This is a genomic window from Campylobacter concisus (assembly GCF_902460575.1).
In the GTDB taxonomy this organism is placed as follows: Bacteria; Campylobacterota; Campylobacteria; order Campylobacterales; family Campylobacteraceae; genus Campylobacter_A; species Campylobacter_A concisus_AW.
On sequence record NZ_CABPUY010000001.1, the window covers coordinates 232,750 to 290,420 of the forward strand.

57 protein-coding genes (2 of these 57 only partly in view) are annotated in these 57,671 nt (G+C 40.1%); 14 read left to right on the forward strand and 43 right to left on the reverse strand.

The annotated features are described in order from the left end of the window. The 3 genes in view from F3G76_RS01115 to rsmH are tightly spaced (at most 2 nt apart) and all read right to left on the reverse strand, a layout consistent with a single transcriptional unit that may run on beyond the window. Positions 1-1,704: the 5' portion of an FUSC family protein gene (locus tag F3G76_RS01115; protein WP_103607002.1), read on the reverse strand. Its footprint begins 246 nt before the window's first position; 1,704 of the gene's 1,950 nt are visible here — the first part of the coding sequence; its start codon is at positions 1,702-1,704; its stop codon lies off the left edge, out of view. Then, entirely contained in the window at positions 1,695-1,988 is a 294-nt protein-coding gene (locus tag F3G76_RS01120) for a hypothetical protein (RefSeq protein ID WP_002940285.1), read from the reverse strand. The genes F3G76_RS01115 and F3G76_RS01120 overlap by 10 nt, the downstream gene beginning before the upstream one ends. Positions 1,989-1,990: 2 nt before the next feature. Next, a complete protein-coding gene (gene rsmH, locus F3G76_RS01125) occupies positions 1,991-2,914 on the reverse strand; it encodes a 16S rRNA (cytosine(1402)-N(4))-methyltransferase RsmH (protein WP_149705680.1) in 924 nt (307 codons plus the stop codon). Positions 2,915-3,040: 126 nt separating this feature from the next. On the opposite strand from rsmH, the gene F3G76_RS01130 reads away from it, so the two are divergent. From F3G76_RS01130 to ftsZ, 4 genes are all read left to right on the forward strand, one after another. Beyond that, a complete protein-coding gene (locus F3G76_RS01130; RefSeq protein ID WP_002940326.1) occupies positions 3,041-3,628 on the forward strand; it encodes a class II aldolase and adducin N-terminal domain-containing protein in 588 nt (195 codons plus the stop codon). A gap of 139 nt (positions 3,629-3,767) precedes the next feature. After that, the gene (locus tag F3G76_RS01135) at positions 3,768-5,225 is read left to right on the forward strand and encodes a peptidylprolyl isomerase (protein WP_149705681.1); all 1,458 of its coding nucleotides are present in this window, start codon (positions 3,768-3,770) and stop codon (positions 5,223-5,225) included. Between the two features lie 5 nt (positions 5,226-5,230). Beyond that, a complete protein-coding gene (gene ftsA / locus F3G76_RS01140; RefSeq protein ID WP_021086906.1) occupies positions 5,231-6,649 on the forward strand; it encodes a cell division protein FtsA in 1,419 nt (472 codons plus the stop codon). Between the two features lie 14 nt (positions 6,650-6,663). Next, positions 6,664-7,803 carry a cell division protein FtsZ gene (ftsZ, locus tag F3G76_RS01145; protein WP_012001610.1) on the forward strand — a complete coding sequence of 380 codons (1,140 nt, stop codon included), beginning with the start codon at positions 6,664-6,666 and terminating at the stop codon, positions 7,801-7,803. A 286-nt stretch (positions 7,804-8,089) separates the two neighbouring features. Here the strand turns inward: ftsZ and F3G76_RS01150 are convergent, their stop codons facing one another. From F3G76_RS01150 to rpmH, 17 genes are all read right to left on the reverse strand, one after another. Continuing rightward, positions 8,090-8,386: a metal-sulfur cluster assembly factor gene (locus tag F3G76_RS01150; protein WP_021093003.1), complete on the reverse strand. Its 297-nt coding sequence runs from the start codon at positions 8,384-8,386 to the stop codon at positions 8,090-8,092. Positions 8,387-8,389: 3 nt separating this feature from the next. Then, positions 8,390-9,580: a peptidase M50 gene (locus tag F3G76_RS01155; RefSeq protein ID WP_149705682.1), complete on the reverse strand. Its 1,191-nt coding sequence runs from the start codon at positions 9,578-9,580 to the stop codon at positions 8,390-8,392. 1 nt (position 9,581) lies between these two features. Continuing rightward, entirely contained in the window at positions 9,582-9,920 is a 339-nt protein-coding gene (locus F3G76_RS01160; RefSeq protein ID WP_002940277.1) for a hypothetical protein, read from the reverse strand. 73 nt (positions 9,921-9,993) lie between these two features. After that, on the reverse strand, positions 9,994-11,034 hold the full coding sequence (gene msrB / locus F3G76_RS01165) for a peptide-methionine (R)-S-oxide reductase MsrB (RefSeq protein ID WP_149705683.1): 1,041 nt from the start codon (positions 11,032-11,034) through the stop codon (positions 9,994-9,996). 77 nt (positions 11,035-11,111) lie between these two features. Continuing rightward, positions 11,112-12,644: a bifunctional phosphoribosylaminoimidazolecarboxamide formyltransferase/IMP cyclohydrolase gene (purH, locus tag F3G76_RS01170; protein WP_149705684.1), complete on the reverse strand. Its 1,533-nt coding sequence runs from the start codon at positions 12,642-12,644 to the stop codon at positions 11,112-11,114. Between the two features lie 23 nt (positions 12,645-12,667). Next, a complete protein-coding gene (locus tag F3G76_RS01175) occupies positions 12,668-13,240 on the reverse strand; it encodes a hypothetical protein (RefSeq protein ID WP_149705685.1) in 573 nt (190 codons plus the stop codon). Further along, the gene (locus F3G76_RS01180; protein ID WP_149705686.1) at positions 13,241-13,975 is read right to left on the reverse strand and encodes a TerB family tellurite resistance protein; all 735 of its coding nucleotides are present in this window, start codon (positions 13,973-13,975) and stop codon (positions 13,241-13,243) included. A 1-nt stretch (position 13,976) separates the two neighbouring features. After that, entirely contained in the window at positions 13,977-15,026 is a 1,050-nt protein-coding gene (locus tag F3G76_RS01185) for an SDH family Clp fold serine proteinase (RefSeq protein ID WP_021093103.1), read from the reverse strand. Positions 15,027-15,029: 3 nt separating this feature from the next. After that, entirely contained in the window at positions 15,030-17,219 is a 2,190-nt protein-coding gene (purL, locus tag F3G76_RS01190; RefSeq protein ID WP_149705687.1) for a phosphoribosylformylglycinamidine synthase subunit PurL, read from the reverse strand. Positions 17,220-17,275: 56 nt separating this feature from the next. After that, a complete protein-coding gene (locus F3G76_RS01195; RefSeq protein WP_149705688.1) occupies positions 17,276-17,995 on the reverse strand; it encodes a DUF8095 domain-containing protein in 720 nt (239 codons plus the stop codon). Positions 17,996-18,069: 74 nt separating this feature from the next. Continuing rightward, positions 18,070-18,651: an NAD(P)H-dependent oxidoreductase gene (locus F3G76_RS01200; protein ID WP_149705689.1), complete on the reverse strand. Its 582-nt coding sequence runs from the start codon at positions 18,649-18,651 to the stop codon at positions 18,070-18,072. A 41-nt stretch (positions 18,652-18,692) separates the two neighbouring features. Further along, entirely contained in the window at positions 18,693-20,018 is a 1,326-nt protein-coding gene (gene mnmE, locus F3G76_RS01205) for a tRNA uridine-5-carboxymethylaminomethyl(34) synthesis GTPase MnmE (protein ID WP_149705690.1), read from the reverse strand. Beyond that, positions 20,015-21,097, reverse strand: coding sequence for a Jag N-terminal domain-containing protein (locus F3G76_RS01210; protein ID WP_103647029.1), 1,083 nt, complete (start codon positions 21,095-21,097; stop codon positions 20,015-20,017). The genes mnmE and F3G76_RS01210 overlap by 4 nt, the downstream gene beginning before the upstream one ends. Beyond that, positions 21,094-22,650, reverse strand: a complete 1,557-nt coding sequence (gene yidC, locus F3G76_RS01215) for a membrane protein insertase YidC (RefSeq protein ID WP_149705691.1) — start codon at positions 22,648-22,650, stop codon at positions 21,094-21,096. Before yidC ends, F3G76_RS01210 begins: the two co-directional genes overlap by 4 nt. Then, the gene (gene yidD / locus F3G76_RS01220) at positions 22,651-22,992 is read right to left on the reverse strand and encodes a membrane protein insertion efficiency factor YidD (protein WP_002940252.1); all 342 of its coding nucleotides are present in this window, start codon (positions 22,990-22,992) and stop codon (positions 22,651-22,653) included. It lies immediately after the preceding gene. Continuing rightward, positions 22,989-23,324 (reverse strand): ribonuclease P protein component, encoded by a 336-nt coding sequence (gene rnpA / locus F3G76_RS01225; protein WP_035142427.1) that lies wholly within the window; start codon positions 23,322-23,324, stop codon positions 22,989-22,991. The genes yidD and rnpA overlap by 4 nt, the downstream gene beginning before the upstream one ends. Next, a complete protein-coding gene (gene rpmH, locus F3G76_RS01230; RefSeq protein ID WP_002940373.1) occupies positions 23,312-23,446 on the reverse strand; it encodes a 50S ribosomal protein L34 in 135 nt (44 codons plus the stop codon). Before rpmH ends, rnpA begins: the two co-directional genes overlap by 13 nt. A gap of 285 nt (positions 23,447-23,731) precedes the next feature. On the opposite strand from rpmH, the gene F3G76_RS01235 reads away from it, so the two are divergent. Next, entirely contained in the window at positions 23,732-24,223 is a 492-nt protein-coding gene (locus F3G76_RS01235) for a uracil-DNA glycosylase family protein (protein ID WP_223227388.1), read from the forward strand. Next, positions 24,220-25,500 (forward strand): hypothetical protein, encoded by a 1,281-nt coding sequence (locus tag F3G76_RS01240; protein WP_149705693.1) that lies wholly within the window; start codon positions 24,220-24,222, stop codon positions 25,498-25,500. The genes F3G76_RS01235 and F3G76_RS01240 overlap by 4 nt, the downstream gene beginning before the upstream one ends. Positions 25,501-25,512: 12 nt before the next feature. Here the strand turns inward: F3G76_RS01240 and F3G76_RS01245 are convergent, their stop codons facing one another. The 14 genes from F3G76_RS01245 to abc-f all read right to left on the reverse strand — a co-directional run bounded on the left by F3G76_RS01245 (position 25,513) and on the right by abc-f (position 40,807). Beyond that, entirely contained in the window at positions 25,513-25,902 is a 390-nt protein-coding gene (locus F3G76_RS01245; protein WP_107969766.1) for a YbgC/FadM family acyl-CoA thioesterase, read from the reverse strand. A 20-nt stretch (positions 25,903-25,922) separates the two neighbouring features. Further along, positions 25,923-26,438, reverse strand: a complete 516-nt coding sequence (locus F3G76_RS01250) for a threonine/serine exporter family protein (RefSeq protein ID WP_002940362.1) — start codon at positions 26,436-26,438, stop codon at positions 25,923-25,925. Continuing rightward, complete coding sequence (locus tag F3G76_RS01255; RefSeq protein ID WP_149705694.1) at positions 26,431-27,213, reverse strand: threonine/serine exporter family protein; 783 nt, start codon at positions 27,211-27,213, stop codon at positions 26,431-26,433. Before F3G76_RS01255 ends, F3G76_RS01250 begins: the two co-directional genes overlap by 8 nt. Further along, the gene (locus F3G76_RS01260) at positions 27,197-27,676 is read right to left on the reverse strand and encodes a DUF4149 domain-containing protein (RefSeq protein ID WP_149705695.1); all 480 of its coding nucleotides are present in this window, start codon (positions 27,674-27,676) and stop codon (positions 27,197-27,199) included. The genes F3G76_RS01255 and F3G76_RS01260 overlap by 17 nt, the downstream gene beginning before the upstream one ends. A gap of 10 nt (positions 27,677-27,686) precedes the next feature. After that, positions 27,687-28,499, reverse strand: a complete 813-nt coding sequence (gene prmC, locus F3G76_RS01265) for a peptide chain release factor N(5)-glutamine methyltransferase (RefSeq protein ID WP_149705696.1) — start codon at positions 28,497-28,499, stop codon at positions 27,687-27,689. Next, positions 28,489-29,691 carry a M48 family metallopeptidase gene (locus F3G76_RS01270; RefSeq protein ID WP_149705697.1) on the reverse strand — a complete coding sequence of 401 codons (1,203 nt, stop codon included), beginning with the start codon at positions 29,689-29,691 and terminating at the stop codon, positions 28,489-28,491. Before F3G76_RS01270 ends, prmC begins: the two co-directional genes overlap by 11 nt. An 8-nt stretch (positions 29,692-29,699) precedes the next feature. Then, positions 29,700-30,812, reverse strand: coding sequence for a hypothetical protein (locus F3G76_RS01275; RefSeq protein WP_149705698.1), 1,113 nt, complete (start codon positions 30,810-30,812; stop codon positions 29,700-29,702). 3 nt (positions 30,813-30,815) lie between these two features. Then, positions 30,816-32,189, reverse strand: a complete 1,374-nt coding sequence (locus F3G76_RS01280) for a sodium-dependent transporter (RefSeq protein ID WP_149705699.1) — start codon at positions 32,187-32,189, stop codon at positions 30,816-30,818. Between the two features lie 160 nt (positions 32,190-32,349). Next, positions 32,350-32,793, reverse strand: coding sequence for a hypothetical protein (locus tag F3G76_RS01285; protein WP_149705700.1), 444 nt, complete (start codon positions 32,791-32,793; stop codon positions 32,350-32,352). Between the two features lie 546 nt (positions 32,794-33,339). Next, entirely contained in the window at positions 33,340-35,280 is a 1,941-nt protein-coding gene (locus F3G76_RS01290) for a BCCT family transporter (RefSeq protein WP_149705701.1), read from the reverse strand. 126 nt (positions 35,281-35,406) lie between these two features. Next, positions 35,407-36,852, reverse strand: a complete 1,446-nt coding sequence (locus F3G76_RS01295) for a DKNYY domain-containing protein (RefSeq protein WP_149705702.1) — start codon at positions 36,850-36,852, stop codon at positions 35,407-35,409. After that, the gene (locus tag F3G76_RS01300) at positions 36,852-38,363 is read right to left on the reverse strand and encodes a DKNYY domain-containing protein (RefSeq protein WP_149705703.1); all 1,512 of its coding nucleotides are present in this window, start codon (positions 38,361-38,363) and stop codon (positions 36,852-36,854) included. The genes F3G76_RS01295 and F3G76_RS01300 overlap by 1 nt, the downstream gene beginning before the upstream one ends. A 76-nt stretch (positions 38,364-38,439) precedes the next feature. After that, positions 38,440-38,874, reverse strand: a complete 435-nt coding sequence (locus F3G76_RS01305) for a hypothetical protein (RefSeq protein ID WP_149705704.1) — start codon at positions 38,872-38,874, stop codon at positions 38,440-38,442. Position 38,875: 1 nt separating this feature from the next. Beyond that, positions 38,876-40,807: a ribosomal protection-like ABC-F family protein gene (abc-f, locus tag F3G76_RS01310; RefSeq protein WP_149705705.1), complete on the reverse strand. Its 1,932-nt coding sequence runs from the start codon at positions 40,805-40,807 to the stop codon at positions 38,876-38,878. Positions 40,808-40,903: 96 nt separating this feature from the next. Here abc-f and F3G76_RS01315 point away from each other — a divergent pair, with 96 nt between their 5' ends. From F3G76_RS01315 to F3G76_RS01325, 3 genes are all read left to right on the forward strand, one after another. Beyond that, complete coding sequence (locus tag F3G76_RS01315) at positions 40,904-42,223, forward strand: MATE family efflux transporter (protein ID WP_149705706.1); 1,320 nt, start codon at positions 40,904-40,906, stop codon at positions 42,221-42,223. Continuing rightward, complete coding sequence (locus F3G76_RS01320; RefSeq protein WP_149705994.1) at positions 42,178-42,861, forward strand: M48 family metallopeptidase; 684 nt, start codon at positions 42,178-42,180, stop codon at positions 42,859-42,861. Before F3G76_RS01315 ends, F3G76_RS01320 begins: the two co-directional genes overlap by 46 nt. A gap of 70 nt (positions 42,862-42,931) precedes the next feature. Further along, complete coding sequence (locus F3G76_RS01325; protein WP_149705707.1) at positions 42,932-43,417, forward strand: tetratricopeptide repeat protein; 486 nt, start codon at positions 42,932-42,934, stop codon at positions 43,415-43,417. Positions 43,418-43,515: 98 nt separating this feature from the next. Here F3G76_RS01325 and F3G76_RS01330 read toward each other — a convergent pair whose 3' ends face one another. The 6 genes from F3G76_RS01330 to F3G76_RS01355 form a co-directional block, all read right to left on the reverse strand. Then, positions 43,516-45,582 carry a TRAP transporter permease gene (locus F3G76_RS01330; protein ID WP_149705708.1) on the reverse strand — a complete coding sequence of 689 codons (2,067 nt, stop codon included), beginning with the start codon at positions 45,580-45,582 and terminating at the stop codon, positions 43,516-43,518. Positions 45,583-45,670: 88 nt separating this feature from the next. Then, positions 45,671-46,612, reverse strand: a complete 942-nt coding sequence (locus F3G76_RS01335; RefSeq protein WP_021085228.1) for a TAXI family TRAP transporter solute-binding subunit — start codon at positions 46,610-46,612, stop codon at positions 45,671-45,673. A gap of 204 nt (positions 46,613-46,816) precedes the next feature. Beyond that, positions 46,817-47,689, reverse strand: a complete 873-nt coding sequence (locus tag F3G76_RS01340) for a carbon-nitrogen hydrolase (protein WP_149705709.1) — start codon at positions 47,687-47,689, stop codon at positions 46,817-46,819. 1 nt (position 47,690) lies between these two features. Further along, positions 47,691-48,617, reverse strand: coding sequence for a cation diffusion facilitator family transporter (locus F3G76_RS01345; protein WP_149705710.1), 927 nt, complete (start codon positions 48,615-48,617; stop codon positions 47,691-47,693). A 2-nt stretch (positions 48,618-48,619) separates the two neighbouring features. Further along, positions 48,620-49,588, reverse strand: coding sequence for an agmatine deiminase family protein (locus F3G76_RS01350; protein WP_149705711.1), 969 nt, complete (start codon positions 49,586-49,588; stop codon positions 48,620-48,622). Then, positions 49,585-49,830, reverse strand: a complete 246-nt coding sequence (locus F3G76_RS01355; RefSeq protein ID WP_009293649.1) for a CBU_0592 family membrane protein — start codon at positions 49,828-49,830, stop codon at positions 49,585-49,587. The genes F3G76_RS01350 and F3G76_RS01355 overlap by 4 nt, the downstream gene beginning before the upstream one ends. Positions 49,831-49,939: 109 nt before the next feature. On the opposite strand from F3G76_RS01355, the gene F3G76_RS01360 reads away from it, so the two are divergent. The 4 genes from F3G76_RS01360 (at position 49,940) to F3G76_RS01375 (ending at position 52,937) form a co-directional block, all read left to right on the forward strand. After that, complete coding sequence (locus F3G76_RS01360; protein WP_021085233.1) at positions 49,940-50,593, forward strand: amino acid ABC transporter permease; 654 nt, start codon at positions 49,940-49,942, stop codon at positions 50,591-50,593. After that, positions 50,580-51,248, forward strand: coding sequence for an amino acid ABC transporter permease (locus F3G76_RS01365; protein WP_103605260.1), 669 nt, complete (start codon positions 50,580-50,582; stop codon positions 51,246-51,248). The genes F3G76_RS01360 and F3G76_RS01365 overlap by 14 nt, the downstream gene beginning before the upstream one ends. A 1-nt stretch (position 51,249) precedes the next feature. Next, positions 51,250-51,987 carry an amino acid ABC transporter ATP-binding protein gene (locus F3G76_RS01370; protein ID WP_149705712.1) on the forward strand — a complete coding sequence of 246 codons (738 nt, stop codon included), beginning with the start codon at positions 51,250-51,252 and terminating at the stop codon, positions 51,985-51,987. Positions 51,988-52,079: 92 nt separating this feature from the next. Further along, positions 52,080-52,937, forward strand: a complete 858-nt coding sequence (locus F3G76_RS01375; RefSeq protein ID WP_149705713.1) for a cysteine ABC transporter substrate-binding protein — start codon at positions 52,080-52,082, stop codon at positions 52,935-52,937. A 434-nt stretch (positions 52,938-53,371) separates the two neighbouring features. On the opposite strand, the gene F3G76_RS01380 is transcribed toward F3G76_RS01375, so the two are convergent. The 3 genes from F3G76_RS01380 to groES all read right to left on the reverse strand — a co-directional run bounded on the left by F3G76_RS01380 (position 53,372) and on the right by groES (position 56,787). After that, positions 53,372-54,739, reverse strand: coding sequence for a phosphomannomutase/phosphoglucomutase (locus F3G76_RS01380; protein WP_103636919.1), 1,368 nt, complete (start codon positions 54,737-54,739; stop codon positions 53,372-53,374). Between the two features lie 135 nt (positions 54,740-54,874). Further along, positions 54,875-56,509 (reverse strand): chaperonin GroEL, encoded by a 1,635-nt coding sequence (gene groL / locus F3G76_RS01385; protein WP_002940160.1) that lies wholly within the window; start codon positions 56,507-56,509, stop codon positions 54,875-54,877. 17 nt (positions 56,510-56,526) lie between these two features. Then, entirely contained in the window at positions 56,527-56,787 is a 261-nt protein-coding gene (groES, locus tag F3G76_RS01390; protein WP_009293641.1) for a co-chaperone GroES, read from the reverse strand. 168 nt (positions 56,788-56,955) lie between these two features. Between groES and F3G76_RS01395 the strand changes: the two genes are divergently transcribed. Further along, positions 56,956-57,671: the start of a translocation/assembly module TamB domain-containing protein gene (locus tag F3G76_RS01395; RefSeq protein ID WP_149705714.1), read on the forward strand. Its footprint extends 1,825 nt past the window's final position; only the first 716 of its 2,541 coding nucleotides appear in the window; the start codon lies at positions 56,956-56,958; its stop codon lies off the right edge, out of view.

Genomic DNA, 57,671 nt, shown 5'->3' on the forward strand with positions numbered 1-57,671 from the left:
ATTTATATCATCAAGCTTGCTAGCTATAAATTTTGCATTTTTCATATTATCATCGTCTAAATTTTTACTAACTTTTATAGCGTAGTTTAGTTCATTTATCGAGCCTAAAACCCTTTTTTCATCCGTGCTAAAAGCATCTTTGTTTGACTCATTTAGAGAAATTTGCACTAAATTTCTAAAACCTATCAAGGCACTGCTTAAGCTATTTTTTATCGCTGTATAGTCATTTTTCTTAGTTAGCAGATATGTGACAAAAACTATCAAAAAGCCAGCCCCCACGTCAAGCAGTCTATCGACCATAAGAGCCAAAAAGTCTCTTTTTATAAGCGAAAAAATAGCTGTAAATTCAAACATAAAAGCCGTTGCAAAGACGATTTGTTTGTAAGATTTTAGATAATAAACCAAAAACATACCGATAAAGACAACCACGTAAAATGCGTATGATTCACCCATAAATTTGACAAAAACAAGTGCGATAAAAAAGCCGATAACTCCGCCAAGAAGGCTATCTCTGCCAGCATTTTTTAAAGCATCTTCGTCGCTTTTGTTTAGGCTCATCACCGCTATGGCGATCCAAATTCCGTGATTGATATGCGTGGCCTGCGCTATAAAAATGGCTAGCGACATGCAAATGGCAAGCCTTAAAGACTCTTTTAATACTTCATTTTTTAAATTTAGCTTTTTAAACGCCTCTTTTAGCGTGATCTTTTTTGTGTTATTAAACGAGAGCTTGTCCTCGCCGCCCTCTTTTATAAGCAAAAATTTATCATAAAGCACGCCAAGCGAACTTGCAAAAATTTTAAAATTTGAGTTTTTAGCTAAATTTAGCGCATCAAATTTTAGCTTTGGAGTTTGATTTTTGAAAATTTTTTTAAGCTCAAAAAGGTTGTAAGCGATCTCATTTTTTACCTCGTTTAAAAGCGCTTTGTCCTCGATCCTTTCAAACGAAGCGCCCAAAGTTCGAAGCAAAAGGGTGATCTCTTCAACTTTATAAAAATAAAATAGCGCTTTGGCTTGATTTCTAACTAGCTTAACATCTTTTATCTTTAGGCTTTTGTTTGCGAAAATTTCTTTTGATTTATCAATCGAGCTCATCAAATCTGCGATACTTGCGTAAAAATGGCTCGTGCCAAGCGCCTTGCTCGATAAGATGGCGCTGTCTAGTAAAAAGCTGATGCTCTTTTTAGTAAATTTGCCGTATTTGCCAAAATTTTCAAATTTTATGATGATACTTAGCACGCCAGCAAGCACTAAAGCGCCGATACTATCAGCCACATTTAGCCCAACTGCGGCCTTTGTCACAAAGGCAACCAGCCCTGTTGCATTTACGGCGAGTAAAATTTTGTTTAAATTTGAGCTGTAAATTTGGCTAATGCCTACCACAAATATCCAGACAAATACGATAAGTGAGAGCCAAACGCCAAGGCTCATGAGGAGTGCAACAAAGGGCATAAAAGCGCAAGAAAGCGCGATGTAAAGTAGCAAAAATGCAAATTTGCTCCTATCTTTGCACTCAAGCTCGCCAAGAAAGAAGATACCCATCGTGATATTTACAGCCATGATAGCGCCACTTAGATGAAAGAAGTAAAAACACAAAAAGCAGTTAAAAGCGATGGTTGTAGCAGCTTTTAGCGAGTAGATGAGCTGGAAATTTGCAGGGTCGTAGTAGTGGATAAAGCTTTTAAATTTCTTAATTATTTCCATTGACGCTCTTGCATATTGTTTAAAATTTGATTTTTATAACGCAAATTTTCAAGCTTTATGCTAAGAGCTCTGTTTTCTTCAAGGAGCATATCTCGTTTGCCACTGATATCGGCGATATCTCTACTTATATAATAAATTTGATTTGCTATATAAATTTTTGGCAAAAATAGAGCCAGCGCTATAAAAACCGCCAGATAGACCATTACTAGCGTCTTAAAGCTTAAATTTACCTCACGTTTTTGCTCCTCGTCGTGAAGTGTTAGCAGCTCTTCTTTTTCTTGCATCTTTATCCTTTTATCTTAAAAACACGCAGTTTTGCGCTCTTGCTTCGTGAGTTTTGCGCTAGCTCACTTTGGCTCGCTGTTAGTGGTTTTTTAGTTAAAATTTCGCCCAGTTCGTGGTTATTTCCGCACTCACATCGGTAGATGCCAGGCGGACAGATACAGCTATTTGCCCACTTTTTGAAGCGCTCTTTTACGATCCTATCTTCAAGCGAGTGAAATGTTATGATCGCCACCAAGCAATCTTTAAAACCGCCCTTTTCTATGCTATCGAGCAAATTTGTTAGCTCATCTAGCTCGCCATTTACCTCTATCCTGATCGCCTGAAAAGCAAGGATAGCAGGGCTAACACCGCGCCCTTTTATCTGAGCTGTGCCTATTATGTTTGCAAGCTCTTTTGCGCTCGTTATCTTGCCTAAATTTCTAGCATTTATTATCTTATTTGCGATCCCAGAGGCATTTTTTAGCTCGCCATAATCCCTAAAAATCCTAACTAACTCATCAAACGAGTAGCCATTTACCACGTCATAGGCACTAAAACCTCGCTCTTTATCCATGCGCATATCAAGCGCGCTTGAGCCAAGGCTAAAGCCTCTATCATCTTTATCTATCTGTAAAGAGCTAACGCCAATGTCAGCTAAAATCCCTCTAACATTTGAAATTTCATCGCTACTAAGTTTGCTAATAAGTTCAGAGAAATTACTCTTATAAATTTTAACTCTACTGCCAAATGGCTCAAGTTTCTTGAGCGAAAAATTTATAGCTTCGATGTCTTTGTCGCAAGCGATCAAATTTAAATTTTCATTTTGAGACAAAATGGCACTAGAGTGTCCAGCATATCCAAGCGTGCAATCTATAAAATTTCCACGCAGGTCTTTAAAAAATGATAAAACTTTGTCAAGTAAAACGCTAATATGCGGACTTTGCAACACTGCCTCTTTAATGAAATTAGTGTGAAAATTTATCGAAATTTTACTTAAAAAGCTATCATTACATAAAATTTTACACAAATTTTAAGATAGCTTAAATATAATCACCCAAACATAGGAGAAAAAATGGACTTATTGCACTCAACAAATGAGATAAAAAAGATATCTCTTTCGATGTTTAGAAAGAATTTTTTTGGTGTTTTTCATGGTTCTATCTCAGCAAGAGTAGAAAAAAATCAATTTATCATCAACAAGCAAAGTGCCATTTTTGACGACTTGCAAGATAGTGATCTAACACTTCTTTCATCAAAAAAAGACTACCGCTGGAATGATGCAAGCTTAGATGCTGATATACACTTAAATATCTACAAAAACATAAATGAAGCAAAATTTGTCTGCTACGCCATGCCTCCATACGTGACAGCTTATGCAATGAAACATGAAAAGATCGCACCAAAAGACTATTTTGGATGCATGAGATTTAATGAAATTTTAGTCTATGATCCAAAGCAGTTTGACGACTGGTATGAGCGTGCTGAGACAGAAATTTATAGAGCGATGATAGAGAAAAATACTAACGTCGTCGTGATCAAAGGATACGGCGTTTACGCGTATAGCAGGAGCCCTCAGCTACTTGCAAAAGATATAGCCTTGTTAGAAAATAGCTGCAAACTGCTTCATTTTACTGGTGATTACAGCGATTTTAGCATTTAAATTTTTGCTAACAAAGATAAAAAATGTTAGTAAAAATTTAGCAAGAAACGTTTTTATAAAGCCCCATTTTAAGCTTATTTAAGCCAAATTTCTATAAAATATCGCACAAGCTTTGTTAGTATTTTAAAGGAAGAACTTAATGTTATCTTGGATGCAAAAACATAAAAAATACCTAGTCGTGACAATTTGGGTAAGCACGATAGCTTTTGTCGGTGCTGGTTTTGTCGGCTGGGGCGCATACGATCTAAACAGCAACAGAGCTACTTCAGTAGCCAAAGTAGGACATAGAAATATAAGCGTTCAAGAGTTGCAACAAAAATATGATAGGTTATATCAGTACTACAACAATGTATTTGAAGGCAAATTAACTCAAGAGAAAGCTGAAGAGTTAGGTTTAGAAAATGCTGCACTTCAAGCTGCTATCCAAGAAAATTTACTATTAAATTTTGCAGACGATATCGGTCTAAGCGTTAATAAAGACGATGTTTTAAAATATATAATCGTCGATCCAACATTTCAAAAAGACGGCGTTTTTGACAAAAATTTATACTACGATGTGCTAAGAAGAGCTAGGATAAACCCAACTGATTTTGAAGACAATCTAAAACTAACTATCTTACTAGATAAACTTAGAACTATTTTAAATTTACCTGCTAGCAAAGAAGATATCGCCATGATGGAAGCTAGCTTTTTCATGCAAGATAAATTAGCTGTGCAAGTAGTAAATGCTGATCAAAACGAGATCAAAGTAGACGAGAAAGAGCTAAAAGATCTTTGGGAGATAAATAAAAATAACTATATGACAAAGACACTTTATGGCATAGATACATACTTTGTCGAGTCAGCAAAAAGTGACGCAAACGAAAGTGTTTTAAAATCTTACTATAACGAGAACCAAGATAAATATAAGGGTTCTGATGACAAGATAAAACCTTTTAGCGAGGTAAAAGCTGAAGTTAATAAAGACTACAACATAGAGCAAAGTAAAACTAACGCTTTAGAAAAGTATGTCGCTGTTAAAAAAGCTGAGCTTGCAACTAATGGTTTTATAAGTGTAAATGAAGACAACGCTACTTTTCCACTTGATGAGATAAAGGGCGCAAAAGTTGGCGAAGTGATAAAACCATTTATCTATAAAGATGGCTATTTGATAGCTAGAATAAAAAGTATAACTCCTCCACAACCTATGAGTTTTGAACAAGCAAGAGCTAATGTGCTTGAAATTTATAAAAGTAAAAAAGAAAAAGAAATTTTAACAGCAAAAGCAAAAGAGACTCTACAAAACTTTAAAGGAACAGATATTGGCTTTGTTAGCAGAGAGGTAAATAGCTCTATTGCGGGCTTAAACGAGAGTGATACAAGAGCTTTTGTTTCTCAACTTTTTGACACTAACAACACAAAAGGTTATGTTATATTAGATGACAAAGCCGTAGTGTACGATATTTTGGAACAAAGATTGCTTACTAACAATATAAATAACAACTATAAGCAAATAACACAACAAAATGTTGCAATGCTTAAAAACAACGAGTTGATAAAAGATTTAACAAACAAACTTCTAAAATATTATGAAGTTAAAGAATATGTCAAAAGGTAAAAATTTTGAGTACTAGAATTTTAGGCATAGATGTCGGATCATTTCAAATTTGCGCTGTTATAGCAGAGCAAAATGATGATGGCATAAAAATAATAGGAATAGGCACAGAAAAAGCACAAGGTATAAAAAAAGGTGCTATAAACAACATTGAATTAGCTGCAAAATCTATCAAAAATGCACTCATAGAAGCGCAAAAAGTTGCGGGCACACACTACGAAAGAGTAGTAGTTTCGATATCTGGCAAATATACTAAAAGCGTAAATAGTAGTGGCGTAGTAAATATACCAAATCATGAAATAGGCATAAAAGAGATTGAGCGTGCTATGCAGATGGCAGATCACAATGCCGAGACTTCCCCAGAATATGAAAAACTTCATGTCTTACCTTACAACTTTAAGGTGGATGGACAAGAATTTATAGAAGATCCTATTGGTATGAATGGCACTAGACTTGAAGTGCAAACACATATCATAAGTATCCAAAAATCACAACTAAGCAACCTAAGAAAGGCTGTAAATTTAGCAGGCGTACAAGTCGATAACGTCGTTCTTTCTGGTTACGCATCAGCCATAGCAACACTAACAAAAGATGAAAAAGAACTTGGTGTTGCACTTATAGATATGGGCGGCGAGACATGTAATATGGTAGTGCACGCTGGAAATTCACTAAGATACAACTCATATCTTCACGTTGGCTCTGCAAATATAACTATAGACCTTTCAATGGCACTTCATACCCCTTTGCCAAAAGCTGAAGAGATAAAACTAGAATATGGCAAACTGGTAAATAAATCAGTTGATCTTATCGAGCTTCCTAGACTTGGTGATGAGCAAAAAACCCACGAAGTTTCACTTGATGTTATATCAAATGTCATCTCAGCTAGAGCAGAAGAGACTGTGATGGTGCTTGCAAATATGCTTGAAGATAGTGGATACAAAGATCTTGTTGGTGCTGGCATAGTACTAACTGGCGGCATGACAAAGCTTGATGGGTTAAAAGACCTAGCTTCTGCGATATTTGACAACATGCCAGTTAGGATCGCTAGACCGAAAGAGATGGATGGCTTGTATGAAATTTTAAGAGATCCAGCAAATTCTTGTGCCATAGGACTTTGTATGTATGGCGCTGGTGAATTTACACCTTATGAGATAGACTCAGAAAAAAAGATGAGATATAAGGGTGAATTAAGATCAAAGCCAAAAGCAAATTTCAATATTTTTGAAGAAGAGAAAAAAGAGAAATTTGAAGTAAAAAAACAGGATAAAGATGATTTTGAAGAGGGCATTGAGCTTGTAAATATGGATATAAATTTAGAGCAAACAAACAACAAAAACGAGCTTGCAAATATCGCTGATATAAGCAAGCAAGAAAAAAAACCAAGTGCTTTAAAGAAATTTTGGCACAGCATGACACAACTATTTTGAGGAGAATTTTTACAATGAGCAACAGTTTCACAATCGAAGAGAACAAGAGCCTATATAGCGCAAAGATAAAGGTAGTAGGCGTAGGTGGTGGTGGTGGTAATATGATAAACCACATCATAAGAGAAAATCCAAATTTAGACATCGATCTAATGATAGCAAATACGGATGCTAAGGCACTTGACAATTCTCCTGCGCACACAAAGATACAGCTTGGTGAGAAAAAGACAAAAGGTCTTGGCGCTGGCATGAGACCAGAAGTTGGCAAAGAAGCTGCGCAAGAGAGCTACGAAGAGATAAAAAGCGCTCTTGAGACTTCTGATGTTGTGTTTATCGCTTCAGGCCTTGGTGGTGGTACAGGCACTGGCGCTGCCCCAGTTGTTGCACAAGCTGCAAAAGAGATAGGTGCGCTAACAGTTGCTGTTGTGACTATGCCTTTTTCATTTGAGGGCAAAAAGCGCAGCAAGCTAGCTGACATCGGTCTAAGCGAGCTTAGAAAAGAAAGCGACTCTATCGTTATCATACCAAACGATAGACTTTTAACTTTGATAGATAAAAAATCAGGCATCAAAGAGAGCTTTAAAATGGTTGATGAAGTGCTTGCAAGAGCGGTAAATGGTATGTGCTCTATCGTGCTTGACTCTGGCGTTAGCGATATCAACCTCGACTTTGCTGATGTAAAAACAGTTATGAGTCACAGAGGTCATGCTTTGATGGGCGTTGGTGAAGCTTATGGCGAGGGTGCAGCTCAAGAAGCTATCAAAAATGCTATCCAATCACCACTACTTGATAACATGAATATAAACGGAGCGCTTGGCGTTTTAGTTCATTTTAAAATGCATCCAAACTGCTCACTTGACGATCTTCATAGCGCGATGTCAATGATCGAAGAGGCATCTGATGATGATGCTGATGTGATCTTTGGTACAACAACTGATGAAAACATAGAAGACAATAAAGTTGAAGTTACTATCATCGCAACTGGATTTAAAGGTGCAGAAAAAGAAAGCGAAGAAAAAAAAATAGCCCAAGAGCCTGAAAACGATCTTCTAAATAAAAATATCGTTTTAAAAAGAAGAGTAAGCGGTGGATATAACAGTGATGAGTATATCTCTCAGCTAGATATCCCATCATATCTTCGCCACCAAATGGACTAAGTCCTAACTAAAAATTCTCCTGTTAAATTGCAAGTTTATCTTGCAATTTACCTTTTTATATATTCAAATTTTAACCATTACCTAGCAAACGCCTAAAATTATATTCTATAACTCGCATTATTTTTAGCTTTTACTTGTATAAATTTATTTGTAAATTTATTAAAGAGTTTAAGCACTCCCAAGCAAATTTAACTACGCTTTTTATAATATTTTTAAAATTTAAAGTAGAAGCTTAAGCAGAAAAGCTAGAAATTTGCCAGCTAAACTAAATTTCTAGCCAAATTTATTATTGCACTCCAAGTTGTGCTTTTACAAAATCACTTGCCATTTGGATATTCCACTCTGGCTCCCAAACTAGGTCTATCTCACACTCTTTTACACCCTCTACACCAAGCACAGCTGTTTCAACCCAACCAAGTATCATCTCATGAAGCGGACAAGACTTGGTTGAAAGCGTCATCGTCACCTTTGCTTTGCCGTTTTCATCGCAGCTTACGTCGTATATCAGTCCAAGCGAAACGATATCAAAGCCAACCTCGGGATCGACGATATTTGACAGAGCATCATAAATTTTTTCTTTCATTTTTTATCCTTTAAAACCAGTAAATTTAAAAACATTTATCATATTTATAGCAAGCAAAATGATGCTTAAAGCCATAAAAATCATACTTGCATAGACCAAATTTCTCATCTCAAAGCTAACCGCCAAAGGGTAGCACACAAGAGAAATGACATTAAAAACTATGGCGTAATAAGCCACCTTTTTTAGTATCATCGCATCAAGCAGCGGCACTTTTGCCTTGCCAACAAAGGGTGCCACGTAGTGATACCAGATAAGAAATGGCGCGATCTTATATAGATGAGCCACGATAAAGGCAAACAAAAAACCATATATCATAAAAAATGCAGCCAAATTTAACTTTTCAAAAATCATAAAAATAGCAGCGCAAAGCAAGGCAAATAGCGAAAGAGCGATATTTACATTCCAGTAATCATACGCCTTTCTCACGCGCTTTTTTAAGATATAAAACGCCTGAGCTATAAAAAGTAAAGCCGCCACAACCACTGCAAAAATAGCTAAATTTTCATCGATTGCCAGCAAAACGCCAGCCAAAATATAAGAGGCAAGAGAGGCTTTGCTAAGTGTAAATTTAAGATCATGTGCCAGCGCAAACATCGGTAAAAGCACGCTAGCAGCCCCAAGTATCACGAAAAACACAAAGCCAAGCACAAAATATACGTGAAATTTTAGCGTCATAGTAAAATCAAGCATAAGTGTGCCACCAAGTATCATCACTAGGCAAAATCCAAGCGTTATGCCAACTAGCAAAAATATCGCCGAGGTAAAGAGCGCAAAGGCAGCGAAACTTCTTTTTTCATTACCCATAAAGCTTAGTGCATAGGTCGAGCCAAAAAAGAGAAGTGCGCCAAAGAGAAAAACTCCGCTGATTTGCAAAATCCTAGCCTCGCCAAATATCATCGCATAGCTCATAGCAAGCAGCGACAGACAAAAGATGGCTAAATTTAAAATAGCCCCTTTTACCGTGAAAAATGGTTTTTCTAAGATGACTGAGGTTAGCTGATAGAGCGCTCCGATGATGATGCTCATCACAAAGCCCACGAAAAATATATGCAAAAAGCCAGCCGTATTTAGCGAGCTAATCGCCTCAAAATCAGCATAAAAAAAGGCCGGTACGCTTAGCGCTAAGAAAAAAATGCCAACGATAAAGTAGCCGCCAACTAGCTTAAATGGCGGCGCATAAGTGTTTAAAAGCATCTTAGTGGCAAAGGCTAGTGTCTATGTTTTCGATACTTGCACCCTCTTTTAGGCTAAAAGTCATCTTCACAGCCCCGCCTTCAAGGTCCTCGCGCTCCACGTCAAAGCTCTTTTCTATCTTTGGGATGAGCCCAGCTGGAAATTTGTGATTTACCATCACGATCTTTGTGTTTTTATCAGCAAATTTTATAGCCAAAAGCGCGTTTATCATAGGCTCAGGCGGCACGCAAGGACGTGAGTCAAAGCCCACAAAGCTTACACCATTTTCACTAAATTTATAAAACGGCACCGTCGCACCATCGACGCTAAACTGCTCTGCGTTTTTGAAAAATTCACTCATTTTTTCTCCTTTTGATTTTGGAGAATTATACTCTGATTAAACTTTTCAAACCATTGATTTGCTTCAACAAAAGCTACTTGACGTAGGGGATAAACTCCTCGTATCCAAGCCTAGCCATATCCTCAAGCGGTATAAATTTAAGGCTTGCGCCGTTTATACAATATCTTAGTCCGCCCTTGTCACTTGGCCCATCGTCAAATACATGCCCAAGGTGCGCGTCGCTGTTTTGAGACCTCACCTCAACCCTTTTCATCATAAATGAGTTGTCCTCGTTATACGCAAGCGCCGTTGTTGTGATAGGCTTTGTAAAGCTTGGCCAGCCACACCCTGCGTCAAATTTATCAGCGCTTGAAAAAAGTGGCTTGCCACTGGTGATATCGACATAGATGCCCTTTTTGTCAAATTTATCATACTCGCTACTAAATGGCCTCTCAGTTGCCGCCTCCTGCGTTACGGCATACTGCTCGCTACTTAAATTTTTCTTTAGCTCCTCTTTGCTAAGCGGCTTAAATTTAGCCTCATCATAAAGCGGCTTATTTGCCAAATTTAGATCGATGTGGCAGTATCCAAAAGGGTTTTTATCAAGATAGTCTTGGTGATACTCCTCGGCAATGACAAAATTTTTAAGAGGTGCGACCTCAACTGCGATCTTATCTTTAAATTTCTTTTGCTCGATCTTCATAAAGCTCTCAATGACTGGCAGATCGTCCTTGCTAACATAGTAAATCCCGCTTCTATACTGCCTGCCGACGTCATTGCCTTGTTTGTTTAGCGAGGTCGGGTCGATCACCCTAAAAAAATGAGCCAAAATTTCAGCCAAAGCGACCCTGTTTTCGTCAAATTTCACATAAAGTGTCTCGGCGTGGTCGCTCTCATGAAGCCCCTGGTAGCTCGTGCTCTCGCTCTTACCATTTGCATAGCCTACTTTTGTATCCACCACGCCAAATATCTTTTTAAAATATCCCTGCATGCCCCAAAAGCAGCCACCTGCTAAATAAATTTCTTTCAAATTTTGCCCTGCCATCGTCCGCTCCTTTAAAAACTCATCTTTTGCCATCAAATTTACACCCAAAAATACAATAAAAACCAAGAGAAAATTTAATATCTTTTTCATGTGAGCTCCTTTTTTGAAGGATTATATAAAATTTAAAGTTATAAAGTGTGAAGTAAGGGGCAAAGCGCCCCTAAATTTTAGTGTAAAAAGTGTCTAACGCCAGTGAAATATAACGACATGCCGTGCTCATCGGCAGCCTCTATCACCTCATCATCTCTGATGCTACCCCCTGGCTCGATGACGCATTTTACGCCCACTTTGCTAGCGATGTCGATGCTGTCTCTAAATGGGAAGAACGCCTCACTTGCAAGCACGCAGCCACTTAGATCGATCTTTAGCTCTTTTGCCTTTGCCACGGCCGCACGAGCAGCATCCACACGGCTAGTCATACCCATGCCAATAGCCACCATCGCGCCATCTTTTACATAAACTACGCAGTTGCTCTTCGTTAGTGCAGCCACTTTCCACGCGATCTGAGCATCTTTTAGCTCGCTACCAGTTGCAAATTTCTTGCTCATTTGCTTCATATTTTCAAGCTCTTCGTCTTTTACGAAGTCTCTTTCTTGAAATACAAATCCACCATCGATGTGCTTAAAGTCAAATTTATCATTTGCGCGGACTAAAAATTTATTATCTTGTGTGAAAATTTTGATGCGTTTTTTACTCTCAAATACCTTAAGCGCGGCATCATCGACATTTGCAGCGATGATTACTTCAACGTAAATTTCATTTATCTTTTTAGCTAGCTCCTCATCAAGTGTGCCATTTATCGCGACCACGCCGCCGTATGCTGAGATCGGATCGCACTTAAGCGCTGCCACGTAGCTCTCAAGTAGCGTATCTTTTACCGCAAAGCCGCAAGGATTAGCGTGCTTGATGATAGCCACTGCTGGCGCATCCTCAAAGCTAGTTGCAAGCATCAATGCGCCATTTATATCGGTCATATTATTGAAACTTGCCTCGCCTTTTAGGGCTCTAAAGTTGTTCGTAAAGAAATAATCAAACTCATAAAGCGCGCCTTTTTGGTGTGGGTTTTCGCCGTATCTGGTGTCAAAAACCTTGCTTCCCACGATAAATCTAGCATCGCCAAAACCGCCATTAAATCTATCGTTCATATAGTTTGCGATCATGCTGTCATATGCCGCTGTATGCTCGAATGCCTTTATCATCAGCGATCTTCTAAACTCAAAATCATCGCTTTTTTCTTTTAGGCGCTTTAAAATTTCATCGTAGTCAAGCACGCTTGTGACTATGAGCACGTCTTTAAAATTTTTAGCCGCACTCCTTACCATAGCTGGGCCACCGATGTCGATATTTTCGATGATCTCGGCAAAGTCATCAGTCCTTATGGTAGTCTCTTTAAATGGATATAAATTTACGCAAACCAGGTCAATCCCCTCAATGCCATGCTCTTTTGCCTGAGCCACATGCGTAGCGTCGTCACGTTTATGCAAGATGCCGCCATGTATCTTTGGATGAAGGGTCTTTACCCTGCCCTCAAACATCTCAGGCGACGCCGTAAATTCGCTAACCTCAGTGGCTTTGACGCCCTCAGCCTTTAAAAGTTTGTAGGTGCCACCAGTTGAAAGTATCTGCCAGCCAAGCTCTTCTAGCCCCTTTGCAAACTCTACAATGCCCTCTTTATCGCTAACGCTAAGCAACGCTCTCATTTTTTTCTCCTTTATTAAATTTTTTATCTTTTTGTTAAACACATACCTTTTACAAGCAGAAGCTGCCCCATTTTTATATCCTTTGCGATATTCTTTATCGATAAAGCTTCTAGCGTCAACATAACATTTGCAGCTGCATCTATATAATAGTCTTTTCTATCTATAAAGTTTTCACGCTTTTGACCAACAATATCAACGCTAAAGGCATAGCTTGAAATTTGATTGCCATCAAAGTAACTCGCATCTAATACGCTTAAATTTACAGGCTCCTCTTTCTCAAGCGCCTCGCATATCGGCTTTTTCGAGCTAAATTTCATTACCTTTATACCGCGATCATACGAAAAGATATACTCACTAATTTCATTTAATTTTTTTGCTTGAACTGACATAATGTCACTCTTGTTGCCATCTTTATCGACAAATATTATGCTCACATTGCTATCTTTAACATCGTAGTTGCTGATGACTAGCCTTTGATCTCTATAAAGCTCGCTTTGTGTAAGCTTAAATTTTATCTCTTTTCCATCGACATTTACCACTTTAAAATCATTACAAAAGCCAGCCACCGCTAGCAACAAAATAATAAATTTCTTCATCTAAACTCCAAATTTCTCTTTTAATCGCCCATAAGCCTCATTTATCTCCTGAAGCTTCTTAGTTGAGCGCTCTATCACCTCTTTGCTTTCGCCTCTGCCCATCAAAATGTCAGGATGATACTGCCTCACAAGCTCTTTGTAGCGAGCCTTTATCTCATCAAGGCTTGCATTTTTACTAAGTCCTAAAACCTCAAATGCATCGTTTTCTTGGCTTATCTCATCATGGTCTGCACCAAACCTCGAGCCATAGAAGCTATCAAATTTATAGATTATCTCATCAAGCGTCTCTTTGTCGATGCCAAATCCATAAGCGATATTTCTTATGACGTCTTGCTCGCTTTTGTTAAATTCTCCGTCTATATAGGCTAAATTTAGAAAAAAAGTGAGCCTAGCCACGCAGGTATCGTAGTTTAGATTAAACGCGCGCTTGTAGTTTCTGGCGGTTTCATAGGCGTTATCTACATTTTCTTTTTGGCTGTTATAGACCTCTTTTAGATACTCGCGCACGCCGCTAACACCGCTAACTTTTTGGCTTAGATCATCTAGCACTTGAGTGATCAGCCTAGCCTCTAGCTCGCTAACTCTGCCGTCACTTTTAGCGACTTTTGCAAGCAGTGAGACTAGAAATTTAGCCTCATCTACATTTGCTTGTTTCTTGCGGTTACTACCTATTTGGACATTCATAAATAAAAATATCGCACCGCCTAATATCAGTAAAAACAGAACTCCGGACATATTACCACAAGTGATAGATTGTATTTTTTATCTTGCCATTTACCAGCTCATTTTTGCGCCATGAGCTCTCGTCGTTCATCACGTTCCAGCGGCGCTCCTCAGGGCGATAAAACCAGTCTTTATCGATCTGATAGTAAATTTGCTTGCCATTTGTCTCGATGATGTTTGCGATGTTGTTATCATGATAGCTGTTCTCATCGTAGTCCGTAAAGGCTCGCTGTCCCATCTCCGAGTAAAGTAGCGTTAGCTCTTGAAGCATCTCGTTTAGATCATCATCCATCTTTTTGACATGCAGACCGATCTCCTGCGCCTCACGAAAGAGTATCGGATACTCGTGCGCTGGGTAGTCTGCGTTTAGCCTCTCAGAAATTTCAACGATCTTTTTATCATCATCTATGTGATATCTAAGTAGCTCAGAGCAAATTTTAAGCGAAAGCGAGCTAGCACGATCAACCGCACCAAAAACTAGCGGATGGATATACTCATATAGCGAGTTATAGGGGTTTGTGTCGTTTGGTCTATCTTTGTCCTGCTCTTTCCAGAGCTTGACTACACGGCTAAGCTCGTCCATAGAGACGCTAACAAGCTCGTTGCCCTTGTTTGTAGGGCTTAGCTCGTGCTTGAGCGATGTATCAACTGGTGTTAGATAGGCAAGCGGACCCATGACGATCTCGTTTGCGCCAAGTGCCATCATCGTAGCAGCTGAAGCGCAGTTTGATGGGATCAGCGCTATTAAATTTTTGCAGTAGTTTCTAAGGGTGCTAATGATCCTAAGTGCAGCTATACCGCTTCCGCCATCACTTTTTATGAAAAGATAGGCAGTATCTATCTTTTTACCCTTTAAAATTTCATACATTGCGCTTGCATCGTTACCGCAGACATTACCAGCGTTTGAGTTGTAGTAGGTTATCAAAGGGGCATTTAGCCTTTTTTCGATCGAACTTATCAAATTTTGAGTATCGCTAAAGAGCACTGGCGGTTTTGCCACGCCCTTTTTCTCGTTTTGCTCTACTTCCTTTTCTCCGCTTACTTTTTCCTTTTTAGAAAACATCTCTTAGTCCTCCTTTTTTACGATTTTTGCAAACTCATTTAGATAAATTTCTCTTACGTCCTCTAAGCTCTCATCTATATCATTTAGCTTAAATCTCCTGCCTCCACTAACGCCGATCTTCTCAAATTTCACTCCAAATTTAGCCGCAAGCGCTTCAAATTTAGCCTCGTCTTTCACACCCACAACCGCTCTTGAAAAGCTCTCATCAAAGATAAAATTTGGCTCTTTAAATTTAACTTCACATTTTACGCCGATGTTTGAGACGCTAGCCATTTTTGCCAGCGTGATAGCAAGACCGCCTACGCCTACGCTATTTGCAAACTCTAAAATTTGCTCTTTATTTGCCTCTATCACTAGGTCCCAAAGGGCTCTCTCAGCTTTATAATCAACCTCTTTTAGCTTACCGCCAACCACGTTAAATAGCGCCTTTGCGTAAAGCGAAGCTGCAAATTCTCCACTTGTCTCGCCAAGCAAGTAAATCGCCCTACCCTCGCTTAAAAATGTGCTTTTTAGATTTAAATTTGCATCTTCATTTACACCAACCGTGACGATGGCCGGCGTTGGATAGACACTAACGCCATCAGTATCGTTATAAAGGCTCACGTTGCCGCTCACAACTGGCGTATTTAGCTCACGGCAAGCCTCTTTTATGCCTTCACATCCCTCTTTAAACTGCCACATAACCTCTGGATTTTGCGGGTTGCCATAGTTTAAGCAGTCAGTGATCGCAAGTGGCACAGCGCCGCTCATCGCGACCTTTCTACCAGCTGCAGCGACAGCTCTTGCAGCACCGATTTTTGGATTAACGAAATTTGCTCTAGGATCGCACTGAGCAGCCATAGAAACGGCCTTTTTAGTGCCTTTTACTCTGATACTTGCAGCACCTAAGCATCCTGGCTGTTTTATCGTATTTGTCTGGATATTTGCGTCGTATTGATCGTAGATGAAGCTTTTATTTATCACCTCTGGCTCTTTTAAAAGCTTGAAAAATGCGCTTTTGTTACCAACATTATTTGGAATTTTTAAATTTGCTATCTCATCAAGGTATTTTGGACGTGCGACTGGACGATCAAGCACCGGCGCTGCCTCGCTAAGTGGGCCGATAGGGATTTCGCCTGCAAGTTCGTCATGCCAGTAAAGCTGCATCACGCCGCTACTTGTGACCTCGCCGATGATCTCAGCATCAAGGTCCCACTTTCTAAAAATTTCAAGCACCTTTTGCTCATAGCCCTTTTTTGCGCATATTAGCATACGCTCTTGAGACTCGCTTAGCATTAGCTCATAAGGCGTCATGCCAACTTCGCGCATCGGTACGCGCTCTAAATACATCTTCATGCCGCTACCGCTTCTGCCAGCCATCTCAAAGCTAGAGCTTGTTAGCCCTGCTGCGCCCATATCTTGGATGCCGATGATGTAGTCTTTTTTAAAGAGCTCTAAGCATGCCTCCATGAGCAGTTTCTCGGCAAATGGATCGCCCACTTGCACCGTTGGGCGAAGTGATTTATTTTCGTCGTTAAAGCTATCGCTCGCCATCACAGCGCCACCAAGTCCGTCTCTACCGGTCTTTGAGCCCACATAAATGACTGGGTTGCCCACGCCTTCAGCCTTGCCGTAGAAAATTTCATCACTTTTGCAAAGTCCAAGCGCGAAGGCGTTGATTAGGATGTTGCCATTAAAGCTAGGATCAAAGGTAGTCTCGCCACCGATCGTTGGGATACCCATGCAGTTGCCGTAGTGTCCGATGCCTGCGACACTTCCTTTTAGCAGATATCTATGCTTTTTGGCTAGCTCGCCCTCGCCTCTTATCTCTCCAAAACGAAGTGAGTTCATATTCGCAACGACTCTTGCGCCCATCGTAAAGACGTCTCTTAAAATTCCACCAACGCCAGTTGCAGCGCCCTGAAACGGCTCGATAAAGCTTGGGTGGTTGTGACTCTCCATCTTAAACACAGCCGCAACCCCGTCGCCAACGTCGATGACGCCAGCATTTTCACCAGGTCCTTGGATGACCCAAGGTGCCTTTGTCGGAAAGCCGTTTAGGTATTTTTTGCTTGATTTGTAGCTGCAGTGCTCGCTCCACATCGCCGAAAATATGCCAAGCTCTAGCAAATTTGGCTCACGGCCTAGGATTTTTAAGATCTCTTCATACTCTTCATCGCTGATTTTATGTGCTTGTATGGTAGCTTTATCCATTAATGTAACCTTTTAAGAATTTTAAGCTATTTTACAACCTTGCTTATAAAAAGTTACTAAAAAGCCTTTTGAAATTTACTAAAACAAAGCACATTTGAGAGAATTTCACCTTGTCTCACGAGGTCACTTTCGATAAATGTTTTGTAAAAATTTTGCGTTAGCGTCTCAGCCTTAATCTTCTCTTCATCTTCGCTTGAAAGGTTGAAATAATACCTCGTCTCTCTTAGAAAAAAGCCTTGATCATTAGATATATCTGAGCTTAAGATCACAGCAAAAAAGCCATTTTTCAAAGGGTGATTTGTCACACTTTTTACTTTTATCGCCTCTTTGCCGCTTACAAAAGCTTCGCAAACTGGCATGCTCTTTGTGCTATAAACCACGCTTTTTATAGCGCCATTTGAAATTTCATAAAATTTGATATTTTTAGCCTTTATTAGCTCATCTATATCGTTAGAATTTGATAGCACAGCGTCCTTGCTGGTGTCTAGGTTTTTAACGATCATCGTTTTATTTGCGTCACCACTTTGCATTAGCTCGCCAAGTGCGCTAAATTTTGCATTTACGCTGGCTGCTTTGATCTCAGCCTTGCCGACAATGTTTGCAAATTTATTAAAGTCATTTAGGCTATTTTGAAACTTATTAAATTTCATCTCATGCAAAGTTTCGTTATTTTCAAGGTAGAGTAAATTTAACTTTTCGCTTGGCGCTAAAATTTGCTTGCCAGCGCACCCTGCAAATAAGATAACAGCAGCTAAAAATAGAAATTTTATCCTCATTTTCCCCACACAAGATAGATATAAATTTAAATGCCCTCTAGCGCAAATGACTAGAGAGCGGCAGAAATTTGTTTTTACGCTTTGAAAACTTTTTCAAGATGCGCCTCATACTCTTTTAGGTATCTTGGCACGTCTGGCATCTTGATAACATCGCAGCAGATAAAGTGCGGAAGCGACTTTAAGCCCATAAATTCATTTGCCTTTCTAAAATGAAAATAAACTCCATCAACGCCGCGCGCCTCAAAAAACTCGTTTGGATCGCTAAATGCCTCTGCTGGAGCATTCCAAGTAAGACTTAGCATAAATTTCTTGCCATTTAGCAAGCCGCCTTTACCGTAGTTTTTAGTTGGATCAACCCTATGCCTGCCATCACTCGTATAAAGCTTGCCATGACCTGCGGTAAAGACCTCGTCGATATATTTTTTCACTATCCAAGGCTCGCCCATCCACCAAGCTGGCATCTGCCAAACTACCGCGTCCATCCAGAGAAATTTCTCAACTTCAGCCTCGATATCATAGCCTTGATCTATCACGGTTTGCTTTACCTCGTGACCCATTTTTGCTAGTTTTTCGTACGCAAGATCGTGAAGTGTTTGATTGAGCCTGCCGTCTGAATGGCCAAATTTTTTGCCACCATTTATAAGTAAAATTTTCATATTCTCTCCTTTAAAAAGCGCGGATTATAACCAAAAAAGTATCATTTTCCTAAACAAAAATGGCTAAACATCTCATCTAAAATTTCACTTCTCTCAAATGGCTTTGTGATGCTTGCAAGTGCCTTTATCGCGGTATTTAGCTCGTAAGCAAAAATTTCTAGCTCCTCTTCATTTAGCCTAAAAAACGCTCTTTTTAAAGCCTCGCTCGCCTCTTTACAGCTTAAAATTTGGCGGTTTGAGCTTAGCATGATCTCGTCAGTATCTTGTGTTTTGAGGTAGCTTTCAAGCTCTTTTAAAACTACGCTCGTATCATTTTTTGCAGAAATTTTGATAGCGCCATCCAAATTTATGTCAAATTTAAACGCAAGATCGCTTTTGTTTAGGATAAAAAAGGCTTTTTTGTTTGAGTTAGAAACGAGCTTTATTATCTCTTTATCTTGCTCGTCGCCTAAAGATGAGCCGTCAAAGACAGCTAGGATGATGTCGGCCTCGTTTATGGCAGAGATTGAGTAGTTTATGCCGATTTGCTCGATCTTTCCGGCATCTTTTCTAATGCCTGCAGTGTCTATTATGCGAACTAGATGCGAGCCGATCTTAAAATTTTCTTCTATCCTGTCTCTAGTTGTGCCCGCTTCGTCGCTAACGATCGCTCTTTCGTATGCCAAAAACGAGTTTAAAATAGAGCTTTTGCCGACATTTGGTTTGCCAACGATAGCGATCTTGAAACCATCTATTAGCCCTCTTCTTTGCTCGCTAAGAGTAGCTATGCGCTCTAGCTTTTCGCTATTTTTTAAAAGCATCTGCTTAGTCTGCTCTAGCAAATTTGCAGGCAGATCATCATCAGCATAGTCGATCATCGTCTCAACAAAGGCAAGAGTTTTGACCACTTCGCCCCTGATCTCGCCTACAAATTTACTAAGATCACCTTGCATTTGGCGCGTTAAAATTTTAGCAGCGATCTCGCTTTTTGAAGTGATGAGCCCTTGCATCGCCTCAGCCTTTGCTAGATCCATCTTGCCATTTAAAAAAGCCCGCTTGCTAAACTCACCAGGCATAGCAAGCCTAGCACCAGCTCTTATTAGCTCATTTAAAATTCTCTCGCTCACCATCACGCCGCCATGAGTTTGAAACTCGACGATATCCTCGCCAGTAAAGCTTGCAGGAGCCTTAAAATATATAATGATGCCCTCGTCTAAAATTTCATCATCAAGGGAGTAAATTTTGGCTAGTTTTGCGTATCTTGGCTCTAAATTTGAAAGTTTAAGAAGTTTTAAAGAGGTGGCCAGGGCGTCCTTGCCGCTAAGCTTTACGATAGAAACTGAGCCGATGCCATACGCTGTGGCAAGGGCTGCGATAGTTTCACTCATTTTTTAAAAAAGTCATTTACGACGACAAATTTGCCGTCATTGCCGCTTTTTATGCCGACATATTTATCTGGGAATTTCTCGCGAAGTTTCTCAAGCGCGATCTTGACCAAAACTCCGTCAAGTGGCTTTGTTTGGGCTCTACCGCTATTTTGCACGCGCTCGATCACACCATTTAGATATTGATCCATCATCGCTTCTTGATTTTGCAAAAATTGCGCGATCTCAAGGCGGATAGCGAGGTTATATTTTGAATTTAGCCAGTTATAGAGCATATAAGAGATCGCTTTATATCTATAACCCTCTTTGCCGATAAGCAGTGCCGCATCAGCGCCGTCAAGCTCGATAAGCACAGTCTCATCGTTAAATTTACCAACTTCTACCTTGTCTATCTCAAAGCAGCTTGCCTTAAAAAGACGCGTCATACCCTCTTTTATCTCAGGTAAAATTTTATCAAAGTCGATTACAACTTTCTCTTTTTTCTCTTTTTGTAAAGCTTGAGGCGCACTCTCTTCATCAGTTTGGTTGAAATTTTCGATGATTGAGGTATCTAGGATATTTTTAGGAGTACTTTTACTAGCTTGTGGCTCTTTTGCTTCTTTACTCTCTTTTTGCTCTTTTGGCTCATCAAGCCTTTTTATGACATATCCTGGCTCATCTGCCTCTTTTTCGCCTTTTTCAGCAAAGGCATCTTTTGCAAGAGCTGAGTTTTTCTCGCTTAAATTTGGCTTTTCGTTTTTATGCTCTTTTTGTTCAGATTTAGCCTCATTTTTCTCATCTTTATGCTTTTTAGGATTTCGCTTTTTATCATTATGATCGTGTTTTTTGCTCTGTTTTTTCTCTTCTTTTGCAGGCTCGTTTTCATCACTTTTTTTAGCAAAATTTCTATCATTTTTTGGTTTATGCTGTGGTTTTGGCTGATTTTCTAAATTTGCCTCAATGATCGCTGTTTTTTTAAAAAATCCAAAAATTCCACCACTTGGATGCTGTAAAACCTTTATATCAAGCTCAGTGACTGAACAGTTAAGCTGCTCGGCTGCCTTTTGAAATGCCTCTTGGAGAGTATTTGCTTCTATTTTCATTGAGCCTTTACCTCCGCAGCTTTTTTATGTTTTTCAAAAAGTTTATTTACAAAGACTTGTTGAACGACTGAACAAACGTTATTTACAAACCAGTAGAGCGTAAGACCTGCTGGGAATGTCACAAAGAAAAATGTGAAGATCAAAGGCAAGAATTTCATAACCTTTTCTTGCATAGGATCGGTAAATGTCGTTGGTGTAAGTTTTTGTTGTAAAAACATCGTTAGACCCATTAAGATAGGTAGCACAAAGTATGGATCCATCACTGAAAGATCGTGTATCCAAAGTATCCAAGGAGCACCTTTTAGCTCGATCGCATTTAGTAAAACGCGGTAGATCGCAAAAAATACCGGAATTTGAAGCAAGATCGGCAAGCAGCCACCCATCGGGTTTGCGCCATGTTTTTTGTATAGCTCCATCATATGAACTTGCATCTTTTGCTTATCATCTTTATATTTTGTTTGGATCTCTTTTACCTTTGGAGCAAGCTCTTTTAGCTTATTCATCGATAGCATGCCCTTATATGTAAGTGGGAATAAAACTATCCTTATAACAAGCGTTAGCACAACTATCGCCCAACCCCAGTTGCCGATGTAGTTATGTAAGAAATTTAAGAATGCAAACATCGGCTTTGCTATAAATGTAAACCAACCATACTCGATAACGTCATTTAGTCTCTCATCCATCGAGCTTAAAATTTTATGCTCTTTTGGTCCGATGTAAGCGCTTAGTTTTAGACTATCATTTGCCTTTACAAAGACGATAGGATTGTTATTTGCATCTTTATCTACAACAGCTTCAAAAGGTTTATTAAATGAGTAAAATAGCGTTGTGTAGTATCTATCAGATGCAGCTGCTATAGTTGTGTTTGCATAGTTTTTAACCTCTTTTGCATCGCCATCTTCTATGATATTTAGGCTATCATCTGTATTTCTAAGCATGACACCATGAACTGTGTAGCTATCTATCGCGATATTTGGTCTAAAGCCAGGAGTGATGAAATAATCAACACTTTTACTTAAATTTACTTCAACCTCATAACGACCATTTGGGTAGAATTTGATATTTTTTGTGACTGTAACGCCGTCTAAATTTTGAGTGAGTTTTATAGTTTTAGGCTCGCTACTAGCATCTACCTCGCTAGCGTCACTACTATATGCAACCTTAAAAGCATCAGTATTTAAAGTGCTATCGTTAAATCTAAGCTCTAGCGGCAGTGGGTTTTGTGAAACAAGCTCGATTTTGTTGCCATCTTCTGTTTTATACTTATCTTCGGTGAGATAAAACTTTGCAATCCTACCTAGCTTATCTATCTTTGCTTCATAGCTTTGACCTTTGATGGTAGCGATTATCTCGTTTGAAGCTAAATTTTCATTTGATTTTGGAGTATCGTTAGTAGAGACTGGGGCTTTGCTTTGATCCATTGTTTGAGAGATCGTTGTCTGGTTTTGCTCTAATGGAGCTCTTTTTGGCATAAAAAAGTCATATACTATGAAAAATACGATTGACAAAAGTGCTGCAAGAAGCAACCTTTTTTGCATAGACATCTGTTCCATTTAATTTTTTTCCTTTAATTTATCTAATACTTTTACGACATAAAATTTACTATTTTGGCAAGGGATAAACCAGAAATTTACATTTTTGGTATCACTTTTTTGAAATATAAAACATGAGTTAAATTTTTTGCGGATGATTGGGTAGTTGATACCGCCTTTGAAAAGTTGATTGCATCTTAAAATTCGCATGAATGTTGCAAAAAAAGCAGAGAAAAAGCTGTTTGTTTGAAATTCCCAAATGGCATATTGTGAGCAAGTCGGATAGTAGCGACAGCTTTTTGGCAGAAGTATGGAAATATATTTTTGATAAAAAGCGATAAATTTAATCGCAAATTTTTTCATTTTAGACATCCCATTTTTTTTGTAGACCAGCTCAAATTTTTACAAATTTTGTCAAATGAAATTTCTGTAATTCCATTTTTTGCGACCATAATGTAAGTGCCATCTTTTAGCTCGTTAGAAATAGAAAAAAAAGCAGCTCTTAAAAGTCTCTTTGCTCTATTTCTAACTACTGCTTTTCCCACTTTTTTGCTAGCAACAACTGCTAATTTTTTTTCAATTGTAGGCTTATAAAAAACTACGCAAGCATCGCAGTGCCATTTGCTGGCCTCTTTATAAACCTGAGAAAATTCTCTCGAGTCACTTAGTGACTCAAAACCAGCTAAGCAGCCAATCTTTTTCTACCTTTAGCACGTCTAGCGTTGATAACCTTGCGGCCATTTTTAGTTTTCATTCTTAAACGAAAGCCGTGAGTGCGTTTTTTAGGGGTTTTATGAGGTTGATAAGTCCTTTTCATTTCTATCCTTAAAGTTAATATAAAAAGTGGGATTTTATCAAAGCAATACTTAAATTCCTTTGAATAAATCAGCCCGAAAAAACTATAATTTAAACTTTAAGTAAATCAAGTTATAATCCAAAAATGAAATTTCATAAAAATAAAGATCTCTTAGAAAAATTACTTTTTTTAAAAGCGATCGGTTACAATTTTATAGATGAAAATTTTCTTAATTTAAGTAAATATCAAGATTATAACAGCATAGACGAGCTAAATAGTGAGATAAAAAAGTGCTCTCTTTGCTTTTTGAGAAACAGTTCAAAGTGCGTTTCTACTGGCTTTGGCGATAAAAATAGCAAGATAATGTTTGTATCACTTTGCAAAAAAGATGATTATTTTGAAGGCGCAAGTGGCAAAATTTTGCAAAATGCTATAAAAGAAGGCTTAAAATTAGAAAAAGATAGTGTTTATATAAGCTTGCTTTTGCGCTGTGAAATTTCATATAGTGACGCGAAAAATCCAGCGTTAAAGAGCTCGTTTGAGCTTTGTAGGCCTTATCTTTTAGAAGAGATAAGACTTATTAAGCCCAAAATAATCATCACTTTAGGAGAGCAAGCTTTCATGCATCTTTATCCAAATTTGCTCTCAAAGGGCGGATTTTCAAGTATAAGAGGAAGCATTTTAAAAGATGATGGTAGGTTTATAATGCCAACTTTTTCACCAGAGTGGATCAGCAAAAATCCAAGTTTTGAAGAAAATTTTATAGATGATTTGAAAAAAATCAAGGGAGTGATATGAAAAGATTTTTTCTTTTTTTAGTTATATTTGTAAGCCTTTTTGCAGCGCAAAATGAGGCCTTAAACGAAATGCAAGACGAGATCACTGAGGCGAAATTTGAAAGCAACATCACTAAAAACCAAAGCCTCTCAAGCATACCGCCAGCAAAGATCACTTACATAAATTTAGAGCCAGAATTTTGTGATAGCTCTTGCTTAAATGAGCTTATTAAGAGCGATATGCTAGCTAGCTTTATGGCGAGATTTGAGCCAGCAAAGATAGATGACAAGGCACTTTTAGATCTTTACGCTTCGCTTGGTGGAGAGATGGTTTTAAAGCTTGCACAAAGCGATAAAATAGCAGTCATCATCCCTCAAAAAATCATAAAATCATACGCGAATGTCGTATCAAACGCTATTCTAAGCTATATCTTAAAACAAGATGCAAATGTCGAAGTGAAATTTATAAATAGTAGCGATGAGAGTTTGCCTAGCCTTCAAAACGCGCTTCAAAACGCTAGAAATGAGGGATTTATCTACTTCATAGCAGCCCTTACTCAAAATGGCGCAAACATAGTAAATTCTCTCATCTTGCCAAACGAGCTTATCTACATCCCAAGCGTTCATAGCTCTTTCGTGACAGCTCCAAAGCCAAATTTGATATTTGGCGGAGTTGATTATAAAGCGCAAATTTCAGCCCTGTTAGCTTTTGCCAACGAAAAGATAGTCGCCTTTGACGATGGCAGCGCTCTGGCACAAAAACTAAATGAGTATGTGCGCATGCAAAGTAGCGACTACTACGAAAGTTCGATCACTGGCAAAGATATAAATTTAAACGATACTTTAAGCAAAAAGTCTAAATTTGATAACGCAAGCGTCTTTTTAAACATCCCAATCGTCAAAGCTTCTCTTGTAGCAACGCAGATGAGGGGCTTTGAGATAAAGTCTTACGCGCTTTTAAGCACGCAGATAAATTTCTTGCCAAATATCTTTAGCGCCATCACACAAAGAGATAGGCAAAACCTCTTTGTGGCAAATTCGCTAAATTCGCTTGACGAGAGTTTTTTAGGGCTTGGAGATCTTTTTGGGGTTGATTTTAGATACTCACAGATCGGCTACTCAAGTGCGCTGGGAGTGGAGTACATCTATACAAATTTTATAAACAAAAATGCCAGTAAAATTTTTGCTGAGAGGGTTGAGGGCTTGCAAGTTTTATATGATGTGAAAATTTATGACACAAAAAGCGATCACTTTAATGAGGTAAATTCGCAGGAGCAAAACAGCACAAGCGGGATTTAGCAGTTTTACTTGCTAAAATTTAACCTCATTTATAAAAGTTTTCATGCTCTCATCTATCTTTGCTAGCCTGCCCTCTTTCATAAAAGCTAGCGTGATAGTCGCTTTAAAGAGCACTTTTTCGGCATCTTTTTCATCAAATTTATAAATTTCTTGCCCTAAAACAAGGCTTGCCTTTTTAAGCTCTATGAGCTTTGTTCTTACAAAAACCTCATCGCCAAGCACGGCTGAAGCGAGAAATTTAGCCTCAAGAGCTGAAACGACAAAGTATCCGCCCTCTTTTGTAAAATTTAACCCAGCCTCAAAAAACGCCTCGCTTCTGGCTCGCTCGCAATATTTAATATAATTTGTATGATAGACGATGCCGCCTGCATCGGTATCTTCGTAATAAATTCTTATCTTCACTGCAAAGCTCCTTTAAATTTTCATTTGCTCTTACTAGGCTTGCCTTTAGCGCCTCTAGTTATCGTAAGCGACTGATCATAAAATAAGATAAGCACCACCGAAACGCCCACACCAAGCGCTAGTGAGACCGTCGTAGTCGTGATAGCGTTATCAAAAAATATGATCAAATACTCATTTTTCTTAGCGATACTTGTCTCATTTAAAAATGAAAAGAGTGCCAAAATGCCTTTATACGCAAAAACTCCTGGCACCATCGGCAAAAGCGCTGGAAATGCGATGATCTCAGCTGGCACCTTTAGCCGTTTGGCAAAGAGCATGCCTAAAATTCCGCTCATAAAAGAGACGATGAGCGTTGCGACACTGATGTTAAAAAATCCCATCTGCATGATCCAAAAGCGGCTAGCATGCGCAAATGCAGCGAGCAAAGCACAAAAGATGAGAGTTCTTTTTGGAGGCGAGCTAGCATAGGCAAAGCCAAGTCCAGCCACCGCAGCAAAGCCAGCATCTACAAGCGTTTCACTAAAAAGCTCAAACATTTAATATCTCCGCGCTGCTAAGCGTTAGCGTGATATAGACGCCAACAGCCATGCAAAGTATGAGGATGCCCGTGCTTATGGCTCTGCTGATGCCAACAAGGGTGTTGTCATTTAGGATGTCAAAGACTGAATTTATGAGAAAAACACCAGGCATCATAAAAAGCACAGACGAGCCGATCGCCACGTCGCTTGTGTGCGTAAGTCCGTAAGATACGCCAAGATAGGCGATAAATGAGACGACAAAGGATGTTAGGACGTATTGAATTTTTAAATTTACGCCCATTTTTGCAAGGGTAAATTTAAGAGTGTAGCCAACAAGCGTTGCAAAAAATATGCAAACAACCGAGCCAGCATCACCTCCAAAAAGTCTGCAAAATGCCGCATTTGCAAGGCTTATCAAGATAAGCGAGCTAGCAAATTTATTTGCACTCACACTCATCACACCCTCAAAGCTCTCTTTAGCTTCACCTAAGCTTAAACCCTCATCTAAAATTTGCCAGCTAAGCGATGATAGCTCAGAAATTCTATTAAAACTAACATGCCCTAGAGGGATCTTTCTCACATAAGTTCGGCGCAGGGAGTTGTCAGCCGAGTCCATGACACTAATGGTAAAATACTTCACAAAAATGGTCACGCTAACGTCGTAGCCGTAGTGCTTAGCTATGCGGTCGACGCACTTTTCTACGCGCGCAGTGTATGTGCCAGCGCTCACCATAGCGGTTGTGTATTCGGCTAGGAAATTTGTTAAGATTTGGATATCAGGCTTGGCGTTCATTTTGACTGATCTTAAATTTCACAAAAAACAAAATGAGCTGCAAAACAAGCATCACTTTCATCACATATTCGCTTGCGCTATGCATCTTGGCAAACTCCGCTGTCTGCGTCGAATCAGCACCTAGGCTTTGAGCCTGCACGATAAAAGGCGTAAAGATAAAGACAAAGCTTAGCGCTAGGGCCAAGTTTAAAAACGAGAGCATAAATGTGCTAAATTTTAGTGAAAATGCAAGCTTTTTTCTTAGATCAAAGAGCTCGCTAACTGCCACAAATGCGCTTACAAAGAGCAAAGCGTAGTTAAATTTTAAAAATATCTTTGTCATCATCTGTCCGCTCATAAAATGCGTGAGCACGCCCTCGCCTATGATGCTTTGCGGGAAAAATATGACTGGTGCGACCAAAATTCCAAGCGTTAGCTCAGTGCCGATCACCGCTGCTAATAGTAAAAAATAGATACTTCTCAACCTCTCTCCTTTATAGTTTTAAACTCGCGCAAAAGCCCCTATCAAAGCCCGCTAAGTCCTTGTAAAAAGCACTTTCATAGCCATTAAATTTTAACGCCATCTCCATGCTCGCTCTTTGATCATAGCCCATCTCGCAGGCGATATTTTTTATGCTGCGATTTCTAGCGACAAGGATGATATTTTTTAAAATTTCATCTCCGACCTCGCCGCCAAATAGCGCCTCGTGCGGTTCGTTTATCACAAATTTATCGAGTTTATAGTCTCGCGCGATATATGGCGGGTTTGAGACCAAGATGTCGATATCGCCTGAAATTTCATCGATATATGAGCATTTTACAAACTCGATCTTCTCGCTTACATTAAATTTAAGCGCATTTTTTTTAGCTAGTTTTAGAGCCTTTTCGTTTATATCTGTGGCTAATATTTTAGCGTTTGTTTTTAGGGCAAGCATGACGCTTATTATCCCGCTACCAGTACCGATCTCAGCGATCTTTGGCGCTTTGTAGCCGCTTACTATCTCTAGCACTTTATCGACTAAAATTTCAGTCTCAGGGCGCGGTATCAAAACGCCACTTTCTACCTCAAACTCCAGCCCATAAAAGCCAGCCTTGCCGGTAATGTACTCAAGTGGCTCGTAGTTTTCATAGCGCTTTACAAGATCAAAGTAGCCGACATCGTCAAATTCGCTCTTTTGGTTTAAAAATATCCACTCGACGCTCACATCAAGGTAGCTCATGAGCAAAATTTTAGCCACCCTGCTTGAGTTTTCACAAAGCGGCTTTAGCCTTAAATTTGCCTCTTTAAGCGCCTCTTCAACTCTCATTTTCTAGCTCATTTATCCGCTCAAAAAGGCTTGGGTGCGAGTGATAGACAAATGAGTAAAGCCAGTGCGACTTTGGAAATGCTTTGTTTTCGCTGCCAAGCTTGGTTAGGGCGTTTATCATGTCAGTTTTGTTTGAAATTTCTTTTGAAAATCTATCTGCGCCAAATTCATTTTTGCGGCTAAAGTGCGAGATGATCGGCGAGAAAAGAAAACTAAAAATAGGCGAGAAAAGCACCAAAAAGATGATGATACTAGCGCCATTTTGCCCTAGTCCTATCGCCTCGTATGCGCTTGCACCAACGTTTCCAAAGATGAAAAATAGACAAAATAGCATGACCGCACTTAGCGCTATCATTTTTAGGATATCTTTATGCTTAAAGTGCCCAAGCTCGTGCCCCAAAACCGCCACGATCTCCGCGGTGCTTAGCTTTTTTATCAGCGTGTCAAAAAGCACCACTCGCTTTGTCGCTCCAAGCCCGCCAAAATAGGCATTTAAGCGGTTGTCGCGCTTGCTAGCGTCTATCGTAAAAACGCCACTACTTTTAAAGCCACATTTTGTAAGCAAGCCCTCTATCTTGCCCTTTAGCTCGCCATCTTCAAGCGGCGACATCTTGTTAAAGATAGGCGCGATGAGCGTCGGGTATATTAAATTTATAATTAAAGCGATGCCAAAACTTAGCAAAAACGCCCAAAACCACCAAAACTCTCCAAGAAAATTTATGCATAAAAGCACGAGCCAAACGAAGGCCGAGCCAAAAACTAGCATAAGAGCCAGCGACTTTATAGTATCAACCAAAAATATCTTTGCGCTCATATTTGAAAAGCCTAGTTTTTTGTCTTTTACAAAGCTCTCGTAGATATTTAGCGGCAGATCAAGCAGCGACGAGATCAGCAAAAAGCTCATCACAAAAAGGATATTTTCAAACGTAGTGCCATCTTTTAGGCAAGCGTTTGAGAGCATTTTTAGCCCAAAGCTTATCCACGCAAAAAATATAACGGCGTGATAGATGAGGCTAAAAATTTCAAATTTTAGGTTTGTCACGGCGGCGTCTGCAGCGTTTTTGTATTCACTCGCTTCAAGCACGACTGGCTCTTTTCTGGCTTCAGTTCTTACAAAGCCGATCTGTAAATTCGCCAAAAAAAGCTTAAAAATCACATAAAAAATATAGATAAATAAAAGTGTATAAAACATATTCTCCCTTAAATTTCATAAAGACTAAAGCAGCCATAGTCCGTTCTAACTGCGAGCTTGCCATCTATAAATTTAGCCTCGCAGTTTTTCACAACGTGATCTAGCGTAAATTCCGCCATCGCGTTGCCACTTTTTAGATTGATGGCGTAGCCCCTGCTTTGATCTATCACCACAAGCTTGCCAGCCTCCGCGCAAAACTCGCTCGCTCTTAGATACTCATCCTTTATCCAAGGCTGCTTTGTCACCTTTGCGCTCTTTATATCAAGGCAAAATAGCTTGTTTTCAAGATGTTGCCTAAGCAAAAGCGTGTTTTCGTCTAAAAAGCAAATTTTATCAAGCATGCCAAATTCTGCTCTTAGCTCGCTTAAAATTTCGCCATTTTTTGCGTTTAAAATTTGTAGCTCATTTTCTTTGGTGCAAAGTGCAAGCATGCTAGCATCCGCACTAAGAGCAGCGCAAAGTATCGGTACGTAGCTTTTTGTACTGCATTTATACTCGCCAAGCTTTGAAATTTTACCATTGAAAAAAGTAAAAATTTGTCCAAACATGCCAAAAACCGCCATGTCATTTGAAGCGCAGATAAAGCTCGCTATCTCACTACTTTTCTTAACATTTTGCTCGGCTAAAATTTCACGAAATTTAGCCTCTTTTGGCTCAAAAATGTAAATTTCATGATCAAGGTCTAAAAGTAAATTTTCGCTTGCACACTGGGCATGCCATGCAAGCGGCTTTGGCAAGGCGATCTGCTCTTTTATAGCGCCGCTTTTATCCAGTCTCACCAAAAGATCGCTAGGCTTGCCACCATCTTTTTGACCGCCACTTTTATAAACATAAATTTCATCTCTTAAGCTGGCAAACGAGAGCGCTCCAGTGTATCCACCACCGATATAAACGTGCAGATACGGCTCACCGGCTTTTGCCTCGCTATCTTGCAGGATAAAGCCCTTTTTTAGGCTCTCCCACTCTTTTTTGACGCAGGCTTTTTTAGCCTCCGTCTCGCTTGCAAATTCTTTTTTACTCTGCTTTGTTTTGCCACCTTTTTGGCTCACGCTCACTAAGGCTTTACCCTCTACGCTAAGTCTTAGGCGCTCACCACTATCAAAATTTACAAGCTCACGCATATTTCACTTCAAAAAGTTGTCGTAAAAACTGCTGATAAATAGCACCAAAATGACAAAAGGCACGATAAATTTGATGTAGAAAAACCAAATATTTATAAGCTTTGCGTACCTTTCGCTGCCTTGCAAGATCTCTTTTTTCGCTTCATCTTTTAGCACCCAGCCCACAAATATCGCGCATCCAAGCGAAGTCAGTACAAAAAATATAGTAGCACTTATCGCGTCGTATGCGTCAAAGATATTTTTACCAAAAATGCTCACGTGGCTTAGCAAATTTGTAGCCATAAGTGATGGTAAATTCCCAAGCACAAAGATGACGCTAAGCACTAAAAATATCGCTTTTTTGCGTTTTATCTTAAATTTCTCTTGCAGTGTGGTAATGATCACTTCATATATCGGTAGCGACGTCGTAAGCGCAGCGATCATAAGAAGCGCAAAAAACGCCACCGCGAAAAATCCGCCAAAAGGCATGTGCGAAAAGACGATGGGAAGCGACTTGAAAACTAGGCTCGGCCCGCTATCTGGCGAGACGCCGTAGCTAAAGAGCGACGGAAATATCATAAAGCCAGCAAGCACGGCTATAACGGTGTTTAAGATGCCTGTGATGATAGAAATTTTAACCAAGCCTTCGTCCTTTTTCACAAAGCTTGAGAGCGTTATCATCACGCCAAATCCAAGCGAAAGCGCAAAGAAAACCTGTCCCAAAACCTCGACAAAAAGCTTTAAGTTTATCTTTGAAAAATCAGGCGTTAAGTAAAATTTCACACCACTCATCGCACCATCAAGCGTGATGTTTTTAGCGATCATGACTAGCATCAAGATAAAAAGCAGTGGCATTAGGTATTTCGCTGAGCGCTCGATGCCGCCAACTGCACCTTGCACCAAGATAGCGTAATTAACCAGGACAAAAACAAGGGTCGCAAAGCTGATGGCTAGCGGGTTGCTAACGATATTTTGCTCGTAAAATGCGCTAGTTTGCTCAAAGCTCACGATGTGCGAGAGATCAAGCAGGCCAAATGAAATTTGAGCGATATAGTTTAATACCCAGCCGCCGATAACCATATAATAAGCCATGATGCCAAATGCGCCAACAAGCCCCATCCAGCCCACTATCTGCCACTTTTTGCTGATCTTTTTGCCATTTACTGTGCCACCAAATGCATCAACGGCGTTACATTTTAGGCGCCTACCGATGGCGTTTTCAACCAAAATCATAGGAATACCAATGACTATCATCGCTATGCAAAACACGAGAACATAGGCCCCGCCGCCGTTTTGACCGACTAAGTAAGGAAACCGCCACGTCGCGCCAAAGCCGACCGTAGCCCCTGCAACAGCTAAAATATATGTAAGTCTTGAACTCCATGATCTTCTATCCATCTATCTACCTTTGTGAAAAATAGGGATTATATAAAAAAAATGATTAAATTTTGCTAGCGACAGGCGATGCTTACGTGTAAATTTGGCTTTTTTGATAAATTTTAGGACTTTTTTGGACGGAATTTATTTTTACTTTTGTAGGTAAATTTATTCAAAAAGCCTATTTATCTAAAACACCAAATTCCACATACCCCTCCATCGCAACGAGCAATATCCAGCCCTCTTTGGGGCTGCAAAAATAGTGGTGTTGCGCGATATTTTCAACCATAAATTTTAAAAAATCATAAAAGTATTCAGGCACAAATTTAAGCTCAATGTTCGTTAAACCATCACCGACGTAGCCTATCTCACTGCTTAAAATTTTACTTTGAATGCTTGCGTCTAGGCTTAGGAAATTTTTAATATCAGCGAAATTTTCATAATCAGCTGTTTTATAATCTTTTAAATTTTGCAAAAGCGGTTTTGAGCCGACAAAGGTAAAATTTCGCTCTATAAAATTTACTACATCATCGCTTTTGTGCCATTTTTGACCCAAATTTGACAAAAAAGCAAGCATCTCATCATCAGCTGAGATGAAATTTGAAACTGAATTTTTCTCGCTCATTTGTATCCTTTTTTGTAAAGTCGCTACACCTTTGTAAAAGAAGGATTATATAAAATTTATGGTGGTTTTATATTTTTTAGTGACAGTTAGCGAGCAAATTTTAAATTCCATGAACGAGTAATTTCGGCTCTAAAATTTGAGCTAAGCTGTAAGCGAAGCCAAATTTTAGTAGTCAATTCTTGCGAGTGAATGAGAGTTTAAAATTTGCTTTGCGATATAAATTTATCCAAAAAGGGAGACAAGGGGACTTGAATTACGAAGCCGTCCCCTTATCTCCCTTTAGATCCCTCAATCCCCTCGCACGTTCAAGGTGCATGCTCCAGTGCTTCGCACTGCATGCGGTTTATTCTAAAAAGGCTAGCTCAAATTTTAAAATTTATGAGCGAGCATATCACGCTTCTAAATTTAGTGGCGAATTATTATGAGCCCTAAATTTAGTAGTCTGCTAAGGCGAGTGAGTAAGATTTTAAAATTTGCAAAGACAGCTTGATTGAATTTGCAAATTTGCCCAGAAATTTTAAAATTCCAGGCAAATTTCACTCAAATTTACTCTCTTACGACGTGTAAAAATTGCATATGTTTGCGGTATTGCTCGATGACGTCATTTATCAGCGTAGCTTCGCTCCAGCCAAGCACGTCGTAGTCCTGACCGCCCTCTTTTAGATAGACCTCAGCCCTGTAGTAAAGATCGTCGCCGTCAAGCTCTCTGGTGTAGTCTGGACTATGGCTCTTGGTGAGATAGACACCATATCTAAAGTCCATCTCGTCGCCAAGTCCGACATTTAAATTTACAAAATTTTCGCCATTTGTGACCTTTGCTTCAAGGCCGTTTTTGGCAAATTCCTCTTTTAGCTCATTAAAAGCTTTTAGCACGACTTCGTTTAAAAATTTCTTGCCATCTTTCTTGCCTGGCAGCGTAATGATCGCACTTAGACGTTCTTGCCACGGCTTTGAAAGATCGCTAATGGGCATGTTGCTAAAGTTATTTGTCTCTTTTTTGGTTAGATCCACACGTAACGCCTTAAATAGCCCATAAATGGCACCAAGTAGCACTATGGAAAATGGCAGTGCTGTGGTGATCGTAAGTGCTTGAAGCGAGCCAAGACCGCCTGCTAGCATCAAAAATGCCGCCACGACGCCCACTGTAACGCCCCAAAAGACCTTTTGCCAAACTGGCGTATCGTCCTTGCCGTTTGAGCAAAGCATGTTCATAACGATCGCCGCAGAGTCGGCAGAAGTCACGAAAAATATGACGATCATAAAGACTGCAATCACGCTTAGCACGCCTGAGAAGCTAAATTTCTCCAAAAACATAAAAAGTGCTGAGGCTGAGTCGGAATTTACCGTGGTCGCTAGCTCGCTAAAGCCATTTTGCACAAGCGAGATCGCTGAGTTACCAAAAAAGCTCATCCAAGCAAAAGTAAAGCCAGTTGGCACTAAAAGCACGCCGATCACAAATTCTCTTATCGTTCTGCCCTTTGAAATTTTAGCGATAAATAGCCCCACAAACGGCGACCAAGATAGCCACCAAGCCCAGTATAGCAGCGTCCAGCCGCCAAGCCAGCTCTCGTTTTGCCTCTCGTAGGCGTAGAGGTTAAAAGTGTTTGAGATGAGCGTAGAGACGTAGTCGCCGCTGTTTTGCACAAACGACTTTAGAAGCTGCGTCGTATCGCCCAAAAATAGTATCAAAAACATAAAACATATAGCTAGCGCGATATTTGCGTTTGATAATATCTTAATACCCTTATCGACACCACTTGCCGCTGAGATGGTAGCAGCTAAGCAAAGCACTATTAGAAGCGTGATGTGCATGGTTGGCAGGCCAAAAACGTGCGTAAGACCGGCATTTACCTGAAGTACGCCGTATCCCAGCGATGTCGCCACGCCAAAAAGGGTCGCCACGACGGCAAATGTATCGATGGCGCTACCTATCTTGCCATAAATTTTATCTCCGATGATCGGATAAAACGCCGATCTAAGCGTGAGTGGCAAGCCATGTCTATACGAGAAAAAGGCAAGGATAAGCGCCACAATGGCATAAACCGACCATGCGCCCATGCCCCAGTGAAAAAATGTGATATTCAACGCAAGCTTTTGCGCTGCGATAGTTTGCGCGTCGCCAACTGGTGGGTTTAGATAGTGCATGAGCGGCTCGGCCACACCAAAAAATACTAGACCTATGCCCATGCCAGCGGCAAAAAGCATAGAAAACCACGAGATATTTTTGTGCTCTGGCTTTACGTGATCAGCTCCTAGTTTGATCTCGCCAAGCTTACTAAAGCCAAGAATGATGACGCTTAGCAGTATGACGGCAACGACTAGGATATAAAACCAGCCAAATTTGGCCGCGATGTAGTTTTGCATACCCTTAAAAAACTCATTTGAGAAATTTGGAAATATCGCTGCAAATGCTGCTATTAAAAATATGACAATAAGCGATGGGATAAATACTGAGTTGTTAAATTTTGACCTTTGAAATTTAAACATTTTTCTCCTTTTTATAAATTTTAGTCTCGCTTTAAAATAACAAAAAAGAGTAAATAGGTCAAATTTTATCTTTAAATTTTTTATGAAATTTTAAGCTTTAGCTACCAAAAATAGCCACTTTGAAATTTATCTCAAGTCTCTTTCATCTCTCTTTGGTTTTGCAAGGCTTATTAGCACTATGACGACAAAAGCGATGCCAAATGTGATATACAAAATGATCTTTGGCGAGTCAAATTCTATCCTCGACCTTGCGACCTCTTCGCCGCTTGCCTCCACTAGCTCGCCGCGCTTTATCATCTCGCTGATATCTTTTGCGCTAAGCTCTTTAGACGCTCTTGTTAAAATTTCAATTACGCTAAGATCAGCCACCTCATAAACGCTATGCTTTATGCCATAAAATGGCTTTATCTTGCTAAAAAAATAGAGCTTATCGCCGTTTGCATAGACCGCGCCATACTCGCCATCTTTTACCAGCCCTATCTTACGCCAAGATGAGCTTGGAGCAAATTTATATAAAGAGACGGTTTGTGCCACTAAGTGTCTGCCGTGCTTTGAGCGCTGCCACTCTTCGCCTTGCTGTAAAAAATATGCTGAGCTATCATCTACAAAAACGTCAGCATAGAGCCTTTTTAGCTCGCCTTTTAGCTGGTAGTCTGAAATTTTAGCCTGTTCGTTTTTACTGCCATCCCAAAAGTAAATCCCATCTTTGCTGGCAAAAAGAGGCCAAAACGAATGCACATTATCCACGCTATAAATGGCGCTATAAGGCATATTTTGAGCGTTAAATTTATGCTCATTTGCAAACACCGCCCCACTTTTTGGCTCAAAAAGATATTCTATGTCGTGCTTAGCATCGTAGCATATCCGGCGCGTCTCATCTCCGTAGCCAGCATCAAGCTTATAAAAGCCCATAAACAAGCTTTTGCCGTCTGTATAATATCCGCTAGCAGCGCCGCTTTCTGTCGTGATGTATCTTAGCTCGTTAGGATCTGCGTCAAGCTTTTCGCCCTTGTAGTAAAGCGTAGCTCCGTCTCTTGCAAAGCCAGCGTCAAAGATAGGCTCTAAATTTGTGCTTTCAACTCGATTTGTCCTGTAAAAATAAGGGCTATCATCGTAGCTTTTTATAAAAACGTGAACAAGGTTTTTCATAATGGCGCCAAATTCGCTAAATCCCGCCTCTTTCTCGCTTCTAGTAGCGCAATAATAGCTTATCTTGCCATCACTTATGTAGCCATTGCCAAGCACTTTGGTGCTGTTTGGATCAAGTCCTGGCAAAATTTCTCTAGCGCAATAGACATGATTTTTATCAGCTCCCACGTTTGAGTAATCATACGCGTGTTTTAGCTTTAAGACCCTAAAACTAGCCTCATCGACGCCTTTTAGCTCATACTTGCCGCTGCCTGAAATTTGAACGTAAATTTTACCCTCAGGCGAGCGGTAAAACTCGCTATTATCTATGTTTGCAAAGCCTCTTTGATACTCGCCCTCACGCCACAGATAAAGCATCGCCAAAACAAAAAATAGTGTCAAAATGACAAAAAGACAAAGTATCTTAGTCGCAATTTTTCTCATTATCTATAATCATCCACCCTTTTTTTAAGCTCGCTGTTTTGCTTTTTGTTTTTAAAAATAGCGCCAACTACCGAGACCATAAATGCGATGGCTAAAAATATCCAGTAGGCATATTTTTGCGAGTAATCATCAAAGTCGCTTATCGCATCGATCACCACTTCGCCCTCAGCTGGCACCATAGCGCCTTGATCTACCATTTTTACTATCTCATCAAGTTTTAAATTCTCAACATTTGAGTCATAAGGACGAGTGAGGATTTCAACCACGCCAAGGTCGTTTATATCATAAACGCTGCTGTTAAAACGCCAGCCGTAGCCGACGTTATCAAAATAATATGTCTTATCTCCGTTTGCATAGACCGCTCCGTAGCCATCGTTTCTTACAAGACCGATCTTTCGCCACTGCTCTTTTGTATCAAGCCTTACGATACATGTGTGGCGTGAGCTTAGGCCGTGGCTAATTTTTGTGTTGTGCCAAATTTCATAGGTTTTTAGAAAATATGTCTTGCCATCACTTATCACCACGTCGCCATATAGCGGCGTTATCTCGCCTTTAAAAGGATCGTCTCCGTCTCTTACAAACTCGCCCTCATCTATGCTGTTATACCACTGCCACTTTCGCTCCCAGTGATAGATACCGCCTTTGCCACGAAAGAGCGCATGATAGGTGTGCCTATCTTCTAGGTTAAAAAGCGGTTCGTATGGGGCAAATTGGGGGTCAAATTCGTGATCGTTTGCATAGACCATGCCAGAATTTGGCTCATAAAGATAGTGAATGCGCCATATCTCGCCGATATCACGTATTTGTGGGCTAAATTTGATCCCTAGCTTTGTGCTATCATAATAGACATTTTCTCCGTCAGTCGTAAAATGCAAGCTCTTTCTGCCAGATGCCTGCTCGATATATCGCATTTTGCTGGCATTTGCGCCCTCTAGCTCTTTGCCCTCATGATAGACCTTTACTCCGTCGCTTGCATAGCCAAAGCCCAAGATCGCAGCTAAATTAGCGTTATCAACCTGCCTAAATTTATAGATATGAGTTTGCGCTTTTGGGGTATTAAACATTTTGTGTGAGACGATGTCCCAAAACTCTTTAAGTGCGGATATTTCGAGGTTTGTCTCGCTTTCGCTATCGCAAAAATATGTTACATTGCCATCGCCAAAGTAGCCATTGCCAAGCGCTCTAACACCATTTGGATCAAGCCCACTCATCACGAGGTTACCGCAATATACCGCCTTATCGCTAGCGCCAACATTTCTGTTGTCGTATTTGCCGGTGTCAATGTATCTAAATTTGCTGGCCCTCACGCCTATTAGCTCAAATTTACCCCCACTTGGCACCATGGCATAGACCTTGTCATCTTTGACGTAAAAATAGCTATTATTTAACTCTTTACTATCGCCAATGTCGTCATCTAAAATAGTAGCTAACCCAAAAATAAAAAAATAGGTAGCAAAAAATATCACAACAATGGCGATTATTACTGAGATTAGCGGATGTTTTTTAAACATTTTAGCCCCATTTCAAACAAATTTAAAGGCCTCATCATGGCGCAAAAACCTTTCATAAATTTAAATTTCAAAGTACCTATCCAAATATAAAATATCTAAATATCAAAAACCTAAGACATGCAGATTTACCCATCAAAAACAGAAAACAAGCGGCTGCTAATGTAACAAAAAGCCTATAAATGCTAAATTCCAACGTGATCCCATAATAAATAACCCACAAAGAAATAAAACAAAGATACAAGGCAACAAGCAAAAAGAATAAATTTTCTATCCTTGCAAAAAGTCCTGACTCTTTGCTGCTTTTTGCGATTAGCCTAATAATATCTATCTTATTTAAAAAACCAACCTTGTTATATTTTATCTCGACTAGATCGCCTACTTCATATTTTTCTATCTCTGGTGAAAACACCCCGCTAAATCTCTCTTTACCTATCAAAAGGCTCATGCTTGTGGCTAAATTTTGCCTAACAACTCTTCTATTTAGCGCGCTTATCCTACCGATCTTTTTCAAGCTACTCGAGCTCCTCGGCGATCTCTAGCACTTCAAAATACTCATTTTCTAGGCTTTCAAGCTCAGCTTTTGCACTTTCTAGCTCTTCATAAAGCTTAGTAAGCCCCACTTCTTGATAAATTTTAGGATCGCTAAGCCCCTCATTTAGCTCGGCTACCCTTGCTTCAAGGGCTGAAATTTTATCTGGATATGTGTTTAAAATTTGCGTTTGTTTGTAGCTTAGTTTTGCACCAGATTTGCTCTTTTGCTTGGCTTCATTTTGGCTATTTGAGAGCTCTTTTTCAAATTTATCAAGCTCTTTCATCTCATCTTCAAGCTCCAAATAGACGCTATACTCTTCGTGCAAGACATTTATCTTTGTTCCCTCAAACGCCCAGAGCTTATTTGCCATCTTATCGACAAAATATCTATCGTGGCTAACTAGCAAGATCGCCCCCTCAAAGCTTTGCAAGTAGTCTTCTAAGATATTGATAGTTGCGATATCAAGGTCGTTTGTCGGCTCGTCAAGCACCAGCACGTCGTAAGTTTTAGTAAAAAGCATCGCAAGTGCGACGCGGTTTTTCTCGCCGCCACTTAAAACGCCTATCTTTTTATCTAAAAATTCCTTTGGGAAGAGGAAATTTTTAAGATAGCCATAAACATGCATATTTCGCCCACGAACTAGTACGTGGTCGCCGCCATTTGGGCAAAATGTCTCTATAAGACTCTTATCATCATCAAGGACATTTCTAGCTTGATCAAAGTAGCCGATACTCACCTCGCCCCTTTTTATCTCGCCACTACTTTGCTTTTCAAGTCCTAGCAAAATTTTAAGCAAAGTGCTCTTTCCGCTGCCATTTCGCCCAACTATGGCGATCCTCTCGCCCTGCAAGATTCTTGCGTCAAATTTTTCAAAAAGCACCTTGCCGTCTATGCTTTTGCCTAAATTTTTAAACTCAAATAGCATTTTTTTGCGGTTTTGGCTCTGCGTTTGGTTGAAATTTTTACTCGCACGCTCAAGCTCTAGCCTCACTCGCCTTATCACACCTGGATTTTTCTTCGCCTCTTCACGCATGGCGAGCACTCGCTCTTTTCTGCCCTCGTTTCGCTTTAGCCTAGCTTTTACGCCGCGCCTTAGCCACTCCTCTTCGGCCTTTAGCTGTTTTAGCAGCGTCTCATGCGACTTTGCAAGACTTGCTAAAATTTCCTCTTTTTTGGTTAGATAGTTTGCATATCCGCCCTCAAAATTTTTTAAGCTTGCATCCTCGACCTCAACGCACCTAGTTGCCAGCGCATCAATAAAATACCTATCGTGGCTTATAAAAACTATGCTTTGATTTGAGCTTTTAAGCATATCTTCAAGAAATTTGACCATATAGACATCAAGGTGGTTTGTCGGCTCGTCAAGCAGCAGCACATCTGGCTTTTTAAGGATGAGCGCGCCTAGTGCCACACGGCGGATCTCGCCACCACTAAGCGAGCAAATGGGTCTGTTTTCATACTCTTTTAGCTTAAATTCTTGCAAAATTCGCTCGATCTTGTGCTCGATATTCCAGCCATCCTTTGCCTCTATAAATTTAATAAGCCTCTCTTGCTCTTTTAAAATTTCTCTGTTTTCAGGCTCATTTGCTAGCAAAGCTCCACTCTTTTCATACTCGCTTATCGCGTCAAATATCTCTTTTAGCTCGTTATTTAGCGCATCTCTTACACTAAATGTGGCGTTAAAATTTGGATTTTGCGCTAGCATCTCGACGCTTATCAAGCTCTGCACTATGCGTCTGCCACTATCTGCTGCCACCTCGCCAGAGATGATCTTCATAAGCGTGCTCTTGCCGCTGCCATTTTTGCCGATGATCGCTATCTTTTCATTTTCATTTACGCTAAGACTTACACTGTTTAAAATTTCATTTGCGCCAAATTTTTTACTAACGTCTATCAGGTCGATTAATGCCATTTTTCTCTCAAATTTTAATTTTTTTGGATTATATCAAAAGGGAGCTAAAACCTAATTTGGCTATAATCGCCCCAAAATTTAAAAAAGGAGAAATTTATGAATCTTTCTATGAAAAAACTGGTCGTCCCTATATTTTTAGATATGTTTTTACACTTTATCACGCTCATCATAAACACCTACATGGTGACAAAAGTGAGTGTGCATCTAGTTGGTGCCATGGGTGCTGGCAATCAAGTGATGGATCTTTTTATGACCATTTTTAACTTTTTAAGCATGGGCTGCTCAGTCGTCGTCGCACAAGCCCTTGGAGCAAAGCAAAACGAGCTAGCCTCAAACGTCATACACGCAAGCATCACGTCAAATACGGTCTTTGGTATCTTCTCAGCCATCATCATCTACGTCTTTGGCTACAACATCTTAAATTTACTAAATGTGCCAAATGATCTCATAAACGATAGTTTCTCATACCTTCACATCCTTGGCTTTGCCCTGCTCTTTGATGGCATCGGCATGGTGCTAGCTGCGGTGCTTCGCGTCTATAATCTAGCAACTGCAGTGATGCTAACTTCAGTTTTGATGAACATCATCACCATCTTTGGCAACGCCATCGCTCTTTTTGGCTGGTTTGACCTGCCAAATTTAGGCCTGCAAGGAGTCGCTATCTCGACATTTGTAGGTAGGCTTATTGGCGTTTTTGTTCTACTTTATATGCTCATACGCGTGGCAAAAGTTAGAATTTATCTTAGCAAACTGCTTGTCGTGCCGTTTGGAATTTTAAAGAAAATACTCTCAGTTGGCTTGCCAAGCGCTGGCGAAAATTTACTCTGGATGGCGCAATACATGGTCGCTTTTGGCTTTATCGCGAGCATGGGCGAGGCAACTCTTAGCGTGCAGACTATCTACTTTCAGATCACGCTTCTCATCTTGCTTTGTGGCGCAAGTATCAGCGTGGCAAACGAGGTCATCGTTGGGCATTTGGTTGGGGCAAGCGAGTTTAACGAGGCCTATACAAGAACCTTTAAAGCCTTGTGGCTTGGCATTTTTATAACGCTCGTCGTCGTTTTGATCGCCTACGCCTTAAAGTATAAGATCATGGACGCACTAAATTTAGATGAGGGCTTGCGCAAGATAATGCTACCGCTCTTTACGCTCTCGATCGTGTTAGAAGCTGGCAGAACCTTTAACGTCGTCATCGTAAATGCCCTTCGTGCAAGTGGCGACGCGAAATTTCCACTTGCAACTGGGCTTATCTTTATGTGGGGGCTTTCGCTGCCGCTTGGATATTTCTTAGGCATACACCTTGGCTGGGGGATCATCGGCGTTTGGATAGGATTTTGCGCTGATGAGTGGCTAAGAGGCCTTGCAAATACCTGGCGCTGGAGAAGCAAAAAGTGGCAAGAAAAACGCCTAGTTTGAGGCAAAAGAGCTTAAATTTAGACTTTTATGGTTTAAGCGTTTTAGTAAATTTTAAAACGAATGTAAGAGCTATGCGCCTAAGAGTTGGCAAGGACGCTAAGATCACGCTTTCTATGCCATTTTACAGCACACAAAAGATGGCTCTGGCATTTTTAGAGAGCCATAAAATTTGGCTTGAAAATTCCTATAAAAAAGCTCTTTTAAATTTACCAAAAGATGATGAGATAAGGTTTCTTGGAGAAATTTACAAGATCAAATTTGATGAGAGCGTAAAACTGCCATTTTTTGAAGATAAATTTATCATAACGCCAAATTTAAAGGCACTTGAGCGCTTTAAAAAAGCAAGAGCAAAAGAGCTATTTTTAGAGCTTGTAAGCTACTATCAGCCTCATATCAATAAGCCAGTTAGTCGCATCATCATAAGAGATAGCAAAACTCGCTGGGGCAGCTGCAACCACAAAAAAGGCTATATAAACTTAAGCCTAAGGCTTATAGAAAAGCCGCTCTCAGCCGTGCGATACGTCGTGCTTCACGAGCTTACTCACCTGCTCTATCCGCATCATCAAAGCAGTTTTTATAAATTTATAGAAGCCATCATGCCTGATTACAAAGCGCAAGAGCAAATTTTAAAATCGTAATTATTTTTCATCAAGTAAGTGTAAATTTAATATGATAAAATTGCATATTACTTTACAAAAGGAAAATTTGATGAAAAAGATGATTTTTATCTCTCTTCTAGCAGCTTGCGCTCTAGCAGGCGACTTTGAAGATGGCTTGAGAGCTTATGCTGACTCAAATTTCACTGAAGCTTTGTCTAAATTTGAAGCAGGTTGCGCGGCAAATGACGCAAGATCATGCGCAAAAGCAGGTGCGATCTATCAGCTAGGCAAAACTGACGTGCCAGATAGCAACAAAGCGTTAGAGCTTTACAATAAAGCTTGCCAAGGCGGCGAAAAAGAGGGTTGCACGGCAGCTGGTGGAATTTATCTAAACAGCGATCCGCAAAAAGCAAGAGAGCTTTTTAATAAAGCTTGCGAGCAAAATGACGGCTACTCTTGCGGCATGATAGGCTCGATACTAATAGAAGCTAAGAAATTTAAAGAGGCTTACACCTTTTTAGTAAAAGGCTGCAAGCTAAGCGATAAGCTCGCTTGCGAGTTTGCAGGCGATCTGAAACGCTCAAAACAACTTTGATCTTTAGGCTTTTAAAGCCTAAATTCTCACTTTTTACAAAATCAATGGAAATTTATAAATAAATTTAAAAGTTTAGGCAAGAGGGCTCTTGCCTAGTGTTAAATCGCTCTTATTTGATCAAGCGGTTTATCTTTTATGCCCCACTGAGTCATAAAGATAAAGCCATAAATAGCAGCTGCCACGATGTAGGCTGTGTATTCGTTTGGCATAAAACCAAATTTCACGCAGATGTTTGGCACAAGAGCTAGTGGCACGACTGGGATAAGTAGCACCCTCTCCCAAATCCTAAGCTTTGTGACGTAGTAGCCTTGAAGCAAGCTTGAAAAGGCAAACATGCCTACAACCGCCATGCCAAAGACGAGCAAAATTTCAAGTGGGTTGCTCATCCAGACTATCCCTTTTGAATCAAGCGGATCGCTCGTGTTTATGCTATCAATTAGCATAAGTTTGTTGTTAAAGAAAAAGGCAAATGGTAAGATCGCCGTTCTTAGATCATAAAAAAATCCTTGAACGCCAACGGTTATTGGATTTGCCTTGGCAATGCCCGCTGCTGCATAGGCTGCGATGCCAACTGGTGGCGTATCGTCGGCTAAAATTCCAAAGTAAAAAACAAAAAGATGCACGGCGATGGCTGGGATCAAGAAGCCATTTTTATGCGCTAAAAACAAGATAACTGGCGCAACAAGACTTGAGACGACGATGTAGTTTGCTGTCGTTGGAAGCCCCATGCCAAGGATGAGCGACATAAGAGCCGTTAAAAGTAGGATCATCATGATGTTATCGCCCGCTAGAAGCTCGACTAGATCAGAAAGTACTTGACCAAGGCCAGTTAGCGAGATAGAGCCCACGATGATGCCAGCAAGAGCAGTTGCGATGGCTATTGTGGTCATGCTCTTTGCAGCTGCGACCATCGCCCAAAATATATCCTCAAAGCCAAGAAGTACATCGTTTAGCCCCACTTTTTCGCCTGAAGCTAACTTTTTAGTTGGCTCTTGAAAGATCATTATCAAAAATAAAAATCCTATCGCATTAAAAGCTGCGGCTATGGCTGACTCTTTTGCGATTAAAAGCGTATAAAGCAGGATCAAAATAGGCGTTATATAGTGAAGGCCACTTACAAAAATTTTAAATCTTGAGTGAAATTCGCTCTGATTTATGCCTTTTAGTCCAAGCTTAACGCTCTCTAAATGCACGATAAAAAATAGTGACAAATAACAAGCAAATGCTGGGATAACCGCTGCCATCATAACATTTGTATACGTCATACCTAAAAATTCAGCGATGATAAAAGCAGCCGCACCCATGATAGGTGGCATGAGCTGTCCATTTACACCAGCTGCAACCTCGATGGCTCCAGCTTTTGTGCGTGAAAGGCCAGCTTTTTTCATAAGCGGTATGGTAAATGTACCAACGGTTACGACGTTTGCTGTGGAGCTACCTGAAACCATGCCAGTTAGGCCACTTGCGATGACTGAAGCCTTAGCTGGGCCACCTCTATATTTGCCAAGAAGTGAGAAGGCTAAATTTATGAAGTATTGTCCAGCGCCTGCTCGCTCTAACAATGAACCAAAAAGAACAAAAAGGTAGATAAAACTAACGCTAACGCCGATAGGCACGCCAAAAACGCCCTCAGTCGTTAAAAACATATGACCTGCGATCTTTTCAAAGCTAGCGCCTTGGTGAGCGATGATGTCTGGCATATAAGGACCAAAGTGATCATATATCAAAAACAATATACAAATGATAGGAAGTGCTGGTCCCATGACACGCCTGCCGGCTTCAAGCAAAACAATGATCGCTAAAAACGATATGACGATATCTTGAGTGATGTAGTCCCCTGTCCTATCAGCTAACTCATAAAAATAAACCGCTGGATAAAGCACGGCAACAACGCCTACCACGCAAAAAACTAGGTCGTAAAATGGCAAACATGAGTGAGCCTTTTTATGAAAAGTGACTGGATAGAGCAAAAATACAAGCCCAACCGCAAAGGCTAGGTGCACTGAGCGTGAGATGTTAGTATTTAGCGGGAAATACGCTATATAAAGCTGAAAAACTGACCAAGAGAAGCACACAAATGCGATGAAATAGTTGTAAAAATTGCTATTTATCTCTCTTGTCTTTACTTCGACAAATTGTTCTTCGTTGTCATTAACTTCGTTCATCTTTCTCCTTTAAAATTTAAATATATAAATTTAGAAGAAATTTGCATATTTAAATTTTTATCCAGAGGCAAAAGCCTCTGGAAATAGACTATTTTAAGATACCAGCCTCTTTAAATGCAGCCTCTGCAGCTGGGTGAAGTGGAGCTGAAAGACCTTGAACGAGATCTTCTTTATTAACTGATTTTAGCGCTGGGTGAAGAGTTTTATACTCATCAAAGTTATCTAAAATAGCTTTTATCACAGCTTTTACAGCCTCATCTTTTGTATCTTTGCTAGTTACCAAAACAGCCTTTACGCCGATAGTATTTACATCGTGATCGACGCCATCATATGAGCCTTTTGGGATCACACCTTTTGCAAAGTATGGTTTTTCTTTAAGAAGATTATCGATCTCGCTGCCTTCGATGTTTAGGATATCAATAGGCAAAGATGTCGCTGCGTCAGTGATGTTTGCAGTTGGGTGACCAACGACAAAGCTATATCCGTCTATCTTTTTATCTTTTAGTGCGTGTGGGCATTCGCCAACTGTTAAAACGCCGCGGTATCCTAGTTTTGAAACGTCAAAGCCTTTTGCTTTAAAGACTTCAAGCGTGCTCACTTCGTTGCCGCTACCTGGATTTCCGACGTTGTATTTTTTACCTGCAAAAGACTGGATATCGCTTGTAAGCCCACTATCTTTTGCTACAACAAATGCAAGAAGCTCTGGATAGATAGCCACTACTGAGCGTAAATTTTCATCTTTTGCTCCATCAAATTTGCCAGTGCCGTTATATTTATCATAGACGACGTCGCTTTGAACAAAGCCAAATGTAAGCTCTTTTTTAAGGACGTTATTTACGTTATAAACTGAGCCGCCAGTTGATTGGACTGAGCATTTTACATCGGTGTTTTTGTTTGCCAAACGGCAGATCGCTCCACCTATCGGATAGTATGTGCCTGTCATGCCGCCAGTACCGATACTGATAAATTCTTTTGCTGAAAGTGTTGTTGCCAAAAGCAATCCAGCAAGTGCCAAAGAAGTAGTTTTCATCTAAAATCCTTTCAAAAAATTTAAGGCTATTTTATTCTATAAATTTAGCTTTGTATCTTTTTGATATGATATTTTTATGCCATTTTGGTAAAGTTGCAACCATTCTACACAATCAAGGCTTAAAAAAATATTTTCTTAAGAATAAATTTATATTTCTTTTACGAGCAATCTAAATTTTAAGAGCTAGAAATTCTAGCTCTAAATTTAGTCGATAAACCTCTTTGTGATATTTGCGTAGGCATCGATCCTGCGGTCACGTAAAAATGGCCAAATTCTGCGAACTTCTTCACTTCTTTTCATGTCTATCTCAACGATCTTGCATAGCTCATCTGTGCTATTTGCGCGGAAAAGCTGCTCGCCTTGTGGCCCAAAAACAAAGCTATTTCCCCAAAATTTTATCCCATCCATCATGCCGCTATCATCTTTTTCAAAGCCCACACGATTAACTGCGACCACTGGCAGGCCATTTGCCACGCTGTGACCTCTTTGCACCGCCACCCACGCTTCAAGCTGTCTTGATTTTTCATCCTCGCTATCGCCCTCAAACCAGCCAATAGCCGTTGGATAGATGAGAATTTTCGCCCCTTTTAGCGCCATGAGCCTTGCTGCCTCTGGATACCACTGATCCCAGCAGACCAAAACGCCAAGCTTGCCAAGGCTGGTTTCAATAGGCTCAAAGCCAATGTCACCAAGCGTGAAGTAAAATTTCTCGTAAAATCCAGGGTCATCAGGGATGTGCATTTTTCGGTATTTGCCAGCCACACTGCCGTCACGTTCGAAGACAAAGGCGGTGTTGTGATAAAGTCCGTCAGCCCTCTTTTCAAAGAGCGAAGTGACTAAAACTACGCCGTTTTCCTTAGCCACCCTGCCCCAAAAAGCGACATCCTCTTGCCACTCATTTGCGTGATCAAAGAAATTTGTATCCTCGCTTTGGCAAAAGTACTGCGTCTGGTGCAGCTCTTGACAGACCACGAGATCAGCGCCACCTTTTTTTGCCTCAGCTATTAGCTCAAGTGTTTTTGCGATGGTCGCTTCTTTTGTCCCTTTAAATTCTTGTTGAAGTAGTGCTACTTTCATCTCATCTCCCTTCTTTGTCGTTGTATGGGTCTAAATGCGTGGTTATCTGCCACGAAAATTCCTTAAATTTCTCTCTTATCTCAGCTTCAAGCGATTCGGCCACTTCGTGCGCATCGTAAAGCGAGATATCTTTGTCAAAAACCAAGTGCAGCGTTAAAAATATGGTATTTGCGCTCTGCCTTGTGTTTAGATAGTGAAAGTCTGAAATCCTCTGCTTTGCCTTTATCATCTTGATGATCTCAGCTGTGACCTCAGGGCTTGCTGCGTGATCTAGCAAGACACCAAGGGCGTCTTTGCCAAGACTTATGGCGCTTTGAGCGATGTAGCCACTTATCACGATACCAAAGATCGCATCTATCATCACAAATCCGCTAAATTTAATGATAAGCAGCGAGATGATGACTGCTAGGTTGCTAAAAAGGTCGATCTTATAGTGCAGCGCGTCTGCTTTTATGATAAGGTTGCCACTTTTTTTAGAAATTTGGTTTAAAAATAGCACCAAACATAACGTCACCACAACCGAAAATACCATCACACCAAGGCTTAAGCCAAGGTCTATCTCTAAATTTGGCTCACTAAATTTCTTAACGCTCTCATAAAATATATATCCAGCAGCCAGCACGATGATGACACACTCAAATAGCGCTGCTAACGCCTCTAGCTTTGTGTAGCCAAAGTTAAATCTCTCATCGGCTTGCTTTCTTGACTTTCTAAGCGCAAATAAATTTAAAAGCGAAACGATAAAATCAAGCATCGAATCAATCGCCGAACCAAGCACAGCGACTGAGCCGCTAAAAAGCCCTGCTGCAAATTTCACAAGTGCGAGCAAAAAAGCGCATGCTCCAGCTGCGATAACGGCCTTATTTTCGCTCTGCGTGCACTCCTGCTTATTTATGCTGTTAAACTCATAATCAAACGGACTTCCCAAACTTAAGCCCTCTTGTATCTATTTTGGCTTGAGCAGTGAAGCGAGCCATTTTGACGGACAAAAACTAGCGAATTTACACCGATGATCTTTCTATCTGGCAGCGCCTTGGCAAGTAAATTTAGCACCTTTTCATCGTTTTCATCATTATATGTTGGCACGATTAGCGCACCATTTATAAAGATAAAGTTTGCATAGGTGCAGCCAAGCCTTTTGCCATCATAAAATTTAGGCTTAGGTAGTGGCAGAGCAAGTAGCTTAAAGCCAGTTTTTTTAAGCTCATCTTCCATCCTTTTAAGCTCATCAAAGTGCTCATCGCTCCTATCTTCGCAGCTCGCATAAGCTATCGTATCAGGCGTGATAAAGCGCGCTAAAGTGTCGATGTGGCTATCTGTGTCATCGCCTCTTATAAAGCCATTTTCAAGCCAGATGATACGCTTTAGTCCAAATAAATTTTTTAGTTTTTCTTCGATCTGCTCTTTGTTAAGTGCTTTGTTTCTATTTTCATTTAGCAGGCATTTTGTGGTGGTTAAAAGCACGCCATCTCCGTTAAACTCGACGCTTCCGCCCTCTAGTATCATATCAACAGGCTCAAGCTTGGTTTTGTAAATTTTAGCTAGCTCTAAATTTATCGCATCATCTTTTGAACTCTTAAATTTACCGCCCCAAGCGTTAAATTTAAAGTCATAGCTCTTTACACCGTCTTTGGTGCAAACGTCGATCATACCGTAATCTCTGATCCAAGTATCATCAGTTTCAAGCTTAACAAACTCAACATTTTTAAATTTCTTAAACCTAGCGAAATTTGCCTCATCAGGGCAGATGAGCACCACCTTTTCAAAGGGTGTAACAGCAGCCACGAGCTCCTCATAGCCCGCCAAAATCTCCTCTAAATAAGGCTCCCAGTCGCTCTTACTATGTGGTAGCGATAAAAACAAAAGCTCCTGCTCTTCCCACTCTGCATACGCTCTCACGCTCTCTCCTTGTAAATTTTATAAATTCCATAAATCGTAATGATTATCCAAAAGACCTCTATCAAAAATGAACCGAGGTTAAAATGCACAAAAAGCGAGATTATAAGTAGCACTGCGCCTACTAAATTTATTATCTGATAGGCTAGATCGCGGCTATTTAGGCGGCCGATCTGAAGCAAAAAGTAGCCCATCACGATGCAAATCATCCCTAAAAAGCCGATGATCTGAAAAAGATCGATCAAATTTTATCCTTTTTGTAAGCTTAAATTTAAAGCGTGATCATATCTAATTAGTTTTAAATTTATGATTATGGGATAAAATAACTCCATTTTTCAGATTGGATTAATGTTTATGGATTTTGAGTTTATTGAGAAATTTTACCCCCTTTTTGTAAAAGCTGGGGTGCTTACGATCGAAATTGCCTTTTTGGGGATCGTCTTTTCTATTTTGATAGGCATTTTTTGCATGGCTGTGAAATTTTACAAGCTAAAATTTCTCTCAAAACTAGTTGATTGCTACGTTGAGCTTTCAAGAAACACGCCGCTTCTTATCCAGCTCTTCTTTTTATACTACGGCTTGCCAAAGCTTGGAGTGTCGATGAGCGGCTTTGCCTGTGCGGTTGCAGGGCTTAGCTTTCTTGGCGGCAGCTACATGAGCGAGAGCTTTAGGCTTGGCTTTGAGGCGGTTAGAAGGTCGCAGATAGAAGCAGGACTTAGCATCGCACTTAGTAAAAATCAGCTCCTAAGATATGTCATCTTGCCACAAGCCTTTAGTGTGGCACTGCCAAGCATCAGCGCAAACGTCATATTTTTACTAAAAGAGACAAGTATCGTTAGCATCGTAGCGCTCGCTGATCTAGTCTATGTCGCAAAGGATCTCATCGGACTTTACTACAAGACAGACGAGGCACTTTTTATGCTGGTTATTAGCTATCTTGTCATCATCTTGCCAGTCTCGCTGGCGCTTAGCTACGTCGAAAAAAGGGTGAGAAATGCAAGGAGTTAGTATATTATTTGACACGCAAAATTTACTAAGGCTGCTTGAAGGTCTTGTGGTAAGCACTGAAATTTCATTTATCTCGATCATCATCTCCGTTATCGGTGGTCTCATACTTGGCGTTTTGATGAGTATGAAAAACAAATTTATCTATCTTATTTTAAAAATTTGCCTTGAGATCGTTCGTATCATGCCTCAGATCGTCTGGCTATTTTTATTTTATTTTGGCGTTAGCAAGGCTTTTGATATCCATATCTCAGCATTTACCGCCTCACTCATCGTCTTTAGCCTTTGGGGAGTTTTTGAGATGATGGATATCGTGCGCGGCGCGATCACCTCGATACCAAAGCACCAGTTTGAGTCAGCCGCCTCGCTTGGACTTAGCAAATTTCAAATTTACTTTTATGTCATCATCCCACTTGCCACAAGAAGACTTGTGCCTGGAGCCGTAAATTTACTAAGCCGTATGATAAAAACGACCTCTATCGTCGTTCTAATCGGCGTTGTAGAGGTAGTCAAGGTCGGCCAGCAGATCATCGAGCGAAATGTATTTACAAATCCTATGGCGCCATTTTGGATATATACGCTCATATTCTTTTTATATTTTGCGATCTGCTATCCAGTCTCAAAACTATCAAAAAAACTAGAAGAAAAATGGAGCTAAAATGAGCGAAAATATCTTAGAACTTAAAAATTTAAATAAATTTTACGGAGAGCTTCACGCCTTAAAGGATATAAATTTAGAGGTTAAAAGCGGCGAAGTGGTCGTGCTTCTTGGCCCATCGGGATGTGGCAAGAGCACAACTCTTAGATGCATAAACGGCCTTGAGAGCATAGCAAGCGGCGAGATCATTATAGATGGCGAGGTGATAGATGCTAAATTTAAAGAGTGGCAAAGGATCCGCCAAAAGGTCGGTATGGTCTTTCAAAGCTACGAGCTGTTTGATCATATGAACGTCATAGACAACGTCCTTCTTGGGCCTTTGAAGGTGCAAAAAAGAGATAGGGCCGAAGCTGAAAAAACGGCTGATATGTGGCTAAGCAAGGTTGGGCTACTTGATAAGAAATTTGCCTATCCAAAGGAGCTAAGCGGCGGTCAAAAACAGCGCATAGCAATCGTTAGAAGCCTTTGTTTAAACCCTGAGATCATGCTATTTGACGAGGTTACGGCTGCGCTTGATCCTGAGATCGTTAGAGAAGTGCTCGATGTGATACTAAATTTAGCCAAAGACGGCATGACGATGCTAATAGTCACGCACGAGATGAGCTTTGCAAGAGCTGTTGCGAATAAGATCGTATTTATGGACGCTGGGGCAATCGTAGAGATCAGCGAGCCAGAGGAGTTTTTCACTAATCCAAAGAGCGATCGCGCGAAGAAATTTCTAAATTTATTCTCATTTTAGAAAAAATAAGAGATAATTTGCCTGTTTTTCAAAATGCGTTTAGAGCGAGATTTGACCGCTCTTATTTACTAAATTTTTCTAAAGGAGAAAGAGTGAGAAAATTTAAATTTTTCTTATTAGCATTAGTCGCTACCGTCTTTCTAACGGGTTGTGGTGATGACAAAGGTGCGGACAAAGCGGCCGCTTCAAATCAAGCTGACGCTATCGCAAAGATCAAAGAGCGTGGATATGTAAGGATAGGCGTTTTCAGTGACAAACCGCCATTTGGCTACGTCGATAAAGACGGCAAAAACCAAGGCTATGACATCTATTTTGCAAAACGCATCGCAAAAGACTTGCTTGGAGATGAGAGCAAGGTCAAATTTGAGCTAGTCGAGGCTGCTGGCAGGGTTGAAGTGCTCACAGCTGACAAGGTCGATATCACGCTTGCAAATTTCACAAAAACGCCTGAGCGCGCACAAGTTGTTGATTTTGCGCTTCCATATATGAAGGTCTCTCTTGGCATCGTTAGCCCAGAAGGTGCTGTGATAAAGAGCGTTGATGAGCTAAAAGATAAGACACTAATCGTCAATAAAGGCACAACCGCAGACGCATTTTTTACGAAAAATTACCCAGATATCAAGCTTTTAAAATACGATCAAAACACCGAAACTTTTGCAGCTTTGGTTGATAAAAGGGGTGCAGCTCTAGCGCATGATAATGCCCTACTTTTTGCCTGGGCGAAAGAGACTCCTGGCTTTGTAGTAGGCGTTGAAGCACTTGGCGACGTGGATGTGATAGCTCCAGCTGTCAAAAAAGGCAACAAAGCCTTGCTTGATTGGCTAAATAACGAGATCATCGAGCTTGGAAAAGAAAATTTCTTCCACAAAGACTATGACGCAACGCTAAAACCGATATATGGTGACAGCGTCAATCCTGAATCTCTAGTCGTCGAAGGCGGCAAACTATAAAAATTTAATGGCGTAATCTTTACGCCATCTCTCTTTTTTAAATTTAACAAATATATTTGCAAGTTTTACGGCAAGCGACATCACTTTAAAATCCATGACGGTAGTTTTGTAATCTCAATGCTAAGCTATTCTATAATGTTTCTAAATTTTTGCCAGCAGGTAAGACTACTTTAAAATCCATAATGAAATAGTTTTGCATACCTGAACGCTAAGCGAGCAAGGTAAGCTAGTAATGAACTTTTTTTGAAAAACGCCGATACCGATAGGCTATTTGTTGATTTTAAATTCTATATATTTAATAAATTTAATACTACGAAGCATGTATGCAGAGAAAAAATCATCAAACGCTTGAGAAAGATAGGTCTTTTTGAATATTTAAATAAAATTTTAAAAAGCATTTTGGAGTAAATTTAACCCAAAATGCTTTTTGTAAGCTACATTAAGCTCTTTAGTAAATTTGTCACTTTTTGCTCGATCTCTTCTAAAAATTCTTTGCTTTTAGCTTCAAATCTAGTGACGATAACTGGCGTTGTATTTGATGCACGCACCAGCGCCCAGCCATTTTCAAACTGAATTCTTATGCCATCAATGTCGATGATATTTTTTATCTTTGGCAGGTCGCAGCCTTCGTTTTTCACGCACTCTTTTAGCTTAGCAACTATCTTAAATTTAGCCTCATCAGTCGTCTTTATCTTGATCTCATCGGTGCTAAAGACAAGCGGCATCTTATCAAGCTCGCCGTCAAGATCAAAGCCCTTATGAACTAGCTCAAGCACCCTCATCATCGCATAAAGCGCATCGTCAAAGCCAAAATATCGCTCTTTAAAGAAGATATGACCGCTCACTTCTGCTGCAAGATCTACGTTTAGCTCTTTCATCATTTTTTTGATGTTGCTATGCCCAGTCTTACCCATGAAAACTTCGCCGATCTTGGCGATCTCATCATACATATTTTGTGAGCATTTAACCTCGCCAAGCACCTTTGGATGTTTCATATTTAGCGCATAAAGATATGCTAATTCATCGCCTTTTATATCTCTTTTTGGAGTTATAACCGCTATCCTGTCGCCATCTCCGTCAAAGCCAAATCCAAGGTCAAATTCCTTCTTTTCGATGAGCGAAAATATCTCTTTTAAATTCTCTTTTTCGCTTGGATCTGGGTGGTGATTTGGGAAATTTCCGTCTGGATCTTCATATAAAATTTTCGCATTTAGCCCAAGCGCCTTGACGATAGGCACCAAGCTCACGCCAACAGCGCCATTTGCGCAGTCGATAACAAAAGGCTTTTTGAAATTTTTTAGCTCACTAAATTCTTTTACAAAAAACTCAACGTATTTTTCTAAGATATTAAATTTCTCACAGCTCTCATCGTCTGCTATTTGCTCACCAGAGGCGATTATCTCATTCACCTTATCTTTTAAAATTTGCAGATCTTTGCCAAAAAAACTATCCTTTTTGATAGTGATCTTAAAGCCGTTATAGTCTTTTGGATTGTGAGAGCCCGTGATCATGATGTTTGCATCGAAATAGTCAGCATAAACGCTAAAGTAGCCAACAGGAGTTGGTAGCAAGCCGATATTGTAAATTTTAAAGCCGCCGGCCTTGTTTAGACCGCTTAGCAGATACCTAAAAAGCGTGCTAGCACTTAGTCTTGCATCAAAACCAACGCTTAAAGTTTTCACGCCAAATTCGTTAAATTTCTTACCCAAAGCAAGTCCTATAGCCTTGACGCTGTCCTCTGTCAAGTCTTTTTCAAAAATGCCACGGATGTCGTATTCTCTAAAAATTTCATCATATTTCATTGTAAATTCTCCCTAAAAGAATGCAAAAATGATACAAGAATAAATTTAAAAAGGAGTAAATAATTTTATAAATTTAGCGAGGTTAAATTTAAATATAAATTCGAGCTAGAAAAGGCTCTAGCTCGAAAAGGGCTGCTACATCATGCCGCCCATGCCACCCATTCCGCCCATGTCAGGCATTGCAGGCATTGCTTTTTCTTCTTTTATCTCGCTGATAGTTGCCTCAGTCGTTAGTAGCAAGCTAGCCACGCTAACAGCGTTTTGTAGAGCAACTCTCTCAACTTTAACTGGATCGATGATGCCAGCTTCAAACATATTTACATATTCGCCAGTTGCAGCGTTAAAGCCAAAATTTGCATCTTTGCTTGTCTCAACTGCGTTCGCGACTACGCCTGCGTCAAAGCCAGCGTTCTCAGCGATTTGGCGAAGTGGAGCACGAAGCGCTCTTCTAACGATCTCAGCACCGATTGCCTCATCGCCTTGTAAATTTAAATTTACGCTCTTTGAAGCGAGGATAAGAGCTGAACCGCCACCTACTACGATGCCCTCTTCAACAGCTGCACGAGTAGCGCTTAGAGCGTCATCTACGCGGTCTTTTTTCTCTTTCATCTCAGTCTCAGTCGCAGCACCTACTTTGATAACTGCCACGCCGCCGCTTAGTTTTGCAAGGCGCTCTTGAAGTTTTTCTTTGTCATAGTCGCTTGTAGTCTCGGCGATTTGCGCTTTGATCTGAGTTATTCTAGCGTCTATTGCTGACTTCTCGCCTGCACCATTTACGATAGTTGTGTTATCTTTGTCGATAACTACGCTTGAAGCTTGTCCAAGGTCGTTTATAGTGGCACTCTCAAGTGTTCTGCCTAGCTCTTCGCTGATAACTTCGCCACCTGTTAGGATAGCGATATCTTCAAGCATAGCTTTTCTTCTGTCACCAAAACCAGGAGCTTTTACAGCTGAGATGTTTAGCACGCCACGAAGTTTATTTACAACAAGCGTTGCAAGTGCCTCGCCCTCAATATCTTCAGCGATGATTAGAAGTGGTTTGCCACTCTTTTGTACTTGCTCAAGCACTGGAAGCAGGTCTTTTAAATTTGTGATCTTCTTGTCAAATAGTAATATGAATGGATTGCTTAGCTCAACTTGCATCTTTTCAGGGTTTGTGATGAAGTATGGGCTTAGATATCCGCGGTCAAACTGCATACCCTCAACAACGCTTAGCTCATCTTGGATAGACTTTGCCTCTTCTACTGTTATGACACCATCTTTGCCGACTTTCTCCATCGCATCAGCGATAAGTTTGCCGATGCTCTCGTCTGAGTTTGCAGAGATAGTAGCGATCTGAGCGATCTCTTTTGAGCCAGAAACTTTTTTAGAGATGTTTTTTAGTGCATCTATAAGAGCTGCTACTTCTTTATCCATACCACGTTTTACTTCGATAGGATTTGCGCCAGCAGTTACGTTTCTAAGACCCTCTTTAAATATCGCGTGAGCTAGCACAGTCGCTGTTGTAGTGCCGTCACCTGCTTGGTCATTTGTCTTGCTAGCTACTTCTCTAACTAGGCTTGCGCCCATGTTCTCGATAGTATCTTTTAGCTCAACCTCTTTAGCCACGCTAACGCCATCTTTTGTGATGTTTGGAGCGCCAAAGCTCTTTTGGATAAGGACATTTCTGCCTCTTGGTCCCATTGTCACTTTTACAGCGTCATTTAGTTTTTTTACGCCCTCGTATAGGCGATTTCTTGCATCATCAGAGTAAAAAATTTCTTTTGCCATTGTCTTTCCTTTTTAAATTATTTAATCACGCCTAAAATGTCGTCGATGTTTAAAACAAGATATGTCTTATCATCTAAATTTACCTCAGTGCCAGCGTATTTAGCAAATACTACTTTTTCGCCAACTTTTACGCCCTCAGCTTCAGCACCAACTGCTTTTACCTCGCCGCTTAAAGGTTTTTCTTTTGCGTTATCAGGTATAATTATGCCCGAAGCTGTCGTCTTTGTCTCTTCTACGCGTTCGACTAGGACACGCTTGCCTAATGGTTGAAAGTTCATTGTTCATCCTTTTAGTTTAATTGTCTTTTTTAGCACTCTTTATTTTTGAGTGATGAAATGCTAGCATTTTTTTCTGAAAAAGTCAATAATTTATAGTGAATTTTATTAAAAACTTTAGTCTAAGTGACTAAAGTTTTATGATATGTAAAACTAATATAAAGGAATTTTATGAAAAAAGTAGCTTACATAGTTGGCGCGCTTGTGCTCATAGTAGCTTGCATCTTTGGCTTTATCTTTAGCTCTTTTGGCAATAAATTTATAGCCAGTAAAATAGAAAAAGAGGCACTCGCTCGCGGTATTGATGTCAAATTTAAAGACTTTAGCCTAGGTTTTAGCACCTTAAATTTAGAGGCGACCGTGATGAACGCCATAAATTTAAAGGCAAATGGCGAGTTCTCCTTGCTTGCTCAAAGTATGAGCTTAAACATAGATATAAATGCCGACAAGGCAAAGTCTAGCGAGCTTGGGCTAAAAAAGGACGTCGCTCTTAAAGCAAACGTGGCTGGTAAATTTAGTGACTTCAAGCTAACGGCAACTGGCACGGCGCTTGGCTCAAATATAAATTTAAACGCAAATTTAAAAGACTACCTGCCAAAAGCTCTAAATCTTGACGCTAAAAACATCGAGCTTTCTGAGATATCAGCTCTTGCCAAAAAGCCAAATTTAGCTAGCGGCAAGCTTGATCTAACGAGCAATATGCAAGGAGTTGATGAGAAAAATGAGCCCATCATAAATGCTCAAATTTTAGCAAGCGACGCGGCGATAAACAAAGAAATTCTTAAAAATGAATTTGGGCTAAATTTAGCAAAAGATATAAGCTTTAAAGGCGGCGTAAATGCTAAATTTGCAAATGAAAAAGTGAGCGCAAAAACCCTTATCATCGC

Bases quoted from the DNA above. Each gene is read 5' to 3' on its own strand.
- F3G76_RS01280 (WP_149705699.1), bottom strand. From the start codon at position 32,189: ATGGATAGAAGATCATGGAGTTCAAGACTTACATATATTTTAGCTGTT.
- F3G76_RS01240 (WP_149705693.1), top strand. From the start codon at position 24,220: ATGAAAAGATTTTTTCTTTTTTTAGTTATATTTGTAAGCCTTTTTGCA.
- yidD (WP_002940252.1), bottom strand. From the start codon at position 22,992: ATGAAAAAATTTGCGATTAAATTTATCGCTTTTTATCAAAAATATATT.
- F3G76_RS01315 (WP_149705706.1), top strand. From the start codon at position 40,904: ATGAATCTTTCTATGAAAAAACTGGTCGTCCCTATATTTTTAGATATG.
- F3G76_RS01325 (WP_149705707.1), top strand. From the start codon at position 42,932: ATGAAAAAGATGATTTTTATCTCTCTTCTAGCAGCTTGCGCTCTAGCA.
- F3G76_RS01300 (WP_149705703.1), bottom strand. From the start codon at position 38,363: ATGTTTAAAAAACATCCGCTAATCTCAGTAATAATCGCCATTGTTGTG.
- F3G76_RS01290 (WP_149705701.1), bottom strand. From the start codon at position 35,280: ATGTTTAAATTTCAAAGGTCAAAATTTAACAACTCAGTATTTATCCCA.
- rpmH (WP_002940373.1), bottom strand. From the start codon at position 23,446: ATGAAAAGGACTTATCAACCTCATAAAACCCCTAAAAAACGCACTCAC.
- F3G76_RS01200 (WP_149705689.1), bottom strand. From the start codon at position 18,651: ATGAAAATTTTACTTATAAATGGTGGCAAAAAATTTGGCCATTCAGAC.
- F3G76_RS01380 (WP_103636919.1), bottom strand. From the start codon at position 54,739: ATGAAATATGATGAAATTTTTAGAGAATACGACATCCGTGGCATTTTT.
- groES (WP_009293641.1), bottom strand. From the start codon at position 56,787: ATGAACTTTCAACCATTAGGCAAGCGTGTCCTAGTCGAACGCGTAGAA.
- F3G76_RS01185 (WP_021093103.1), bottom strand. From the start codon at position 15,026: ATGTTTTCTAAAAAGGAAAAAGTAAGCGGAGAAAAGGAAGTAGAGCAA.
- F3G76_RS01180 (WP_149705686.1), bottom strand. From the start codon at position 13,975: ATGTCCGGAGTTCTGTTTTTACTGATATTAGGCGGTGCGATATTTTTA.
- F3G76_RS01135 (WP_149705681.1), top strand. From the start codon at position 3,768: ATGTTATCTTGGATGCAAAAACATAAAAAATACCTAGTCGTGACAATT.
- F3G76_RS01335 (WP_021085228.1), bottom strand. From the start codon at position 46,612: ATGAAAACTACTTCTTTGGCACTTGCTGGATTGCTTTTGGCAACAACA.
- abc-f (WP_149705705.1), bottom strand. From the start codon at position 40,807: ATGGCATTAATCGACCTGATAGACGTTAGTAAAAAATTTGGCGCAAAT.
- msrB (WP_149705683.1), bottom strand. From the start codon at position 11,034: ATGAAAAAGATATTAAATTTTCTCTTGGTTTTTATTGTATTTTTGGGT.
- F3G76_RS01150 (WP_021093003.1), bottom strand. From the start codon at position 8,386: ATGAAAGAAAAAATTTATGATGCTCTGTCAAATATCGTCGATCCCGAG.
- mnmE (WP_149705690.1), bottom strand. From the start codon at position 20,018: ATGAGTGAAACTATCGCAGCCCTTGCCACAGCGTATGGCATCGGCTCA.
- F3G76_RS01285 (WP_149705700.1), bottom strand. From the start codon at position 32,793: ATGAGCGAGAAAAATTCAGTTTCAAATTTCATCTCAGCTGATGATGAG.
- F3G76_RS01330 (WP_149705708.1), bottom strand. From the start codon at position 45,582: ATGAACGAAGTTAATGACAACGAAGAACAATTTGTCGAAGTAAAGACA.
- groL (WP_002940160.1), bottom strand. From the start codon at position 56,509: ATGGCAAAAGAAATTTTTTACTCTGATGATGCAAGAAATCGCCTATAC.
- F3G76_RS01365 (WP_103605260.1), top strand. From the start codon at position 50,580: ATGCAAGGAGTTAGTATATTATTTGACACGCAAAATTTACTAAGGCTG.
- F3G76_RS01370 (WP_149705712.1), top strand. From the start codon at position 51,250: ATGAGCGAAAATATCTTAGAACTTAAAAATTTAAATAAATTTTACGGA.
- yidC (WP_149705691.1), bottom strand. From the start codon at position 22,650: ATGGAACAGATGTCTATGCAAAAAAGGTTGCTTCTTGCAGCACTTTTG.
- F3G76_RS01130 (WP_002940326.1), top strand. From the start codon at position 3,041: ATGGACTTATTGCACTCAACAAATGAGATAAAAAAGATATCTCTTTCG.
- purL (WP_149705687.1), bottom strand. From the start codon at position 17,219: ATGGATAAAGCTACCATACAAGCACATAAAATCAGCGATGAAGAGTAT.
- F3G76_RS01160 (WP_002940277.1), bottom strand. From the start codon at position 9,920: ATGAGTGAATTTTTCAAAAACGCAGAGCAGTTTAGCGTCGATGGTGCG.
- F3G76_RS01340 (WP_149705709.1), bottom strand. From the start codon at position 47,689: ATGAAAGTAGCACTACTTCAACAAGAATTTAAAGGGACAAAAGAAGCG.
- F3G76_RS01250 (WP_002940362.1), bottom strand. From the start codon at position 26,438: ATGTTTGAGCTTTTTAGTGAAACGCTTGTAGATGCTGGCTTTGCTGCG.
- ftsZ (WP_012001610.1), top strand. From the start codon at position 6,664: ATGAGCAACAGTTTCACAATCGAAGAGAACAAGAGCCTATATAGCGCA.
- F3G76_RS01120 (WP_002940285.1), bottom strand. From the start codon at position 1,988: ATGCAAGAAAAAGAAGAGCTGCTAACACTTCACGACGAGGAGCAAAAA.
- F3G76_RS01155 (WP_149705682.1), bottom strand. From the start codon at position 9,580: ATGCTTTTAAACACTTATGCGCCGCCATTTAAGCTAGTTGGCGGCTAC.
- F3G76_RS01210 (WP_103647029.1), bottom strand. From the start codon at position 21,097: ATGAAAATAGAAGCAAATACTCTCCAAGAGGCATTTCAAAAGGCAGCC.
- F3G76_RS01175 (WP_149705685.1), bottom strand. From the start codon at position 13,240: ATGAAGAAATTTATTATTTTGTTGCTAGCGGTGGCTGGCTTTTGTAAT.
- F3G76_RS01360 (WP_021085233.1), top strand. From the start codon at position 49,940: ATGGATTTTGAGTTTATTGAGAAATTTTACCCCCTTTTTGTAAAAGCT.
- F3G76_RS01270 (WP_149705697.1), bottom strand. From the start codon at position 29,691: ATGTTTTATACACTTTTATTTATCTATATTTTTTATGTGATTTTTAAG.
- F3G76_RS01295 (WP_149705702.1), bottom strand. From the start codon at position 36,852: ATGAGAAAAATTGCGACTAAGATACTTTGTCTTTTTGTCATTTTGACA.
- prmC (WP_149705696.1), bottom strand. From the start codon at position 28,499: ATGAGAGTTGAAGAGGCGCTTAAAGAGGCAAATTTAAGGCTAAAGCCG.
- F3G76_RS01255 (WP_149705694.1), bottom strand. From the start codon at position 27,213: ATGAACGCCAAGCCTGATATCCAAATCTTAACAAATTTCCTAGCCGAA.
- F3G76_RS01195 (WP_149705688.1), bottom strand. From the start codon at position 17,995: ATGAGGATAAAATTTCTATTTTTAGCTGCTGTTATCTTATTTGCAGGG.
- purH (WP_149705684.1), bottom strand. From the start codon at position 12,644: ATGAGAGCGTTGCTTAGCGTTAGCGATAAAGAGGGCATTGTAGAGTTT.
- F3G76_RS01275 (WP_149705698.1), bottom strand. From the start codon at position 30,812: ATGCGTGAGCTTGTAAATTTTGATAGTGGTGAGCGCCTAAGACTTAGC.